This is a genomic window from Rhizobium sp. FY34, from assembly GCF_005222845.1.
Lineage (GTDB): Bacteria > Pseudomonadota > Alphaproteobacteria > Rhizobiales > Rhizobiaceae > Neorhizobium.
In genome coordinates this window covers 109681-166680 of sequence record NZ_STFZ01000034.1, presented here as the reverse complement: position 1 = coordinate 166680, position 57000 = coordinate 109681, and the positions used below count along the sequence as shown (strand labels likewise).

Annotated in this window: 51 protein-coding genes (2 of these 51 cut by a window edge); 23 read left to right on the top strand and 28 right to left on the bottom strand. The window is 60.9% G+C overall.

Features of this window, described 5'->3' with window-relative positions; all coding sequences use genetic code 11:
* On the top strand, window positions 1-2149 hold the 3' portion of the coding sequence (locus E8M77_RS19810; RefSeq protein WP_137132353.1) for a Tex family protein. It extends 167 nt beyond the left edge of the window; only the last 2149 of its 2316 coding nucleotides appear in the window; the start codon falls outside the window, past its left edge; the stop codon is at window positions 2147-2149.
* A gap of 307 nt (window positions 2150-2456) precedes the next feature.
* Window positions 2457-3410, top strand: a complete 954-nt coding sequence (gene ubiA, locus E8M77_RS19805; protein ID WP_137132352.1) for a 4-hydroxybenzoate octaprenyltransferase — start codon at window positions 2457-2459, stop codon at window positions 3408-3410.
* A 93-nt stretch (window positions 3411-3503) separates the two neighbouring features.
* Here ubiA and E8M77_RS19800 read toward each other — a convergent pair whose 3' ends face one another.
* A complete protein-coding gene (locus E8M77_RS19800) occupies window positions 3504-4070 on the bottom strand; it encodes a DUF6101 family protein (RefSeq protein WP_137132351.1) in 567 nt (188 codons plus the stop codon).
* A 335-nt stretch (window positions 4071-4405) separates the two neighbouring features.
* Here E8M77_RS19800 and E8M77_RS19795 point away from each other — a divergent pair, with 335 nt between their 5' ends.
* On the top strand, window positions 4406-6703 hold the full coding sequence (locus E8M77_RS19795) for a DUF1217 domain-containing protein (protein ID WP_137132350.1): 2298 nt from the start codon (window positions 4406-4408) through the stop codon (window positions 6701-6703).
* Window positions 6704-6716: 13 nt separating this feature from the next.
* Here E8M77_RS19795 and E8M77_RS19790 read toward each other — a convergent pair whose 3' ends face one another.
* The 3 genes from E8M77_RS19790 to E8M77_RS19780 all read right to left on the bottom strand — a co-directional run bounded on the left by E8M77_RS19790 (window position 6717) and on the right by E8M77_RS19780 (window position 10013).
* Window positions 6717-8147 (bottom strand): FAD-binding oxidoreductase, encoded by a 1431-nt coding sequence (locus E8M77_RS19790; protein WP_137132349.1) that lies wholly within the window; start codon window positions 8145-8147, stop codon window positions 6717-6719.
* Window positions 8148-8327: 180 nt separating this feature from the next.
* A complete protein-coding gene (locus E8M77_RS19785) occupies window positions 8328-9323 on the bottom strand; it encodes an L-threonylcarbamoyladenylate synthase (protein WP_246659331.1) in 996 nt (331 codons plus the stop codon).
* Window positions 9324-9440: 117 nt separating this feature from the next.
* The gene (locus tag E8M77_RS19780) at window positions 9441-10013 is read right to left on the bottom strand and encodes a DUF6656 family protein (protein ID WP_137132577.1); all 573 of its coding nucleotides are present in this window, start codon (window positions 10011-10013) and stop codon (window positions 9441-9443) included.
* A gap of 387 nt (window positions 10014-10400) precedes the next feature.
* Here E8M77_RS19780 and E8M77_RS19775 point away from each other — a divergent pair, with 387 nt between their 5' ends.
* The 4 genes from E8M77_RS19775 (at window position 10401) to E8M77_RS19760 (ending at window position 14049) form a co-directional block, all read left to right on the top strand.
* Window positions 10401-11645 carry an aromatic ring-hydroxylating dioxygenase subunit alpha gene (locus E8M77_RS19775; RefSeq protein WP_137132348.1) on the top strand — a complete coding sequence of 415 codons (1245 nt, stop codon included), beginning with the start codon at window positions 10401-10403 and terminating at the stop codon, window positions 11643-11645.
* Window positions 11646-11675: 30 nt separating this feature from the next.
* Window positions 11676-12755, top strand: coding sequence for a hybrid-cluster NAD(P)-dependent oxidoreductase (locus tag E8M77_RS19770; protein WP_137132347.1), 1080 nt, complete (start codon window positions 11676-11678; stop codon window positions 12753-12755).
* Between the two features lie 82 nt (window positions 12756-12837).
* Entirely contained in the window at window positions 12838-13320 is a 483-nt protein-coding gene (locus E8M77_RS19765; protein ID WP_137132346.1) for a BA14K family protein, read from the top strand.
* A 243-nt stretch (window positions 13321-13563) separates the two neighbouring features.
* Window positions 13564-14049, top strand: coding sequence for a BA14K family protein (locus E8M77_RS19760; RefSeq protein WP_137132345.1), 486 nt, complete (start codon window positions 13564-13566; stop codon window positions 14047-14049).
* A 113-nt stretch (window positions 14050-14162) separates the two neighbouring features.
* On the opposite strand, the gene E8M77_RS19755 is transcribed toward E8M77_RS19760, so the two are convergent.
* Both E8M77_RS19755 and E8M77_RS19750 read right to left on the bottom strand, forming a co-directional pair.
* Window positions 14163-15161 carry a transporter gene (locus E8M77_RS19755; RefSeq protein WP_137132344.1) on the bottom strand — a complete coding sequence of 333 codons (999 nt, stop codon included), beginning with the start codon at window positions 15159-15161 and terminating at the stop codon, window positions 14163-14165.
* A 148-nt stretch (window positions 15162-15309) separates the two neighbouring features.
* Window positions 15310-17217: a PhoX family phosphatase gene (locus E8M77_RS19750; RefSeq protein WP_137132343.1), complete on the bottom strand. Its 1908-nt coding sequence runs from the start codon at window positions 17215-17217 to the stop codon at window positions 15310-15312.
* Between the two features lie 399 nt (window positions 17218-17616).
* Here E8M77_RS19750 and E8M77_RS19745 point away from each other — a divergent pair, with 399 nt between their 5' ends.
* The 3 genes from E8M77_RS19745 (at window position 17617) to E8M77_RS19735 (ending at window position 20711) form a co-directional block, all read left to right on the top strand.
* On the top strand, window positions 17617-19395 hold the full coding sequence (locus tag E8M77_RS19745; protein WP_137132342.1) for an acyl-CoA dehydrogenase: 1779 nt from the start codon (window positions 17617-17619) through the stop codon (window positions 19393-19395).
* 210 nt (window positions 19396-19605) lie between these two features.
* Entirely contained in the window at window positions 19606-20361 is a 756-nt protein-coding gene (locus E8M77_RS19740; RefSeq protein ID WP_137132341.1) for a crotonase/enoyl-CoA hydratase family protein, read from the top strand.
* A 95-nt stretch (window positions 20362-20456) separates the two neighbouring features.
* Complete coding sequence (locus E8M77_RS19735; RefSeq protein WP_137132340.1) at window positions 20457-20711, top strand: hypothetical protein; 255 nt, start codon at window positions 20457-20459, stop codon at window positions 20709-20711.
* Between the two features lie 3 nt (window positions 20712-20714).
* On the opposite strand, the gene E8M77_RS19730 is transcribed toward E8M77_RS19735, so the two are convergent.
* Window positions 20715-21959, bottom strand: coding sequence for a class I SAM-dependent RNA methyltransferase (locus E8M77_RS19730; RefSeq protein ID WP_137132339.1), 1245 nt, complete (start codon window positions 21957-21959; stop codon window positions 20715-20717).
* Window positions 21956-22705, bottom strand: a complete 750-nt coding sequence (locus E8M77_RS19725) for a TlyA family RNA methyltransferase (protein WP_137132338.1) — start codon at window positions 22703-22705, stop codon at window positions 21956-21958. Before E8M77_RS19725 ends, E8M77_RS19730 begins: the two co-directional genes overlap by 4 nt.
* Window positions 22706-22966: 261 nt before the next feature.
* Between E8M77_RS19725 and E8M77_RS19720 the strand changes: the two genes are divergently transcribed.
* From E8M77_RS19720 to E8M77_RS19710, 3 genes are all read left to right on the top strand, one after another.
* Complete coding sequence (locus E8M77_RS19720; protein ID WP_137132337.1) at window positions 22967-25045, top strand: methyl-accepting chemotaxis protein; 2079 nt, start codon at window positions 22967-22969, stop codon at window positions 25043-25045.
* Window positions 25046-25165: 120 nt separating this feature from the next.
* On the top strand, window positions 25166-26167 hold the full coding sequence (locus tag E8M77_RS19715; RefSeq protein WP_137132336.1) for a DUF4424 domain-containing protein: 1002 nt from the start codon (window positions 25166-25168) through the stop codon (window positions 26165-26167).
* Window positions 26168-26487: 320 nt separating this feature from the next.
* On the top strand, window positions 26488-28437 hold the full coding sequence (locus E8M77_RS19710) for a methyl-accepting chemotaxis protein (RefSeq protein ID WP_137132335.1): 1950 nt from the start codon (window positions 26488-26490) through the stop codon (window positions 28435-28437).
* Window positions 28438-28837: 400 nt separating this feature from the next.
* Here E8M77_RS19710 and dxs read toward each other — a convergent pair whose 3' ends face one another.
* A complete protein-coding gene (dxs, locus tag E8M77_RS19705; protein ID WP_137132334.1) occupies window positions 28838-30754 on the bottom strand; it encodes a 1-deoxy-D-xylulose-5-phosphate synthase in 1917 nt (638 codons plus the stop codon).
* Window positions 30755-31036: 282 nt separating this feature from the next.
* Between dxs and E8M77_RS19700 the strand changes: the two genes are divergently transcribed.
* Both E8M77_RS19700 and E8M77_RS19695 read left to right on the top strand, forming a co-directional pair.
* The gene (locus E8M77_RS19700; RefSeq protein WP_137132333.1) at window positions 31037-32968 is read left to right on the top strand and encodes a DEAD/DEAH box helicase; all 1932 of its coding nucleotides are present in this window, start codon (window positions 31037-31039) and stop codon (window positions 32966-32968) included.
* 112 nt (window positions 32969-33080) lie between these two features.
* Window positions 33081-33989 carry a homocysteine S-methyltransferase family protein gene (locus E8M77_RS19695; protein ID WP_137132332.1) on the top strand — a complete coding sequence of 303 codons (909 nt, stop codon included), beginning with the start codon at window positions 33081-33083 and terminating at the stop codon, window positions 33987-33989.
* Window positions 33990-34066: 77 nt separating this feature from the next.
* Here E8M77_RS19695 and E8M77_RS19690 read toward each other — a convergent pair whose 3' ends face one another.
* From E8M77_RS19690 to xylF, 3 genes are all read right to left on the bottom strand, one after another.
* Entirely contained in the window at window positions 34067-34852 is a 786-nt protein-coding gene (locus E8M77_RS19690; protein WP_137132331.1) for an ATP-binding cassette domain-containing protein, read from the bottom strand.
* Between the two features lie 14 nt (window positions 34853-34866).
* The gene (locus E8M77_RS19685; protein WP_137132330.1) at window positions 34867-36180 is read right to left on the bottom strand and encodes a sugar ABC transporter permease; all 1314 of its coding nucleotides are present in this window, start codon (window positions 36178-36180) and stop codon (window positions 34867-34869) included.
* Between the two features lie 111 nt (window positions 36181-36291).
* The gene (xylF, locus tag E8M77_RS19680; RefSeq protein ID WP_137132329.1) at window positions 36292-37332 is read right to left on the bottom strand and encodes a D-xylose ABC transporter substrate-binding protein; all 1041 of its coding nucleotides are present in this window, start codon (window positions 37330-37332) and stop codon (window positions 36292-36294) included.
* A 189-nt stretch (window positions 37333-37521) separates the two neighbouring features.
* On the opposite strand from xylF, the gene E8M77_RS19675 reads away from it, so the two are divergent.
* Window positions 37522-38781, top strand: a complete 1260-nt coding sequence (locus tag E8M77_RS19675; protein ID WP_137132328.1) for an ROK family transcriptional regulator — start codon at window positions 37522-37524, stop codon at window positions 38779-38781.
* A 232-nt stretch (window positions 38782-39013) separates the two neighbouring features.
* On the opposite strand, the gene E8M77_RS24420 is transcribed toward E8M77_RS19675, so the two are convergent.
* Genes E8M77_RS24420 through E8M77_RS19665 form a run of 3 tightly spaced genes read right to left on the bottom strand, consistent with a single transcriptional unit; the run spans window position 39014 to window position 40382 of the window.
* Window positions 39014-39139: a hypothetical protein gene (locus tag E8M77_RS24420; RefSeq protein WP_281408207.1), complete on the bottom strand. Its 126-nt coding sequence runs from the start codon at window positions 39137-39139 to the stop codon at window positions 39014-39016.
* 50 nt (window positions 39140-39189) lie between these two features.
* The gene (locus E8M77_RS19670; RefSeq protein WP_137132327.1) at window positions 39190-39444 is read right to left on the bottom strand and encodes an exodeoxyribonuclease VII small subunit; all 255 of its coding nucleotides are present in this window, start codon (window positions 39442-39444) and stop codon (window positions 39190-39192) included.
* A 2-nt stretch (window positions 39445-39446) separates the two neighbouring features.
* Window positions 39447-40382 (bottom strand): histone deacetylase family protein, encoded by a 936-nt coding sequence (locus E8M77_RS19665; RefSeq protein WP_137132326.1) that lies wholly within the window; start codon window positions 40380-40382, stop codon window positions 39447-39449.
* A gap of 158 nt (window positions 40383-40540) precedes the next feature.
* Between E8M77_RS19665 and E8M77_RS19660 the strand changes: the two genes are divergently transcribed.
* On the top strand, window positions 40541-40936 hold the full coding sequence (locus E8M77_RS19660; RefSeq protein ID WP_137132325.1) for a thioesterase family protein: 396 nt from the start codon (window positions 40541-40543) through the stop codon (window positions 40934-40936).
* Between the two features lie 11 nt (window positions 40937-40947).
* On the opposite strand, the gene E8M77_RS19655 is transcribed toward E8M77_RS19660, so the two are convergent.
* The 5 genes from E8M77_RS19655 to E8M77_RS19635 all read right to left on the bottom strand — a co-directional run bounded on the left by E8M77_RS19655 (window position 40948) and on the right by E8M77_RS19635 (window position 43612).
* Window positions 40948-41367, bottom strand: coding sequence for a type II toxin-antitoxin system MqsA family antitoxin (locus E8M77_RS19655; protein WP_246659330.1), 420 nt, complete (start codon window positions 41365-41367; stop codon window positions 40948-40950).
* A 1-nt stretch (window position 41368) separates the two neighbouring features.
* Window positions 41369-41674, bottom strand: a complete 306-nt coding sequence (locus E8M77_RS19650) for a type II toxin-antitoxin system MqsR family toxin (protein ID WP_137132576.1) — start codon at window positions 41672-41674, stop codon at window positions 41369-41371.
* A 61-nt stretch (window positions 41675-41735) separates the two neighbouring features.
* Window positions 41736-42299 carry a biotin transporter BioY gene (locus E8M77_RS19645; protein WP_137132323.1) on the bottom strand — a complete coding sequence of 188 codons (564 nt, stop codon included), beginning with the start codon at window positions 42297-42299 and terminating at the stop codon, window positions 41736-41738.
* A 33-nt stretch (window positions 42300-42332) separates the two neighbouring features.
* Window positions 42333-42935, bottom strand: a complete 603-nt coding sequence (locus tag E8M77_RS19640; protein WP_170975953.1) for an energy-coupling factor transporter transmembrane protein EcfT — start codon at window positions 42933-42935, stop codon at window positions 42333-42335.
* Complete coding sequence (locus E8M77_RS19635; protein WP_137132321.1) at window positions 42932-43612, bottom strand: ABC transporter ATP-binding protein; 681 nt, start codon at window positions 43610-43612, stop codon at window positions 42932-42934. The genes E8M77_RS19640 and E8M77_RS19635 overlap by 4 nt, the downstream gene beginning before the upstream one ends.
* Before the next feature lie 126 nt (window positions 43613-43738).
* On the opposite strand from E8M77_RS19635, the gene E8M77_RS19630 reads away from it, so the two are divergent.
* The 3 genes from E8M77_RS19630 (at window position 43739) to E8M77_RS19620 (ending at window position 45649) form a co-directional block, all read left to right on the top strand.
* The gene (locus E8M77_RS19630; RefSeq protein ID WP_137132320.1) at window positions 43739-44926 is read left to right on the top strand and encodes a winged helix-turn-helix domain-containing protein; all 1188 of its coding nucleotides are present in this window, start codon (window positions 43739-43741) and stop codon (window positions 44924-44926) included.
* Window positions 44927-45007: 81 nt separating this feature from the next.
* Entirely contained in the window at window positions 45008-45259 is a 252-nt protein-coding gene (locus E8M77_RS19625; protein ID WP_137132319.1) for a plasmid stabilization protein, read from the top strand.
* A gap of 9 nt (window positions 45260-45268) precedes the next feature.
* Window positions 45269-45649, top strand: coding sequence for a helix-turn-helix transcriptional regulator (locus tag E8M77_RS19620; protein WP_137132318.1), 381 nt, complete (start codon window positions 45269-45271; stop codon window positions 45647-45649).
* Window positions 45650-45670: 21 nt separating this feature from the next.
* Here the strand turns inward: E8M77_RS19620 and ribB are convergent, their stop codons facing one another.
* From ribB to E8M77_RS19605, 3 genes are all read right to left on the bottom strand, one after another.
* Complete coding sequence (gene ribB / locus E8M77_RS19615; RefSeq protein ID WP_137132317.1) at window positions 45671-46771, bottom strand: 3,4-dihydroxy-2-butanone-4-phosphate synthase; 1101 nt, start codon at window positions 46769-46771, stop codon at window positions 45671-45673.
* 63 nt (window positions 46772-46834) lie between these two features.
* Window positions 46835-47932: a chorismate synthase gene (gene aroC, locus E8M77_RS19610; RefSeq protein ID WP_137132316.1), complete on the bottom strand. Its 1098-nt coding sequence runs from the start codon at window positions 47930-47932 to the stop codon at window positions 46835-46837.
* A gap of 153 nt (window positions 47933-48085) precedes the next feature.
* Window positions 48086-51208 (bottom strand): EAL domain-containing protein, encoded by a 3123-nt coding sequence (locus E8M77_RS19605; RefSeq protein ID WP_137132315.1) that lies wholly within the window; start codon window positions 51206-51208, stop codon window positions 48086-48088.
* A 322-nt stretch (window positions 51209-51530) separates the two neighbouring features.
* Between E8M77_RS19605 and E8M77_RS19600 the strand changes: the two genes are divergently transcribed.
* Window positions 51531-51791, top strand: coding sequence for a DUF1344 domain-containing protein (locus E8M77_RS19600; RefSeq protein WP_137132314.1), 261 nt, complete (start codon window positions 51531-51533; stop codon window positions 51789-51791).
* A 39-nt stretch (window positions 51792-51830) separates the two neighbouring features.
* Here E8M77_RS19600 and E8M77_RS19595 read toward each other — a convergent pair whose 3' ends face one another.
* From E8M77_RS19595 to E8M77_RS19580, 4 genes are all read right to left on the bottom strand, one after another.
* Window positions 51831-52421 carry a histidine phosphatase family protein gene (locus tag E8M77_RS19595; protein ID WP_137132313.1) on the bottom strand — a complete coding sequence of 197 codons (591 nt, stop codon included), beginning with the start codon at window positions 52419-52421 and terminating at the stop codon, window positions 51831-51833.
* 25 nt (window positions 52422-52446) lie between these two features.
* Entirely contained in the window at window positions 52447-53265 is an 819-nt protein-coding gene (fabI, locus tag E8M77_RS19590) for an enoyl-ACP reductase FabI (RefSeq protein WP_137132312.1), read from the bottom strand.
* A 134-nt stretch (window positions 53266-53399) separates the two neighbouring features.
* Entirely contained in the window at window positions 53400-54587 is a 1188-nt protein-coding gene (locus E8M77_RS19585; protein ID WP_137132311.1) for a DnaJ C-terminal domain-containing protein, read from the bottom strand.
* A gap of 205 nt (window positions 54588-54792) precedes the next feature.
* Window positions 54793-55170 (bottom strand): RT0821/Lpp0805 family surface protein, encoded by a 378-nt coding sequence (locus tag E8M77_RS19580; protein WP_137132310.1) that lies wholly within the window; start codon window positions 55168-55170, stop codon window positions 54793-54795.
* Window positions 55171-55316: 146 nt separating this feature from the next.
* On the opposite strand from E8M77_RS19580, the gene pdxH reads away from it, so the two are divergent.
* Both pdxH and E8M77_RS19570 read left to right on the top strand, forming a co-directional pair.
* Entirely contained in the window at window positions 55317-55937 is a 621-nt protein-coding gene (gene pdxH / locus E8M77_RS19575) for a pyridoxamine 5'-phosphate oxidase (RefSeq protein ID WP_137132309.1), read from the top strand.
* Window positions 55938-56076: 139 nt separating this feature from the next.
* Window positions 56077-56712 carry a class I SAM-dependent methyltransferase gene (locus E8M77_RS19570; protein ID WP_137132308.1) on the top strand — a complete coding sequence of 212 codons (636 nt, stop codon included), beginning with the start codon at window positions 56077-56079 and terminating at the stop codon, window positions 56710-56712.
* 31 nt (window positions 56713-56743) lie between these two features.
* Here the strand turns inward: E8M77_RS19570 and E8M77_RS19565 are convergent, their stop codons facing one another.
* On the bottom strand, window positions 56744-57000 hold the 3' portion of the coding sequence (locus E8M77_RS19565; protein ID WP_137132307.1) for a polysaccharide deacetylase family protein. The gene runs 799 nt beyond the window's last position; the window shows 257 of its 1056 coding nt (coding positions 800-1056); its start codon lies beyond the right edge, outside the window; the stop codon is at window positions 56744-56746.

Genomic DNA, 57000 nt, shown 5'->3' with positions numbered 1-57000 from the left:
CAATCTGGCAGAGCGTCTCGTCTATCTGCGCGAGCTGGAAGCGCGGCGCTCCTCGATTGTCGATAGCATTGCCGGCCAGGGCAAGATGACCGACGAGCTGTCGCTGAAGATCGCCCGCGCGGTCACCAAGGCCGAGCTTGAAGATCTTTATCTGCCCTATAAGCCCAAGCGCCGCACCAAGGCGGAAATTGCACGCGAACGTGGTCTCGGACCCCTGGCGGAGGCCATCTGGGCCGCCCGTGCCGCCGATCCGGCAGTGCTGGCGCAAGCCTATCTGTCGGCAGACGTTGCGGATGTGAAGGCAGCGCTTGAAGGCGCACGCGATATCATTGCCGAAACCATCACCGAAAACGCCGATCTTCTCGGGCGGCTTCGCCAGCATATGCGCGACAAGGCCATGCTGAAGGCCAAACTGGTGGACGGCAAGCAGGAGGCCGGCGCCAAATTCTCCGATTATTTCGATCATACCGAACGCTGGTCCACCACACCCGGCCACCGGGCGCTTGCCATGCTGCGCGGCTGGAACGAGGAAATGCTCAGCCTCACCATCGAGGTGGACCAGGATGATGCCTCCCCGATCAAGCCGGTGCAGCGGATGATTGCCGGAGCCTTCCAGATTGGCGACAAGGGCCCGGCCGACCGTTGGCTGATGGAGGTTGCCGGCTGGACCTGGCGGGTAAAACTCTCCATGTCTCTGTCGCTTGATCTGATGCGCGAACTGCGCGAACGTTCGGAAGAAGAGGCGATCCGCGTCTTTGCCCGCAATCTGAAGGATCTGCTTTTGGCAGCTCCTGCCGGCTCGCGCGCCACGATGGGGCTTGATCCGGGCATCCGCACCGGCGTCAAGGTGGCGCTTGTCGATGGCACCGGTAAGGTGCTTGAAACAACGACTGTCTATCCTTTCCCGCCGAGGAACGATATTCGCGGCACGCAGGCAGAGCTTGCCAGCCTCATCCGCAAGCATAATGTCGATCTCATCTCGATCGGCAATGGCACGGGCAGCCGCGAGACGGAAAAGCTGGTGGCCGACATGCTGGCGCAGCTTCCGGCAACCACGAAGAAGCCCACCAAGGTCATCGTGTCGGAGGCCGGTGCTTCGGTCTATTCGGCCTCGGAACTGGCCGCGCTGGAATTCCCCAATCTCGATGTATCGCTGCGCGGTGCCGTGTCGATTGCACGACGCCTGCAGGACCCACTGGCCGAACTCGTCAAGATCGAGCCGAAATCCATCGGCGTTGGCCAGTACCAGCATGATGTGGATCAGGGCCGCCTGTCGCGCTCGCTGGATGCCGTGGTGGAAGATGCGGTGAATGCCGTGGGCGTCGATTTAAACACCGCATCCTCGCCGCTTCTGGCGCGTGTGGCGGGTCTCAGCCGCGCGATTGCCGATGCCATCGTCGTTCACCGCGACCAGAACGGACCCTTTGCCAGCCGCAAGGAACTGCTGAAAGTGCCGCGGCTGGGCGCGCGCACCTTCGAGCAATGCGCTGGCTTCTTGCGCATTCCGAACGGCAAGGAGCCACTGGATGCCTCCGCCGTTCACCCGGAAGCCTATGGTGTGGCAAAGAAAATCGTTGCGGCCTGCGGGCGTGACCTGCGCTCGCTGATGGGCGATAGCGCTGCCCTGAAACAGCTCGATCCGCGCCAGTTCATCGATGAAACTTTCGGCCTGCCAACGGTGAAGGACATTCTGGCCGAGCTGGAAAAGCCGGGTCGCGATCCGCGCCCGAGCTTCAAGACGGCGACCTTTGCCGAGGGGGTGGATGAAATTACCGATCTGAAGCCCGGCATGATGCTGGAAGGCACGGTCACCAACGTTGCCGCCTTCGGCGCCTTCGTCGATATCGGTGTGCATCAGGATGGCCTCGTGCATGTCTCGCAATTGGCCGATCGTTTTGTCAAAGATCCGCATGAAGTGGTGAAAGCCGGCGATGTGGTGAAGGTGCGCGTCGTGGAAGTGGATGTGAAGCGCAAGCGCATCGCGCTCACCATGCGCAAGGATGGCGGCGAGGCCGAAGCGCCTTCGATGCGCGACAAGGGTGGTGCCGGCAACGCCATGCGCCACGCCAATGCCAAGCCACCCAAGCCCGAAGCGCCGCAGATGGGCGGGCTGGGCGCGGCACTGGCCGAAGCCATGAAGAAACGCTGACAGTTTGCACTGCCGGCATCTTTAGGCGGCCTTACCCCCCTCTGCCCTGCACACTGCCCCGCCATAAGCAAAAAATCTGGTCTTGGTTATGACTAGACCAGGGGGCTGGGTGGGAGGCTGGCGCGTCTGGCCGATCTCCCCCCTTGAGGGGGTCCGAAGGACGGGTTGAGACCCGTGGCTCAACCCCGGTAGCCCGGCAGGACAGAGGGGGGTGCGTCGTATTGAAGCGTTTTGGCAGAGCCTCCAAGGCATCTCTGCCTGTCACGCCGCATTGCATTTACCGGCAAAGCTTTTAGAACTTGGCACCATGATGATGCCCAAGGATATTCACGGCCGCGTGGCCGACGCACCCTCCGATAATTTCGTCTACCGGATCCTGCCGCGCCCGCTCTGGCCCTATGCGCAGCTGGCCCGCTGGGACCGGCCGATCGGCTGGCAACTGTTGATGTGGCCGTGTTTCTGGTCGGTGGCGCTGGCCGCCGATGCCGATGGCGCGCTGCAGGCCGGCTATTCTCTGCCCATGCTGGTACTGCATCTTGTGCTGTTTTTTGCCGGTGCCGTGGCCATGCGCGGGGCCGGCTGCACCTATAATGATCTTGTCGATCACAAGATCGATATGGAAGTGGCGCGCACCCGTTCGCGACCGCTTCCGTCGGGCCGTGTCACGCGGCTGCAGGCGAAGATCTTTCTGGTGTTGCAGGCGCTGGCCGGGCTCGTCGTACTCCTGCAGTTCAACACGTTTGCAATCTGGCTGGGCTTTGCCTCGCTTGGTGTCGTTGCCATCTATCCCTTTGCCAAGCGTTTTACCGATTGGCCGCAATTCTTCCTCGGCCTTGCCTTTTCCTGGGGCGCGCTGATGGGCTGGGCCGGCGTGTTCGGCAATCTCGGCTGGGCGGCGATCTTTCTCTATCTGGCCGCCATTCTCTGGACTATCGGCTATGACACGATCTATGCCCACCAGGACAAGGAGGATGACGCGTTGGTCGGCGTGCGTTCCACCGCGCGCCTGTTTGCGCACAACACCAAGATCTGGCTGATCCTTCTCTATGGTCTGGCCATGCTGTGCTTTCTCCTGGCATTTCTTGCCGCAGGCGCCGGCTTCCTTGCCTATATCGGGCTGCTGATCGCCGGCGTCATGTTTGCCTGGCAGATCCTCATCCTCGATATCGACAATCCCGACCAGTGCCTGGTGCTGTTCAAGTTCAACAGCCGCGTCGGTCTCGTCGTGTTTGCCGGTCTCATCGCCTCGCTTCTGGTCTGAACTCTATCAGCCTTGGCCCATCAACAGAGAAGGCCCGGTCGTGGTGACCGGGCCTTCTCTGTTGGGAGGTCTTGTCTTTGGGGAGGGCGGATATCAGCGGCGCGCGATGATTTCCTTGCCTTCGATCTTCATGGCAACGCCCAGGCTGCCGGTGGTGCGGCGAACGAGGAAGCGCGGGCGGCGGGCGGCGAAATAGGAATGGCGGCGGCGCGGCTTGGCTGCATGGGTGCGGATATCACCCAGATGGTTTTCCAGCGGTCGTGCCACGCCATCGGCTTCCACCATCAGCATGGGAATGTGAAAGGCTTCCGACCAGCTGCGCCAGTCGGCTGCGATATCGCAGAGATCATGGGCCACCAGCAGCGGAATGCACAGATCCGCATCCTCGTGATGCAGTTCCAGCGTCACCGTGACCTCGCCATTGCCGTGGTCGATGGCACGGGCTGCGACGCCCTTGAATGCGCGCGCCGGCAGCGCGAAGGAAAGCGGAAGTCCGCTGCCGGGCAGGATTTTGCGAAGTACGGCGCCCCGTTCGTCGATGGTGATGGTGACATCGCCGGCGGCGTCATGCAGCCCGTACGTGAACTGTTGGGGAAAACGCGTCGGGTCGAGCCGTAGCGTTGCACCTGCCCATGAGGGTTTCAGAACCGTATTTGTCATCTCGAATGCTACCCTTGTTTTACCTGAGAGCCGTTGCCGGTCTTCTCCCGGGACTTTTGTCCTCTGATGACTGGAGGATAGGGCGGCCCTTTCCAGAACCGCTTAAAAATCGCGGTTAAGAAATTCTACCGTCCTCCAATGGTTAGCGAATCCAGATAAGGCAGGGTTTCCAAGGGGTAAACCGGGACGGGAATGTGCTGAGGCAAAACACAAATCGCCTCAAGGACAGGTCCGGGCAAGGCCAAGGTGAAAAGCTGGAACAGCAATTCTTTAAGTTTCCTTATGTATTGTTCGGGTGCACATATTCGCGCCGAGGAGAACAAGAGGCCTCCGAAATGGTATCGACCTATCTCAGTTACGACCTTGTCAGCCGCGATATGCCGGCGAGCATGAAGCGCACCTCGCAGCAGGCCGACGTCTCGCGCGAGACGGCCTATTACAATGAGAACATTGGCAAGGTCACTTCAGTCGATGAGTTTCTCGGCGATTACCGTCTCTATTCCTATGCGATGAAGGCCCATGGTCTGGAGGACATGACCTATGCCGAGGCCTTCATGCGTGATGTGCTGGAAAGCGACCTCAATGATGAAGAGAGCTTTGCCAACAAGCTGACCGACGACCGTTACCGGGAATTTGCCAGCGCCTTCAATTTTTCGCCGCCGGAGACGACCGCCCAGTCTTCGACGCAGACCGATTCCATGGTGGATCTCTATTCCAGCACCATGGTCAGCGAAGGCAATTCGGTCACCACCGAGACCAATTACTTCAATGCCATGATGAACGAGGTGGACACGGTTGACGACCTGCTCAACAATGACCGCACGCTCGATTACCTGCTGACCTCCTACGACATCGACAAGAACTATTATTCCCGCTCTATCCTGCGCGGTGTCCTGTCCAGCGATACCAGCGATCCGACAAGCTATATCAACCAGACAATGGGTCCCCAGCGCGACGCGCTGAACACGCAGATTACCGATGCCGAAACGCGGCTTGCCGCGGCGGCGGCCGCCGACAAGGCGGCCATCGAGGCGGAAATCGCAGGCTATCAGACGCAGCTTTCCGGTATCGAGAAATACTATCACATGGCCGATGCCTTCAGCTTCAATGCCGATTTTACGGCGCCGGCGACCGGCGCCCAGACGGCTGACCAGAAGGCAGTCGTCAACAGCCTCTATCTCAGCCAGCAGGACCGTGTGTCGTCTGCAACGGCATTGAGCGAGACGGCCTACTTCCAGCAAAAAGTTGCCACGGCAGACGATGTCAATGACCTGCTCAATGATTCTCGTAGCTACAACTATCTGCGCACCGCCTATGGTTTGACCGGTGCCACCGTCGTGCGCGCGACGCTTGAGCAGATCCTGACCAGCGATCTCAGCGACCCTAATAGCTATGCCAACAAATATTCCGGTGCCAATCCGCAATATCTGGAACTGGCCAATGACTTCAATTTCAACACGGATGGCAGCGTGGCGGTCGGTTCCGCCCAGAACACCACGCAGAGCAGCCAAACGGCAAACCTTTACGCCAGCCGCTACAATGACGAGCAGGACGCAGCAGACGAAAAGGCGATCAGTCTCTACAAGACCGCGATTGTCGAAGTGGATTCCGTCGATGAATTCATGGCGAACAAGGATGTCTATCAGTTTGCGCTGAAGGCGGTCGGGCTCGATCCGGACGAGGTCTCCGCCTATACGATTAAGCGTGTGCTGACGAGCGATCTGGATGATCCCAAGAGCTTTGTCTATACGTTGAAGGATGATCGGTATCTGACGCTCGCCAAGTCCTTCAACTTCACACCGGAAGGCAAGGTCGGCACACCGCTCACCGCCCAGTCGCAGGGAACGATCACCGCTATCGGATCGGATTACATCGTCCAGAAGACGCGCTTCCTCGATGAAGATGCCGCAGCGACGGCGCGCACGGAGGCCGACAAAGAGGTTTCCTATTATTCCGACAAGATGATGTCCATCCAGACGGCGGCCGAGTTCGTCAGTGACGACCGGCTGGTCAACGTGCTCCTGACCTCTTACGGCGTTGACCCGAAAAGCGTCGATGACGACTTCCTGAAGCAGATCTTCTCATCGGATCTGTCCGACGAAAACAGCTTCGTCAACAAGCAGCCTGATACGGTCTGGGCGGAAATTCTCGGCACCTTCAATTTCAATGCGAAAGGCCAGCTGACCGACGAGTTCAATACCGGTATCCAGTCACGCGGCAAGCTGATTGAGACGGAGAACAAATATACCCGCCAGAGCCTGGAAGAGACGGCGGGCGAGGAGAACCAGGGCGTGCGTCTGGCGCTCTATTTCGAGCGCATGTCCTCCTCCATCACCAGTGCCTATGACATATTGGCCGATTCAGCGCTTCTGGAATTCTTCCGCATCACCTACCAGCTGCCCGATACATTCAGCAATCTGGATGTCGACAAACAGGCAGCACTGGTTGAAAAATACATGCCGCTTGAGGACCTGACGGACCCGGAAAAGGTTTCTGACACCGTCAACAGATTTACGGTCATGTATGATCTGCAGCAAACCGACGGCAGTTCATCGGCACTGTCGATCCTGACAGGCGATTCGAACTCGGTCGGTATCAGCGCCGACCTTCTCGAAGCGGCGTCGCAGACGTAATAAATCATTCCGATTAGACGCTGATGACCTTGCCGGGGTTCATGATTCCGGCCGGGTCGAAGGCCCGCTTGATGCGGCGCATCAGGTCGATCTCGATTTCGGAGCGGATCGCCGCCAGTTCGTCGCGCTTCAGCTGGCCGATGCCATGCTCGGCGGAAATCGAGCCGCCGGCGGCCATGACGATCCCGTGCACGATCGCGTTCATCTCCCGCCAGCGACCGAGGAACTCTGCCTTGTCCGCACCCACCGGCTGCGAGATGTTGTAGTGGATATTGCCGTCTCCCAGATGCCCGAAGGCGCAGATACGTGCGCCGGGCATGGCGGCCATAACGCCCTTTTCCGCCTCTGCCATGAAGGAGGGGATCTTCGAGACCGGCACGGACACATCGTGCTTGATCGAGCCGCCCTCCGGCTTTTGCGCGTCCGACATGCTTTCGCGCATGTGCCACAGCGCCTTCTGCTGGGCAACGGAGGTGGCAATCACTGCATCCTCGATCAGGCCGTCCTCCAGCCCCTGTTCCAGAAGCGTCGTCACCATGGTTTCGGCGGTTTCGGCCGAATCACTGGTCGAAATGTCGATCAGCACATACCAGTCATGGGCCGAGGGCAGGGGATCGCGCACATTGGCTATGTGTCTTGCGGTGAACTCGATGCCGATGCGCGGCATCAGCTCGAAACCGGTCAGCGCATTGGCGCAAAGATTGGAGGCCTTTTCAAACAGCTGCAGCGCCTTTTGCGGCGAAGAAAGCCCGACAAACGCCACCTGATGGCCGGCCGGCTGCGGAAACAGTTTCAGTACGGCGCCGGTAATCACACCCAGGGTGCCTTCGGCGCCGATGAACAGGTCGCGCAGGTCATAGCCGGTATTGTCCTTCTTCAGGCGGCGCAGCCCATCCCAGATCTCGCCCGTCGGCAGCACCACTTCCAGGCCAAGGCACAGCTGGCGCATATTGCCATAGGCCAGAACCGCCGTGCCGCCGGCATTGGTCGACAGGTTGCCGCCGATGCGGCAGGAACCTTCCGAACCCAGCGATAGCGGAAACAGGCGGTTGACGTTTTCCGCCGCTTTCTGCACATCGGCCAGAATGCAGCCGCCATCGACAACCATGACATTGGCGAGCGGGTCCACGTCGCGGATCCTGTTCATCCGCTCCAGCGACAGGATGATCGCCGTGCCGTCTTCGCTCGGTGTCTGACCGCCCACCAGCCCGGTATTGCCGGTCTGCGGCACGACCGGCGTTCCGGTTTCCGTCGCAAGCTTCAGGATGGCCGAGACTTCCTGCGTGGAGGCCGGCTTGATCACCATTGGTGACATGCCGCGGTAAAGCCCGCGGTTTTCCACCAGTCGCGGCGCAATCTCTGCGGGATCCGTCACCACATTGGCATCACCAACCAGTGCCGCAAAGCGGGCCAGAAGATCGGAGGAGGGGCTGCGGATATCCATGGGCTTATCTCCTTGAGGCAATGCGCGTCTTAAATGATGTGATACCAGCGGAGATGCTTGTCGTATTCACCTCCGCCTTTGTCCCGTGTGGCCCCCTCATCCGCCTGCGGGCACCGTCTCCCCAAGGGGAAAGGGAGGGTGCCGCAGCCTTTGCGATGCCGTGAGCCCTTATCTTAAGGCTTATCCTTCCCGAGGCGCTGCCGCGCGCAAAAGCCGGTCATTGATCGCTTCGCCCAGTCCGTGCACCGGAATGGAGGCGACCGCAATAGAGGCGGCACCCGTCGCGTCGGCGCGCTTGAGCATGTCAAACAGATTGGCGGCAGCTTCTTGGAGGTTACCCGAAGGGCTGAGGTCGAAGACCGCAACCGCCTCGTCAAAACCCGATACGGGCATGCCGCCAAAGCGGATCAGCGCCTCGCCACCGGCGGCAGAGGTCGCCTCCAGCCGCACGGCAGCAGCCGGCGCATAATGCGAGGCCATCATGCCAGGGGCCTCGATGGCAGGTGCCGCACCTTCCTGGCGCTCCAGCAGGCACCCCAAAAGCGCCTCGATATCTTCTGCCGCCACGCCGCCTGGCCGCAGCAGGCGCACGCGCTCGCCCTCGACCCGGATAATGGTGGATTCCACCCCGACGCTTGCCTGTCCGCCATCGAGGATCAGCGTCAGTTTGTCACCCAGATCGGCAGCCACATGTTGGGCTGACGTGGGGCTGATCTTGCCGGACGTGTTGGCGCTGGGGGCGGCCAGCGGCCTGTCGAAGGCGGCGATAAGCTCTGCGGAAAAGCCTTTCGGCACGCGCACGCCAACCGTATCGAGCCCGGCGGTCGACAGCGCATGAATGCCGCTATCGGGCAAAAGCGGCAGCACCAGCGTCAGCGGGCCGGGCCAAAAGGCTTCGGCGAGACGCCGCGAGATCGGGTCGAAGCGGGCATAGCGCTCGGCCATGGCCAGATCGGACATATGGCAGATCAGCGGGTTGAAGCGCGGCCGGCCCTTCGTCTCATAGATACGTGTCACGGCTGCCGGATTGGTGGCATCGGCTGCCAGTCCGTAGACGGTTTCGGTGGGAATGGCGACGGGCAGGCCTTCGCCAAGCCTTGCGCAGGCTTGCGCGATTGCCGCGTCGCGGTCGCTTGCAATGTCGATAATGCGTGCTGCCATGATGAAGGGTGGCATAGCGCCAAATCTGCCTCAAGCGCAAACTGTTCTTTTGCGGGGCCTGCTCTGGCGGCCTCACAGTCTGTTCATGAATTGCCATTTGCAGACCGCCAGCGGGAATTCCGGGATAGGCTGTCAGAGCTTGGCGATGATCTCGCGCAAAGTCTTGTCTGGCGCACCCAGCATCAGCACGTTTTTCAAGGCCGCCATCGGGTCGCTGGTGCGAAACAGCAGGCCATTGCCGCGCACCGCCCGGTTGATGCGGGTTTCGCCCTTTGCCTCGGCTTCGGTCGCCACGGCAAAATACATGCGCCCATAGCCGGTGCGAATCTGCTGGAAGAAGTCGTCGGTCTCGCCGATTTCCGAGACGAAATTGCAGATGTAGAAGGACCAGGTGATCGGCTTGTTGCGCCCGAACAGGGTGCGCGCTGCCGTCACGTGGCAATAGCCGAGATGCGGGCGCTCATTGAGTGTGCGGCTGAACAGAACCTTGGGAAAGTGGATCGAGCGGTGGAAGCCGTTGATGCGCTCATGTGTTTTTTCGCCGGCTGCCGAAAGCTTGCGCTCGGTGCGCGCCATCACTTCCTCGTAAGTGAGGTAGCGGCGTTCGCTTTCCACCCAGTCGCTCTGCTCGCGGGCAATACGGCCGGTGCGCAGAAACTCCGAATGCGCGGCAGGCTTTGCCTGCGCCGCGGGCGGTTTTGGCACCTTGGCGTCGTAATATCGAAGCTTTGTCTTTGTATTCACGGCGCATATCCCTCTTGCACGCCCAGTCTATGCAATCTTCCTTAACGGTGGCTTGCGTGACGTTTGCGGCAGTGCCAACGTCGGGGTCGACGGCCACTGTCCCATTTGCGCCGTTGCCGGGGATGCATCCCGACGCCCAGCCCTTGTCTAACGGGCTGTTTTCCCGCGATAATGGCAAGGAGGGTGAAGCGCGGCATGTCGCTTTTGTCGTCAATGCGGAAGCGCATGTCGCATTGCACACTGTGTGCTGCACACGCGCCTCGGATATAGATGAAGGGCCTGTGTGCCCTGCGTGTCCGGTGTGCCCGCAGGCTCTGCCTCTCGCTACCGCCTCGACAGGAATGGAAGATGGATATTCACAATACGGTGCTGCGCCAGCTGAAGAACCGCCGCGAGGGCTATAGCCTGGAGCAGCCCTTCTATACCGATCCGGATTATTTCCGCCTCGACATGGAGATGATCTGGTATCGCGACTGGCTGTTCGTCGGGCATGATTGCGAGATCCCGCGCCCCGGCAATTACGTCACGCTGCAGATCGGCGATTACCCGGTCGTCGTGGTGCGCGGTCGCGACAAGCTGATCCGCGCCTTCCACAATACCTGCCGCCATCGTGGCCACCGCGTCTGCACGCAGGAACGCGGCGCCGCCGCAAAGCTCGTCTGTCCCTATCACCAGTGGACCTATGATCTGGATGGCTCGCTGGTCTTTGCCCGCCAGATGGGCGAGGATTTCGACAAGGCGCAGTTCGGCATGAAACATGTCCATTGCGAAAGCGTCGGCGGCTATATCTTCATCTGCCTGGCGCAGGAGGCGCCGGATTTTGCGCCAGTGCGCCAGATGATCGAGCCCTTCATGGCGCCGCATCGGCTGTCGGAAGCCAAGGTCGCCCACCAGAATACCATTATCGAGAAGGGCAACTGGAAGCTCGTCTGGGAAAATAACCGCGAATGCTATCATTGCGCCGGCAATCATCCGGAGCTTTGCCGCACCTATCCGGAAGCGCCCAGTGCGACCGGCGTGCAGGGCGCCGGCGATGATCCGTTCATTTCCGAGCACTGGGCGCGCTGCGAGGCGGCGGGCCTGCCATCCACCTTCACCATGCATGACAGCGGCCAGTTCCGCGTGGCGCGCATGCCGCTGATCCAGGATGCCGAAAGCTACACGATGTCGGGCAAGCGGGCCGTCAAACGGCCGCTGTCGGATGATGTATCGATCAGCCATATCGGCACCATGCTACTGTTCCATTACCCCACGACCTGGAACCATATGCTGGGCGACCATGCGATCTCCTTCCGCGTTTTGCCGATTTCGGCGGAGGAAACCGCCGTCACCACCAAATGGCTTGTGCACAAGGATGCGGTGGAGGGCGTCGATTACGATCTCGAGGAACTGACGCATGTGTGGAACATGACGAATGACCAGGACCGGTCGATTGTCGAGGAAAACGCCTTCGGCATCCGCTCGCCCGCCTATGAGCCTGGCCCCTATTCGCCGGATCACGAGGGCGGCGTGATGCAATTCGTCGAATGGTACACGACCTTCATGACCGAGCGGCTGAAGGGCCACAAGGCCAAGCTTTCGGCCGTGGCCTGAACTCCAGACAATGCGTGACGGTGACCTTTGATGAACATGGCCGTGAACTACCAGCATGTCGACCAGATGCAGCCGTGGAGCGACCGCGCCCATCCGCTTCTGTGCATTTCGGTGACCGTCGAGGCGCCGGATGTGATGACCTTCACCTTCCGCGCCGAAAAAGCCGTCTGGTTCCGCTATATTCCGGGCCAGTTCGTCACGCTGGAAATCCCCGTCGGGCCGGAACCGGTGATGCGCACCTATACGCTCTCCTCCAGCCCCTCGCGGCCCTATGCGCTGTCGGTCACCGTCAAGGCGCAGAAGGACAGTATCGGCACGCGCTGGATGTTCGACAATCTGAAGCCCGGCATGACGATGCGCGCCTATGGCCCGCTCGGGGATTTTTCCTATGTCCGGCATCCGGGTGAAAAATACCTGTTCATCTCGGCCGGCTCCGGCATCACACCGATGATGTCGATGACGCGCGACATGGGCGACCGTGCGCCTTTGTCGGATATCGTCTTTATCAATTGCGCCCGCTCGCCATCGGAAATCATCTTCCGCCATGAGCTGGAAAACCTGTCGCGGCTGATGCCGAAGCTCAATCTTGGCTTTGTAGTCGAACATAGCGGCAAGGCAGAGCCCTGGCATGGTCTGCGTGGCTTTGTTGATCGGGCAAAAATCTCGCTTCTGGCGCCGGATTTCCTCGATCGCACCGTTTTCTGCTGCGGGCCGGAGCCGTTCATGGCAGCCGTTCGCTCAGCGCTGGAAGGGGCGGGCTTCGACATGGCCCGCTATCACCAGGAAAGTTTCCAGCCGGCCATTCCTACCGTCGAGGTGGAAGCTGTGGCGCTGGCTGAGGGTGAAGCGCCGGCCATGGTCTCCTTCGCGCTTGCCGGCAAGCAGGCGGCCTGCAAGCCGGGCGAGACAGTGCTGATGACGGCGCGCGCCAATGGCGTGCGCATCGGGGCGGCCTGCGAATCCGGTCTCTGCGGCACCTGTCGCGTCATGCTGCTGTCCGGCGAGGTGGAGATGAACCACAATGGCGGCATTCTCGATGATGAAATCGACGAAGGCTATATCCTCGCCTGCTGCTCGCGGCCCAAAACCGATATCGAAATCGAGGTCTGATCGACCCCATCGCTGATCTTCCAGGGGAACCACCGCTGTCTTCAGGCGTTAACGCGCCATAACAAGACAAGAGGAAACACCCATGGGTATCATCAGAGGCAAGCTTGCCATGCTTGCAACGGCGCTTGCCGTGACAGTGACCGGCCTTGCGCCGGTAGAGGCCATGCCATTTGCCGCGCCGGCTGTTGCCATGTCGGAGCGACTGCCCGTCATTGACGCACAGTACGGCAATGACCGCCGGGATTACCGCCGCAATAATGATCGTCGCGAAATCCGCCAGGATATTCGCCGCGATGGCTATTATAACGGTCACCGCGGTTATCGCGAACGCCGCCCGGGCTATCGCTACCAGAACGGCTTCTGGTTCCCGCTGGCCGCCTTCGGTGCCGGCGCCATCATCGGCGGCGCCATGTCGCAGCCGCAGGCGCAACACGTTGCACCGGGTCGCTACACATCGGGCCATGTTTCATGGTGCCAGAACCGCTACAAGACCTATCGCGCCTATGACAATACCTATGTGGCCAACAGCGCCGGCCAGCGCCGCCTGTGCAATTCGCCCTACTAGAGCGGGTCTCGACCTGATTGCGATCCGCTCAAAAGTCTGGAAAACGAAAAAATGCCCGGCCGTTCAAGCAACGGCCGGGTATTTCTGTCAGCGTGATGGCTTTCGATGCTTCCTGAATACTGCGTTAAGCTGCGGTTCAGGATGACGCTCCTAAGCTTGATTTTCCTCTGCACGATCAGGACGGATGCGATACGTGCTCCGACTGGCGACGCGCGGACCAGGATGAGGGATGGGAGACTGGAAATGTCGAAGCTGATGAAGAAGATATCAATTGTCGGTTTGTCCGTTGCCATGCTTGCGACGTCCATGCTGCCGACCCAAGCTGCTATGCCGATGGTCGCTGCTCCCCAGGTGGAGAAGCAGGTCGTCGAAGTGCAGTATCGTGATGAATACTGGGATCGCCGCGATCGCTGGGAACGTCGTGAGCGCTGGGATAATCGCTACGATCGTCGTCACGACCGTTATGATGATCGCCGCCGCCATGGCAGCAACAATGCCTGGGTGCCGCTGGCTGCCGGTGCCTTGATCGCCGGCGCTCTGATTGCCGGTTCGGCTGCCGCGCAGCCCCGCTATGCTGCCCCGCCGGCCTACCGTGCGCCGGTGCGCGCCGGCCTCAACCCGCGTCACTATGAGTATTGCGCTGGCCGCTACCGCTCCTACGATGCCTATTCCAATACGTTCCAGCCCTATGGCGGGCCGCGCCAGCAGTGCTATTCGCCCTTCTATTGAGCGAGTTCTGCCTGGAAATCACAAAGCCGTCCGGTTCTGCCGGGCGGCTTTTTTGTTTTCAGCCTGTTTAAGAATTTCCAGTTGCAGCCCGCCAGAGGGAATTCTTGGATAGACTACAAAATGCCGGCTCGCCGCAGCAGCCACCAGGCACCGGCCACCGAAAGCGCGATGAAGCCCAGCGCATAGGCCGTGCCGGTTTCGCCATGGGCAAAGGGCAGGCCGGATGTGTTCATGCCGAAAAAGCCGGTCACCAGCGAGGGCGGCAGGAGGAAGGCGGTCATCAGCGACAGGATATAGAGGTGGCGGTTGGTTTCCGACGAGAGCTTGGAATCGATTTCTTCATGCAGCAGGCGCGCCCGGTCCTGCAGCGCATAGACATCGTGATCGACCGCTTCCAGACGGCTGGTCAGCCGGCCTGCCACGTCATCGAAGCCCGGCGGCAACTCGTCGTCATCGGCAGCGGCTGCCCGTCGCAGCAGGGTCAGCACCGTGCGCAGATGCCGATGCAGGCGCACCACCATGCGGCGCACGGGCGCAAGTCTTCTGCGCTCGTCCTGCGTGGTTGCGCCAAATACCACATCCTCGATCTGGTTCAACTCTTCCGTCAGTTCGATCACCAGCGCAATCAGAGCGCGCTGGAATTCGGCGACGATGGCCTCGAAAATATCGATCGGCTGGCGATAGCGGGCGGGGTTCTTCTCCACCGCCGTGCGCACCCGATCGATGGAGCGCAAGGGCTGCAGGCGGGTGGTGACCAGAAGATTGCCGCAGACGGCGAAATGCAGCCAGCCGATATCGCGAGTTTCCTCGTCAAATTCGCGCTGGAAATCCACAAGCGTGCCATAGATCATGCCGTCTTCCAGCGTGATCGAGGCATGCGTCTCATGCGTCGTCAGCGCGCTGATGATAGCAGGCGGCAGTTGCGGAAATTCCTCGAGAAACGAGGTGACGCGGCTGTCGGCCAGATTGAGATGCAGCCAGCGAAACCCGTCGCCCTCGAACACCAGATCCTCGCGGGTCGCATCCGGCGGCAATCTCTTGCAGGCGCGTGTCTGGCTGTTGAACTGATAGGCCCAGACGAGCCCTGGAATGGATTGGACGATGGAGAGCATGGACGGGTTCCTTCGCTACTGCAGCATCTATTCACGGGATGCGGTGGGCGGCAAGAGTCATCTGCGGCCATGATGATTGTCAAAAAGACCCGAACGCAAAAGGCGCGCCGGATGCTCCAGCGCGCCTTCCTGGTAACGTGATGGCCTATCAGCCGATCATTGCATTGTCGTTGCGCTTGACGGCAATCACCGTGGAGCGCGGCAGCTTGCCTTCGCCATCCGGGAAGGGCGCGTCAGGATGCTGGATGCCGACGAAATGCGTGCGCTTGTCGGCAGACCAGGTCTGGCCGGTCACTTCAGAACCCTTCGGTGCCGTCAGGAAGCGCTCGATGCGGCCGGTTGCCGGGTCGCCTGCCAGCATCTGGTTATTGCCCTGGCCGGCATAATCGCCTTCGTTCGAATCTTCGCCGTCCGTCTGGATCCAGAGCAGGCCGGTTGAGTCGAACATCATGCCGTCCGGCGAGTTGAACATATTGCCTTCGTTGATGTTCTGCGATCCGGCATAGGCATCCTTGTGTACCGACGGATTGCCGGCCATGCAGAACAGGTCCCATTTGAACTTGCCATCGGCATGGTCGTCATTTTCCGGGTACCAGCGAACGATCTGGCCGTAATTGTTCTTCTCGCGCGGGTTGGCGGCATTCAGTGCCAGAACATCGCCGCCGGCATTGGCGCGCATCTTGCCGTCCTTCATCACGGCGCGGTTGCTGTTATTGGTCAGCGCGCAATAGGCTTCGATGGCGACCGGGTTGATGGCAACCCATTCCGGGCGGTCCATGGTGGTGGCGCCGACCTTGGAGGCTGCCTGGCGGGTGAAGACGCAGATTTCGTCGATCTTCATGCCGGTGGTCTCAGGCGTCAGGGCCAGCCATTCGCCGGTGCTGTCGTCGGAGAACTTGGCAACGTAGAGCGTGCCTTCGTCGAGCAGCTTGGAGGTTTCGCCGCCCGGTACATAGATGCCGTTGGAGACGAACTTGTAGAGGAATTCGCCACGCTCGTCGTCGCCCATATAGACAACCACGCGACCGTCGCGGGCAATCACGACAGCAGCATTTTCATGCTTGATGCGGCCGAGAGCCGTGCGCTTGACCGGAACCGACTTGGCATTCGACGGGTCGATTTCCACGACATAGCCGGCGCGGCGCGGTTCATTGGGGTTCTTGGCGACATCGAAGCGCTCGTCGAACTTTTCATAGGCATAGCGGGTCTCGGCAACAATGCCGTAACGCTTGTAATCGGCCGGCAGCTTGAACTCGGCATTGGTCGTGCCGTAGTAGCCGTTGAAGTTTTCTTCGCAGGTGAGGTAGGTGCCCCAGGGCGTGCGACCGGCGCCGCAATTGTTGAAGGTCCCGAGACAGTCGGTGCCATTCGGGTCGGCAGCGGTCTTGACCAGTTCCGAGCCGGCAGCCGGGCCGGACAGTTTCATCGGCGTGTTGTGGTGGATACGGCGGTTGAACGGGCTGTCGACAACGATCTGCCAGCCGTTTGCGCCTTCGGCCACTTCCATCACGGTAACGCCCTGCATGTTCTGCAGAATGCGCACTTCATCGGCATTGGCCGGATTGCCCTTTTCGCGATGCGGCAGGTTGATTTCCGGATTCACATATTCGTGGTTCACGGCGATCAGCTGGTGTTCGCCAACAACGAAGAGTTCCATGCCATCGGTGTTTTCACCGAAAACCTTGTCGGAATTCTCAAGGCTGACGCCCTTTATCGGATCGACGTCTGCGACGTTCGAAAACAGCGGCTGGCCCCACTTGGCAAGCGGCTTCCACGAATAGCCTTCCGGCACGTGGATCGTATGGTCGGTGGCAATGCCAACCGGCTTGAACGGGAAGCGCGAGGCTTCCTGGGCCTGAGCCGATGTGGAGCTCATTAGGTTGCCGAGCGTGCCCATGGCGGCTGCGGCCGAACCGAAGGCCAGAACGCTGCTGAGGAAGCCACGACGCGAAATGGCGCGTTCAACCACCTGGTCGAAATCTGTTTCAGCCGGCGGCGGGTTCTGCAACTCGTCCCATGCGTCCCAGGACAGCTGGCTCTTGTCAATCTCGGTCATCGTGTTCTCCCCATTGTGAGATTTAGAAGGGTTCCAGTTCCGTTACCCTGCAACCGATGACAGCGGTGTGACACTGTGCACACCAAAATTCTCTTGAACGAACCTGTGATCGAACCCGCCTTCAGCCTCACGGTTCCACAGCCTCTATGCGTGTTATTGCGCATGCTTTGCCGCGCAATCACTTGGCGCCGTCAAACCGGCAAACACGCGGAAATTCCCCTCGTCGCACCGGTGCCCGCTGCCGGCAATGAATGTATCGCCGCGACCATTGGTCTGTGCCAGAGCCCCGGTGAAACAGTTGACGTTTACGTAAAAATCAATTAGCCCGAAGACATCATGTCTGCGCCGGTCTGGATGGAGGGCGGGCGCAGACTATGCCAGTACTGAGGAGGAACTGTCATGTATAAGGCGCCGGTCGAAGAGATCGCCTTCACCCTCAACCATGTCGTCGGTCTGTCGCGCGCAATCGCTGACGGGAAGCTCACCGATCTGAGCGACGACCTCGTGGAGGCCATCCTATCGGAAGCGGGACGTTTTGCCACTGATGAGGTCGCGCCACTTGGCGCTATCGGCGATAGCCAGGGCGCAAAGCTGGTGGATGGCAAGGTCATCGTGCCCGAAGGCTGGGCTGGGCTCTATCGCCAATGGGCCGAAGGTGGCTGGAATTCGCTCACCGCCTCGCCGGAATTCGGCGGACAGGGGCTTCCGCATATGCTGAATGTCGCAGCGCTCGAAATGTGGAATTCCGGCTCCATGGGCTTTGCGCTCGGCCCCGTGCTGACGATGGGCGCCGTGGATGCACTGACCGCCCATGGTTCCGACGCGCTGAAGCAGACATTCCTGCAAAAGATGGTGTCAGGTGAATGGATGGCCACCATGAACCTGACGGAGCCGCATGCCGGCTCCGATCTCGGCGTGATGAAGAGCCGCGCGGAACGCCGTGACGATGGCAGCTACCGCATCTTCGGCCAGAAGATCTACATCACCTGGGGTGACCATGAGGTCACCGACAATATCATCCATCTGGTGCTGGCGCGCCTGCCAGATGCGCCGGCGGGAACCCGCGGCATCTCGCTCTTCCTCGTGCCGAAATTCCTTGTGAACGCGGATGGCGCGCTTGGGTCCCGCAACGATCTCTACTGCCATTCGCTGGAACACAAGCTCGGCATTCATGGCTCGCCCACCTGCACGATGATCTATGGCGATGGCAGGTTCGGCAGCGAGCCGGGCGCCGTCGGCTATCTGATCGGCGAGGAGAATAAGGGGCTGGCCTGCATGTTCACCATGATGAACGTTGCCCGGCTTGCGGTTGGCATGCAGGGCGTTGCCATCTGCGAGGCTGCCACCCAGAAGGCGATCCAATATGCCAAGGATCGCACGCAGGGCAAGGCGCCCGGCTGGACCGGCACCGGCATGTCGCCGATCATCGAGCATCCGGATGTGCTGCGCATGCTGTTGACCATGAAGGCGCTGACGCAAGGCTCGCGCGCCATCTGCTACACCTGCGCCCACGCAACCGACATGAGCCATCATGCGGATGGCGAGGAGGCGCGGTTCTTTGCCGAGCGCGCCGCGCTTCTGACACCGATTGCCAAGAGCTTTGCCACCGATGCCGGCGTCGATGTCGCCTCGCTCGGCATCCAGGTGCATGGCGGCATGGGCTTCATTGAGGAAACCGGTGCCGCCCGCCTCTGGCGCGATGCGCGCATTGCGCCGATCTATGAGGGCACCAATGGCATCCAGGCCGCCGATCTCGTCACCCGCAAGCTGCCGCTGTCGGGCGGCGCGCAGGTGCGCGGCTTCATCGGCGAGCTGAAGGCTATCGCCGATCAGGTGCGCTCATCCAATCTCGATGGTTTTGGCCATACGGCAGATCGCCTTTCGGCAAGCCTTACCGATCTCGAAGAGACGACCGAATGGCTGCTGGTCCAATTGTCTTCGGGCAATATGACGGCAGCTCTCTCTGGTGCGACGCCCTATCAGCGGCTGTTTGGCCTTGCGCTCACCGGCGCCTATCTCGCCAAGGGGGCGCTTGCCGATGAGGAGCATGGCCGCGACCAGCGTCTGGCGCTCTGCCGGTTTGCGGCGGAAAACCTGATTGCCGAGACGGGGGCGCTGAAGGACCGCGTCATCCACGGTGAAGCCAGCCTGACGGCGGCGCGGGCGGTTTTGGATTAAGACCCCGCCCCAAACCCCTCCCCACAAGGGGGAGGGGCTTAACCTGCGGCCCGGCTGTGATCCCAAGCCACAGCGTTGAATTGGTCGAGCGAGTGGCCACCGCGAGTCTTCTCCCCCCTGGTGGGGGAGATGGCCGGCAGGCCAGAGAGGGACTTTTGGTTCGAAACAGCCTCGCGTCTTGTGATGGCAGGCAGCAACTGGAAACGCAAAATGACCGACCACATCCTGATCGAACGCCCCGAAACCCATCCCGGCGTGCTTGTCATCCGCTTCAACCGGCCCGACAAGAAGAACGCCATCACATCTGCCATGTATCGCAAAATGGTCATGGGCCTGCATGAGGCGGGGCATGATGGCGCCATCAGGGCAGTCGCCTTTCTCGGCAGCGAGGGCTGTTTTTCCGCCGGCAATGATATGGGCGATTTCCTCACCTATGCCATGTCGGGCGACAAGGATCCGCCGGCTGCCGTCGATTTCCTGAAAGTGCTCGCAAGCTATGGCAAGCCGCTCGTCTCCGGCGTCGATGGCCTGGCGATCGGCATCGGCACGACGCTGCATCTGCATTGCGACCTGACGGTCGCTTCCTCCCGCAGCCTGTTCAAGACGCCTTTCGTCGATCTGGCGCTGGTGCCGGAAGCGGGCTCATCGCTCATCGTGCCGCGTATCATGGGCCATCAGCGCGCCTTTGCGCTTCTGGCCGCCGGCGAAGGTTTTTCCGCCGAGGCCGCGCGCGAAGCCGGCCTGATCTGGAAAGTCGTCGCGCCCGATGAGGTCGAGACCGAGACGCTGAAGATCGCCGCATCGCTGGCCTCAAAGCCTGCCGGCGCCCTGAAGATCGCCCGCGATCTGGTGCGTGGCTCGACGCATGAAGTCCTCACCCGCATTGACGAGGAAATGGTGCATTTCTCCACACAACTGCGCAGCGCCGAGGCACGCGCCGCCTTCGAGGCTTTCCTGAAGCGATAGGAAGAGACAGGCTTGCGGTCTGCATTCACACCAGATTAATCTCGAGCGTAGAAGACTGCGCAGCTATGCAATCCTCACCTGTCCGGGAGAATACCATGACCAGACTGATGGCCGGTCTCACGATCCTCATGATGGCGGCCACCGGCGCATTGGCGCAGCAGGGGCCGAATACGCGGGTTGATACCAATGATGGCAACAAGCAGCGCCAGCGCTATATCTGCATCGTGCAGGCACCCCCCGGCGCAAGAGGCAAGCTTGCCAGCATCTGCCGTGCCGATGCCGGTCGGGTGGGCGGCAGCTGCCGCTGCCCGAATGTCACCGGCAGCGGCACATTGCAGCTCGGGCGCTGACGCCTATTTTTCCAGAAGTGCCACGGCTTCCACATGCGAGGACCAGAGGAACTGGTCGATCGGCGTGACAGAAGTGATCCGGTAGCCGGCCTCGACCAGGATGGCAAGGTCGCGGGCAAGGGTGAGCGGATTGCAGCTGACGGCGGCAATCTTCTTCACGCCAGAGCGGATCATTTCCTTGACCTGAACCTCGGCGCCGGCACGCGGCGGGTCAAAGACAATCCCGTCATAGATTTTCAGTTCCTGCGGCATCATTGGCCGACGGAAGAGATCGCGTCTTTCCACCGTCACCGGCTTTAGCCCCTGTGCGCGGCGCGCGGCCTGGTCGAGTGTGGCAACCGCCTTCTCGTCGCCTTCCACCGCATGCACCTTGGCATGGCGGGCCAGCCGCAGCGCAAAGGTGCCGGAGCCGGCAAACAGGTCGATGATACGCTTGGATTTGGCAAAATGGCCGGCCAGCAGCGCCGACATGGCCTCTTCGGCCTCGCGGGTCGCCTGGGTAAAGCCGCCGGGAGGAGGGGAGACCAGCACGCCGCCAAAATCCAGCTGCGGCTTCTGCGGCTCCACCAGCGTTTCGCCATTCACCGAAACTCGGGCAACGCCCTTCAGCGTCAGCACGGTTTCCACCACGGCGCGGCGCTGGCTGTCTTCGATCTTCTTGAAACCCTCTGCGGCAAGGTCGAGCCCGCTTTGCGTTTCGGTGACGGTGAGGCGGAAGGTCTCGGAGCCCTGCGCCAGGGCCGCGGCTGCCGTGCGGATGAGGTTCAATCGCCCGATAATGCCATCGGACGAGATGGGACATTCGACGATCGACACGATCGTGTGGCTTTCGCCGCGATTGAAGCCGAGCAGCAATTCCTTCTCGGTCTTGCGCACGGAAAATACCACGCGCCGGCGCTGGCGGGGTGCCGCTGTCACAAGTTCGCCGACCGGCGGCTCAAGACCCTTGGATTTCAGCGCATCGACGACCAGCTGCCGCTTGAAGGCGTGATAGGGCGCATCGGCCAGATGCTGCAGCGAACAGCCACCACAGGCATCGCCCTCGGGGCCAAAATGGCGACAGAGCGGCGCTATGCGCTCCGGCGCGGTGACCGAGGTGGACATCACGGTGCCCTGGTTGCCGACGCGGGCAATCGCCACGGTTTCGCCGGGCAGCGCAAAGGGCACGAAGATCGGGCCGTCGGCACCATGGGCAATGCCATGCCCTTGCGCGCCAAGCCGTGTGATGGTGACGGTTTGCGTGCTCATGGCTTGCGTCCACCCAGCAGGTATTCGACATTGCCGTCGCCGCCGGAAATCGGCGAGGGGATGAGGCCAATGCTCACCCAGCCCATCTCCTCGACAAGCCAGCGTTCAAGGTCGGCGGCCACGTCCGGTGCCGTCTCCGGGTCCTTCAATAGGCCGGCCTTGCTGACGAAATCGCGGCCCGCCTCAAATTGTGGCTTGACCAGCAGCACACAGACCGCGCCGGGTTCGGCCATGTCGAGCGCCGGCGGCAGCGCCAGTTTCAGCGAGATGAAGGAGACGTCGGAAACAACCATGCCGATCTCGTCATCGCCAATGTCGTCGCGCGTCAGGGCGCGGGCGTTGAGGCCCTCAAGGCTGGTCACGCGCGGGCTGCCGGCAATGCGGTCATGGATCTGGCCATGGCCCACATCAATGGCCACCACATGCGCCGCCTGGCGCTTCAGCAGCACTTCGGTAAAGCCGCCGGTCGAGGCGCCGATATCGAGACAGTTGAGGCCGGCGGGATCAAGCTTGAAGTGATCGAGCGCGGCCACGAGTTTCAGCGCGGCGCGCGACACATAGTCCTGCGCCGGGTCGTCGATGGAAAAGGTGGCATTCGATGCCACGACCTGGCTCGGTTTCAAAACCGTCTGGCCGTCAACCTTGACGGTGCCGCGCAAAACGGCGTCGCGGGCGCGGGATCGGCTGGCGAACAGGCCGCGAGCCACGAGAAGCTGGTCTAGTCTGGGAGGTCCGGAAGATGTCATGCCCCGTCCATGCCGCTCCTTTGGCCTGCGTGCAAGAGATTTCGGTGACAAAGCCCGGTTTACCGCTCTATGACCCCGCCAATTGCCCGCGGCTCTCCGCCCTCAAACCTGGCAAAATGCAAGTTTGACTCGGGTTTCGCGTGCTTTTTTGTGCGAACAACCCAAGAGTGTTGTGAACTGCCCTCCGCAGGCAACGCAATATTAACGTCCATCGGATTCTTTAGGAGCCTATTATCACCAGCTCCAAGAATGCGGTGCCCCATGTTGTTGAAAAATCTTTCATTGAACAAGAAGCTGATCAGCACGTTTCTCGCTCTGATGTTTGTCTGCCTTCTCGCCTCCGCCATGGTCTATTGGCAGGGCCTTCGATCGACGGATGCCTCGCGCGGGCTCGCCCAGTCGCAGCTCATTTCATCTGCCGTATCCGATGCCATGGAAGCGCAGCTGGAGCAGGCGTTGAACCAACGCGGCTTCATCCTGTCGGGTAGCGACCAGATGGCAGGTATCGTCATGGCCAAGCGCACGGCGCTGGTTGCGGCCCTCGACAAGGCCACCAGCCTGTCGTCCGCCTATCCGGACATTGCTGCGACGCTTGCCGATATGCGCCGCGGCGCCGATGGTTTTCATACCACGCGCGTCGAGCCTGAGCTTAAGGCGCGCAAGGAGGCAACGGGTGCTGCGCTGGAAAAGATGATCCAGTCCTCCGGGGAAATCTCGCCGCAGCTGAACGAATTCCGTGCCGCAGCGGCCAAGGTGAAGACCCAGATTGGCAACTTGACCGGCCAGAAGCTGGCCGAGCAGAATGCTGCGCATATGACGCTTCTGTGGACGCTGATTGTCGGCGGAGCCGCAGCCGGCGTGATCTCCGTGGCACTCATCTGGCTTCTGTCGCGGGCCATCGTCACGCCGATCGTCGGCATGACGCGCGCCATGACGGCACTGGCCGCCGGCGATAACGGTATCGAGGTTCCTGCCCTTGGCCGTGGCGACGAAGTGGGTGAAATGGCCAAAGCCGTCGCCGTGTTCAAGGATGCCGCCATCGAAAAGCTGCGCCTGTCGCAGCAGGCCGATGAGCTGCGCCAGACCAGCGAAGTGGAACGCCAGTCGAACGACGCTCGCAAGGCGCGCGAGGCATCCGAGGTCGATTTCGCCATGAATTCGCTGGCCCATGGCCTGTCGAGCCTTGCCGATGGCAATGTCTCCTACCGCCTGGAAAAGCCCTTCGCCGACCATCTCGACCGCCTGCGCGTCGATTTCAACCAGGCGCTCGGCAAGTTGCAGGATGCCTTGGAAGGCGTTGGCCGTAACACAACTGCCATTCATGCCGGCGCTGCTGAAATCCGCGCCGCCACCGATGATCTGGCCAAGCGCACCGAACGCCAGGCAGCCTCTGTCGAGCAGACGGCGGCCGCTGTCGAGCAGGTCACCACGACGGTGCGCGAATCTGCCAAGCGCGCCGAAGATGTCGGCCAGCGTGTCGAACGTGCCCGTCTCGGGGCCGAGAAATCCGGCAATGTGGTGCGCCGGGCCGTCGGCGCCATGGAAGGCATCGCCAAGTCATCGAACGAGATCATCAGCATCATCAGCGTTATCGATGATATCGCCTTCCAGACCAACCTCCTGGCGCTGAATGCCGGTGTCGAGGCAGCACGCGCTGGTGAAGCCGGCAAGGGCTTTGCCGTTGTTGCCCAGGAAGTGCGCGAACTGGCGCAGCGGTCTGCCAATGCGGCCAAGGAAATCAAGGGCCTCATCACCAATTCCAGCCAGCAGGTGGATGCCGGCGTGGCGCTGGTGGGCGAAACCGGCGAGGCGCTGGAAGCCATCGTCGTCGAGGTTCAGGAGATCAACGAGAACATCAAGGCGATCGTGACCTCCTCGCGCGAACAGGCAACCGGCCTGCAGGAGATCAATACCGCCATCGGCGTGATGGACCAGAACACCCAGCAGAATGCCGCCATGGTGGAAGAACAGACAGCCGCAAGCCATGCGCTGGCCCGCGAGGCAGGCGAGCTGAACGATCTGCTCAGCCAGTTCAAGCTTGGCGCTGCGGTCGAAAGCCGTCAGGCCGCCGGTCAGGGCGCGTCGTCAAGGCCGCCGGCATCGTCTTCCTTCACCGCTGCCCGTGCGTCCACGACGTCCGCATCCGCTGGCCAGTTGCCGCTCCGCAGCGCCGCCAAGCCGTTGACGAAGCCCGCCATCGGGCGTGGCCCGGTGGCAGCCCCTGCCTCGGCGCGGCCGGCGCCATCGCCGGCCAATGCCCTGCATGGCAAGCTCGCCCAGGCCTTTGGAGGCTCTTCGCCCGCAGCAAAGCCGGCGCAGGACAATTGGGAAGAATTCTGATCCCGATCGATAGGAATGCGGGAAGGGGCCGGTCGCAAGACTGGCCCCTTCTCTTTTAGTCACTTGCGAAACAAGGAGCGGCGGTTAGTCTGCAAAGCCTGTTGTGCTTGGGGGGAAACCATGACCAGAACCGCACTCTATGTTTTTACGCTGTGCGCCTTTGCCGCGCCGGCTCTTGCCAATGATACGATGGCTGAGCTGAAGACAGGCGGTCTCGTCTATGTCGAGACCTCCGATGTGGCGATGGAACAGGAAGATCTTTACCTGTCGATGACTGAGGTGCGGGTCGATTATGTCTTCCGCAACACATCCGACAAGGACGTGGACAGCGTCATCGCCTTTCCCATGCCCGATATTCAGGGTTCGCCCGACGGCATGATCGCGATACCCGACATGGAGGTCGACAATTTCCTCGGCTTTGCGGTGCAGCAGGATGGCAAAACCATTCAGCCGGCGCTCGACCAGCGTGTGACGGCGCTGGGCGTTGATCGCACCGAGGAATTGCGCAAGGCAAATGTGCCCTTGCTGCCCTATAGCGATGCGACGGCATCGGCCATAACGCAGCTTTCCCCGGACATGGTGCAGGACTGGATCGCCAAGGGTCTGCTGTTTGCCGATACCTATGATGCGGGCAAGGGCTGGACGACCGATTACCGGCCGCTCTGGACCCTGCATTCCGCCTATTGGTGGAAGACGCGCTTTGCGGCCGGAAAACCCGTACGCGTCAGCCATCGCTACAAGCCAAGTGTCGGCGCAACCGTTGCCATGAGCTTCATCAGCGAGGGAAAGCCCGGTTATTCCTACGGGGAATACAGGCAGCGTTTCTGTCTGGACGATGCCTTCATGAAGACGGCGGCAAAGCTGGAAAAGGCCGCCGCCAGCGGTGGCCCGAACTATACCGAGGCCTGGATCTCCTATGTGCTGAAGACGGGCGCCAACTGGGGCGGCTCAATCGGCAGGTTCACGCTCACCATTGACAAGGGTGACCCGAAGAATTTCGTCAGCTTCTGCGGCGAGGGCGTCAAGAAAACCGGGCCGACGAGCTTTGTTCTGGAAAAGCAGGATTTCACTCCGGAAAAGGATCTGGACGTGCTTTTCCTTGTCGCAAACCCGGCCAATTGACCGGAATCGTCTCGACGCCCCGGAGCCTGCACAGAATACAAATAGAGTGTGTTGCCGATTGCCCGAACCTGAAGTGACAGCGTGTTATATTAGAATTAACCGATATTTAGGATTGAATTGATAATTCTTGTGACGCCGAAGATGCGCGTCGATCAAGACGCAGCGGGTCGGCAGAGCAGGGCGCTCCGATGCGGCTCCAGCGCCCGGTCCGTGCGCTGACGATGAGCCATGTCCTATCCCTGCCTCTTGAACGGTTTGCCCGGTGAATGATTTGCTCGTGGCTCCCTTGGATGAACGCCAGGTTCCCGCAGGAGTGGCAAGTGGCAAACATTTCTATCGTCGGAAAGTTTTTGATCATCATGGCCGGCTTCGGTCTCTTTACCGTCGCCATAGCCCTCTATTCGGGCCAGAAGATGCAGTCCATCGATACCGCATATAGTCTTCTGTTGGAGGGGGAATCCGAGGCAGCGCTCTATCTGGCGCGTTCCAACCGCAGCCTGCAGGCCACCCGCGCCGCGATTGGCGACCTGATGATGGCGCGTACCGATGAACAGAATGCCAAGGCTGAAAAGGAAGTTCAGGAGGCCCGCGCATCCTTTGTTGGCTTCATGGATCTCGTCGCCAAGGCTATTCCTGGCAATCCGGCCATCGCACCGCTGCGGACCGATGTGCTGGCCATTATCGATACCACCTGCGGCCCGGCAATTGCGGCAGGTAAAAAGGCAACCACGGATCAGGAGGTCGACGCCTCTCAGCTCGCTTTCCAGACCCAGTGCCAGCCCGCCTTTGCGGCGATTTCGCCCAGGTTTTCGGCCGTCACGACAGATCTCGTGAATGCCGCCGACGCGAGGAGCGCGGAGCTGACCGATATGACGAACGCCACCACGACCATGACGCTGGTTGCGGTCTTCAGCGGCCTCGGTCTCGTTCTTCTCGGTGGCTTTGTTGCCATCCGCGCCTGGCTGGTCAAGCCGATCCGCGATATGTCAACCACCATGACCGTGCTTGCCAATGGCGATCTGTCGGCGGTGGTCGATGGTCTGGGTCGGGGCGACGAACTGGGCGGCATGGCAAAGGCCGTGCAGATCTTCAAGGACAAGAGCCTGCGTGGGCGTGAACTGGAAAAGCAAGCCAGCGACGCGCGTGCCGCAGCCGACAGCGAGCGCAGCCGCACGCTGGAAAGCGACCGCCAGCGGGCCGCGGACATGGCAAAGGCCACCCATGGTCTGGCTGAGGGTCTGAAGCACCTGTCGGATGGCGACCTGACCTTCCGCCTGAGCGAACCCTTCGCCAGCGATTTCGAGGCTCTGCGCGCCGATTTCAACGCCGCAGTTTCGCAACTCGCAGAGAGCTTGCGCTCGGTCTCCACCGCCACCGGCACGATTGGCGATGGCACCCGCGAAATCAGCCAGAGCGCCGAAGATCTGTCCAAGCGCACCGAGCAGCAGGCGGCGTCTCTGGAAGAAACCGCAGCCGCACTCGATGAAATCACCGCCAATGTGACCAACTCCTCCAAGCGCACGGAAGAGGCCCGGACCGTGGCCGTGGAAGCCAACCGCTCGGCGCGCCGCTCCGGCGAGGTCGTATCCAGCGCCGTCAATGCCATGCAGCGCATCGAGCAATCGTCGAACCAGATCTCCTCGATCATCGGCGTGATTGACGAGATTGCGTTTCAGACCAACCTTCTGGCGCTGAATGCCGGCGTTGAAGCCGCGCGTGCCGGTGAAGCCGGCAAGGGCTTTGCGGTTGTGGCGCAGGAAGTGCGCGAACTTGCCCAGCGCTCGGCTCAGGCCGCCAAGGAAATCAAGGACCTGATCCGCAATTCCGTGGATGAAGTCTCGACCGGCGTGCGCCTCGTGCAGGAAACCGGCGAAGCGCTGAAGGTCATCGAACAGCAGGTCGTGACGATCAACAGCCAGCTCGATGCGATTGCCACCTCGGCCAAGGAACAGTCGGTCGGTCTGGCGGAAGTCAATACGGCCGTCAACCAGATGGACCAGGTGACCCAGCAGAATGCCGCCATGGTGGAAGAATCGACTGCCGCCAGCGCCGCCCTCTCCAGCGAAGTCGGCAGGCTGCGCGAGATCATCGGCCAGTTCCGCGTCGGTGGCGCTGGCGAGGGCATGCAGATCCGCCGGCCGGAAGCGGTGCGGGGCAATGCAAAGCCCGTTGCCTCACCGGCGCGCCGGATGATGGCCAAGGTCGCCGGTGCCGTGGGCATGGGTGGCGGCTCGGCAGCTGCAACCGCTGAAAGTTGGGAAGAGTTTTAAGCCCGGACTGGGGAATAGCTAAACATCAAAGGGGCGGCCTGAGGGTCGCCCCTTTTTTGCGTGAGGGGAGTGGGTGGGATGTCCGGATATCTTCTCTCCCCGTCATGATGGGGAAATGGTGCCGGCAGGCGGATGAGGGGCAGGGCAATCGCCATAAAGAAAGTCCCCTCCCAAACCCTCCCCACAAGGGGGAGGGCTTAACCCGGCCCTGCCGCCCGTTCAGGAAAGGGACGCCTGCCGCGTCGTTTCTCCCCCCTTGTGGGGGAGATGCCCGGCAGGGCAGAGAGGGCCTTGTTTCAAATGCGATCTCCCCCCTTGAGGGGGAGATGTCCGGTAGGACAGAGGGGGGGAATCACAGGATGCCGACAGTCCTGGGTAGACACCTTCCGCCAGATAACCATCACCCCGCAGCGCCGACCTTCTGCGTCTGCCCGAGCGCCTTGAACACGGTCTTCACGATGCCGGCGCGGTCCAGACCGGCGCGAGCATACATCACCTCGGGCTTGGCCTGGTCCATCCAGAGATCCGGCAGCACCAGCGAGCGCACCTTCAGCCCGCCATCCAGCAGGCCTTCATGGGCAAGGAACTGCATGACATGGCTGCCGAAACCGCCGACCGAGCCCTCCTCGATGGTCACGACCATTTCGTGGTGGCTGGCCAGCTGGCGGATCAGGTCATGGTCGAGCGGTTTTGCAAAGCGCGCATCGGCAACCGTTGTCGATAGGCCTGCCGCGTCGAGATCTTCGGCGGCCAGCAGACATTCGGCAAGCCGGGTGCCGAAGGACAGGATCGCCACCTTGGCGCCCTGCTTGACCACGCGGCCCTTGCCGATGGCCAGGATTTCGCCGCGCACCGGCATTTCAACGCCCACCCCTTCGCCACGCGGATAGCGGAAGGAGATCGGGCCATCGTCATAGGCTGCCGCCGTGCGCACCATATGCTTCAACTCGGCCTCGTCGGCCGCTGCCATCACCACCATGCCCGGCAGGGCGGCCATGAACACCGTATCGAAGGACCCGGCATGCGTCGGGCCATCGGCGCCGACAAGGCCTGCGCGATCGATGGGAAAGCGCACGGGCAGACCCTGGATCGCCACATCATGCACCACCTGATCATAGCCGCGCTGCAGGAAGGTGGAATAGAGCGCACAGAAGGGCTTGTAGCCCTCGGCGGCAAGACCCGCGGCAAAGGTTACCGCATGCTGTTCGGCAATGCCGACATCGAAGGTGCGGGCGGGGAAGAGATCCTGCAATTTGTCGAGCCCGGTGCCGGATGGCATGGCGGCGGTGACGCCGACGATTTTCTCGTCGAGCCCTGCTTCCTGCACCAGCGCTTCGGCAAACACTGCCGTATAGCTTGGCGCATTCGGCTTGGCTTTCGCCTGCGCGCCGGTGATCACGTCGAACTTGTTGACACCGTGATATTTGTCGGCGGCAGCTTCGGCCGGCGCATAGCCCTTGCCCTTCTGCGTCACCACATGGATGAGGATCGGTCCCTTGCCATTGTCGCGCACATTGCGCAGCACTGGCAGAAGGTGGTCGAAGGAATGGCCGTCGATCGGTCCGATATGGTAAAAGCCCATTTCCTCGAACATGGTGCCGCCGGTCACATAGCCACGCGCATGTTCCACGGCGCGGGTAATTGCCCGGTCGATATTCTTGCCCAGATAGGCCGTCAGCTTCTTGCCCAGTTCGCGAAAGCCCATATAGCTGCGGCCAGACGCAAGCCGCGCCAGATAGGCGCTCATGGCGCCCGTCGGCGGGGCAATCGACATGTCATTATCGTTGAGGATGACGATGAGGCGCGCATCGAGCGCGCCAGCATTGTTCAGCGCCTCATAGGCCATGCCGGCTGACATCGCACCATCGCCGATCACGGCAATCACATTGCGCGGCGTGCCGGAGAGATCCGCCGCCACCGCCATGCCGAGACCGGCGGAAATCGAGGTGGAGGAATGGGCTGCGCCAAACGGATCATATTCGCTTTCCGCGCGCTTGGTGAAGCCGGAAAGCCCGTCTTCCTGGCGAAGCGTGCGGATGCGGTCGCGGCGGCCGGTCAAGATCTTGTGCGGATAGCACTGGTGGCCCACATCGAAGATCAGCCGGTCATGCGGCGTGTTGAACACTTTGTGGATGGCAATCGTCAGTTCCACCACGCCAAGCCCTGCGCCCAGATGCCCGCCGGTCTTCGACACCGCATCGATCATCTCGTCGCGCAATTCGCGCGCAAGCTGCGGCAGGTCGCGATCTTCGATGGTGCGCAGGTCGGCCGGCAGGTTGACCTGGTCCAGCAGCGGCGTCTTGGGCATGGATGTCACGGAAACGGGCCTTTTCTGCTCTTTCGTCGGAGCCTTTATTCTCTTTCCAAGATGATGAGGAAAGCGGCATTTTCAAGTGGAACGACTTCCGGCTTCTAGCGGATTTCGCGGCGCAGGCAAAGACATGATGGTTGCGACCGTTTACCCTTCGCGCAATCGCCTTGGCGCCGTGGTGCTGCTGCTTTGACATTTGCGCTGCAAATCGCTAGGGAAGGCATCATACCCCGCCGCGAGTGTCGCGGCCCGCGCGTCAATGCGCATGAAAATCCGAAAGACAGGTAGATGTCCGAACTGAATGGCGCCGTCCCGGCGATCGCCAAGGCGTTGTCGAAACGCGGTTACGAAACCCTCACCCCCGTGCAGCAGGCCATGCTCGATCCGGCATTGGTCACCTCCGATGCGCTGGTCTCGGCCCAGACTGGTTCCGGCAAGACGGTTGCCTTTGGCATCGCCATTGCCCCGACGCTTCTTGACGGTGCCGAGCGTTTCGACGAGGCGCGTTTTCCGTTGGCGCTGGTGATTGCGCCGACGCGCGAGCTTGCCATGCAGGTGAAGCGCGAGCTGGAATGGCTCTATGAAATGACCGGCGCGGTGATTGCCAGCTGCGTTGGCGGCATGGATATCCGCTCCGAACGTCGTGCGCTGGAACGTGGCGCCCATATCGTTGTCGGCACGCCCGGCCGTATCTGCGACCATATCCGCCGCAATGCGCTCGATATGTCGGAACTGCGCGTCGCCGTTCTCGACGAGGCCGACGAAATGCTCGACCTCGGCTTCCGCGAGGATCTCGAATTCATTCTTGAGGCAGCGCCTGAAAGCCGCCGCACGCTGATGTTTTCGGCCACGGTTTCGAGCGGTATCGCCAAGCTTGCCAAGCGCTATCAGCGCAATGCCGTGCGCATTTCCACGACGTCGGAAGAAAAGCAGCATGCCGATATCGAATATCGCGCTTTGCTTGTCGCCTCTGCCGACCGCGAAAACGCCATCGTCAACGTGCTGCGCTATTACGATGCCAAGAATGCCATCGTCTTCTGTTCCACACGTGCAGCCGTCAACCATCTGACCGCCCGTTTCAACAACCGCAATTTCGATGTGGTGGCGCTGTCTGGCGAATTGACGCAGAACGAGCGCACCCATGCGCTGCAGGCCATGCGCGACGGACGCGCCCGCGTCTGCATCGCAACCGATGTCGCTGCCCGCGGTATCGACCTGCCGGGCCTTGATCTCGTCATCCATGCCGATCTGCCGACCAATTCGGAAACGCTCCTGCACCGTTCGGGCCGCACGGGCCGCGCCGGCCGCAAGGGCATCAGCGCCATGATCGTTCCGGTCAACCAGCGCCGCAAGGCCGAACGGCTTCTGGCCGGCGCCGATGTGACGCCCACCTGGGATCGCCCGCCGTCTGCCGAGGAAGTCATCGGTCGCGACCAGGAGCGCCTGCTTGCCGATCCGATCTTCGAGGAAGCCGCCCGTGAGGAAGAACACGATATCATCGCCAAGCTGGTTGCAGCGCATGGTGCCGAAAAACTGGCGGCTGCTTTCGTCAATCTCTACCGCGCCAAGCAGTCGGCACCGGAAGACCTGATCGAGGTTTCCGTTCAGCCGGGTGCTGCGCGCAAGCCGCGCGAAGGCGGGTTCGAGCGTCCGGAATTTGAAAGCAGCCCGCGCACTCCGCGCAGTGAATTCGGTCCGTCCGTCTGGTTCTCGCTGTCGGTTGGCCGCAAGCAGAATGCCGAGCCGCGCTGGCTGATCCCGATGCTGTGCCGCAATGGCAACCTGACGAAGAACGAAATCGGCGCCATCAAGATGCAGAGCGACGAGACCTATGTCGAGATTGCCGAAGCGCATGTCGATCGTTTCGCCGACGCCATCGGCCAGAACAAGACGTTGGAGCGCGGCATCCGCGTGACGCGCCTTGACCGTGCGCCGGACCTGTCGCGCCCCTCCGAGCCGAAGCCTTACGTGAAGAAGTCCTTCGATGACCGCCCGCGTGACGACTGGTCGAAGAAGCCGAAGGCTGCCAAGCCTGCCTATACGGGCGAGGGCCGCGACGCGAAAAGCTTCGACAAGCCCTTCAAGAAGGAAGGCAAGCCTTTCAACAAGGAAGGCGGCTACAAGGATGGGCCAAAGCCCGCATCCAAGGATGCCAAGCCCTTTGCCAAGAAGGGTAAGCCGAAAAAGGCCAATAGCGCCCCCAGCGAGCGCTGGAAGTAATTTCCAAAAACCTTGGTAATCATTGCATCAGCCCGGAAATCGACAGTCGATTTCCGGGCTGATGCCGTTTACGGTCCAGCCACTGGATGAACGATACTGACGGGTGGCATGCATGAACAAACTTCGCATTCTCGATGGCGGCATGAGCCGTGAACTTCTGCGGCTGGGCGCGGAACTGAAGCAGCCGGAATGGTCGGCGCTGGCGCTGATCGATAGCCCGGATATCGTGCGCCAGGTGCATGCGGAATTTATCGCCGCCGGTGCGGATGTCATCACCACCAATTCCTATGCGCTTGTGCCTTTCCACATTGGCGAAGAGCGCTTTGCCGCCGAGGGCGCCGGTCTGATTGCTTTGTCGGGCGCTCTGGCGCGCGAGGCAACCGTTGCATCAGGGCGCGCGGTGACTGTCGCAGGTGGCCTGCCGCCGATCTTCGGCTCCTATGAGCCTGAAAATTTCGATGCCTCGCGCGTTCAGGATTATCTGTCCGTGCTGGTTCAGAACCTTGCGCCGCATGTCGATGTGTGGCTGGGCGAAACCTTGAGCCTGATTGCCGAAGGGGAGGCGGTTGCCGTTGCGGTGAAAGACACCGGCAAACCCTTCTGGATCTCCTTCACGCTGGCCGATGATGCGGCAGCTATTGCCGGCGGCGAGCCGAAGCTGCGTTCCGGCGAGACGGTGGCGGATGCCGCCGAATGGGCGGCGGGCTCCGGCGCATCGGTGTTGCTTTTCAATTGCGCCCGACCGGAAGTGATGAAGAAGGCTGTCGAAGTCGCGGCATCAGTCTTGCGCGCACGTGGGGCGGACCTCGAGATCGGCGTCTATGCCAATGCCTTTGAGAGCGATAGTGATGAGACTGCGGCCAATGAGGGCCTGCACGAAACGCGCGCCGACCTGACGACGGATGCTTATTCGCGCTTTGCCTGTGACTGGGTGGATGCCGGTGCAACGCTGATTGGCGGCTGCTGCGGCATCGGCGCTGCGCATATTCACACGCTGGCCGGTGTCTTGCGCAGTCGGTAATATCTCAGGGCGGATGAGGGGACCTCTTGCGCGAACGTAGCCTGTCGCAAAACAGGCTACGTCCTTGCCCCAATCCCTCACGCCATCTGCATGGCACCAGGGCCGGCCACGGCGCCGGGTGGCACCTTGCCCATGATGATCATGCCGAGCACTTCATCCTTCGTCACGTCCTCGGTACGGGCATGGCCCACCACGCGGCCGTTCTTCATCACGAATACCCGGTCGGCCAGATCGAACACGTCATGGATATCGTGCGAAATCAGGAAGATGCCGATCCCCTCGCGCTTCAACTGGGTAATCAGCTCGCCCACCTGCGCGGTTTCCTGCGGCCCAAGGGCGGCCGTCGGCTCGTCCATGATGAGGATGCGCGCATCAAACAGAATGGCGCGGGCAATCGCCACCGATTGCCGCTGGCCGCCCGAAAGCGCGCGCACCGGCTCCTTGAAGCGCTGGAAATTGGGGTTAAGGCGCCCCATCACCTCGCGGGCTTTTGCTTCCATCGCCACATCGTCCAGCGTGCCCCAGGCGGTGCGCAACTCGCGACCGAGATAGAGATTGGCGGCGGCATCGACATTGTCGGCGACAGCCAGTGTCTGATAGATGGTCTCGATGCCATAGGCCTTGGCATCGCGCGGATTGTTGATCTCGGCGGCCTCGCCATTGATGAGGATCTCGCCGGCATTGCGGCGATAGGCGCCCGACAGGATTTTGATGAGGGTGGACTTGCCGGCACCGTTATGGCCGAGAAGGGCAACCACTTCGCCGGGAAAGAGATCGACGGAAGCGCCTTCCACTGCGTGGATGCCGCCGAAGGAGATGGAAATGTTGCGCATTTCCACCAGAGGGGTCTGTTTTTGCGTCATATCTCCAACTCCTCCTAACGAGCCCGTGCGCGGTAGACGGTGTCCAGCCAGACGGCGACAACCAGAACCAGGCCGATGACGATGCTTTGCAGTGGCGCATCCATGCCGAGCAGAACCATGCCCGAATTCAGCGATTGCATGACGATGGCGCCGAGAACGGCACCGGCTATCGTGCCCATGCCGCCGGCAAGCGAGGTGCCGCCGATCACGGCCGCCGCAATGGTGTAAAGCTCATCCAGCGTGCCTTGCGCATTGGTGGCGGCATTGAGACGGGCCGTCGAGATGGCGGCGGCGATGGCGCAGAGCGCCCCCATCAGGGCAAAGATGCGCACCGTGACCCAGCGGGTCTTGATACCGGCAAGCTCTGCTGCTTCCGGGTTGCCGCCGATGGCAAACACGTAACGGCCAAAGCGGGTGCGGTTGGTGATGAAAGTCATCACCACGGCAATGCCCAGCGCGATCAGCACGGGAATGGCGATGCCGAGCGGGATTTCCAGCCCGCCTTCCGGCCAGGCAATGCCATTGGCTTCGGCATAGCGGCGCGCCAGGTTGACAGGCATATAATAGCTGTTGAGCACTTGCACGGCGCCAAGCACCACGCCGCAGCCGACGATGCCGATGAAATATTCGGCCCAGATGGGCTTTAGAGGAAAGCCGAAGCGCTTGCGCTGCTGGCGCGAATGCAGGATCGACAGGACGATGAATACGCAGGCAACAATGCCGACGGCCCAGCTGGCGGTGGCTCCGATCGAGCCGTCCGCGCCGCCGCCCATCAGGCGAAACGTGGTGTCCATGGGCGCAACCGTTGCGCCGCTTGTCACCATCCAGGCTGCACCGCGCCAGACCAGCAGGCCGCCAAGCGTGACGATGAAGGAGGGAACGCTGAGAAAGGCGATGATTGCGCCATGGAAGGCGCCGATGGCAGCGCCCAGCGCAATGCCGAGCATCAGTGTCAGAACCCAGGTGAGGGGATGATCAAAGCCCAGCATGCCGGGCAGGAATTTCGTCTGGGTGACCGCCATGATCATGCCGACGAAACCGAGGATCGATCCGACCGAAAGGTCGATATTGCGGGTCACGATGACCAGCACCATGCCGGTGGCCATGACGGAGACGGAAGCCGCCTGAACCGAAAGGTTCCACAGGTTGCGGGATGTCAAAAACAATCCGCCCGACAGGATGTGAAAGCCGATCCAGATGAAGACGAGCGCAAAGACCATGCCGAGAAGGCGCGTGTCGAGTTCTGTCGCCTGAAAGAAGCGCTGCCAGAGATTGCCTCTTGCCGGCCGCGCAGTGCTGGAAGGCACGACGATGCTGTGATCCGCCATAATCCTTCTACTCCCCTTGTGTTATCATTGGCCACAGGCAGGCGTGGGACGCCGCAAGTGTGCTTGCGGCGTCCTGCCTTTTAGAACTGTGCTACCTTCTGGTGCTGCTGCTTACTTGCAGGCAGCGACTGTTCCGGCCTTGACGCCCTGGCAAAGCTCGGCCTTGGAAATCCAGCCGGCCTCGAGAACAACATTCAGGTTGTCCTTGGTGATGGCCTGCGGGGTCAGGAACTGCGAGGTGATTTCCACACCCTTGGCGCCGCCCTTGAACTTGGTGCTGCCCGGAATTTCGCTGATCTTCTTGCCACCGGCAAGCGCCACAGCCACTTCACCGGCCTTCTTGCCCAGCATGCGGCTGTCTTTCCAGACAGACACGGTCTGGGTGCCAAGTGCCACGCGGTTCAGCGCTGCCTTGTCACCATCCTGGCCGGAGACCGGAACGGCGCCGGCAAGGCCCTGTGCTTCGAGCGCTGCCACCACACCGCCGGCCATGCCGTCGTTGGAGGAAACGACCGCGTCAACCTTGTTGCCGTTCTTGGTCAGGAACTGCTCCATGTTCTTCTGGGCAATTTCCGGCTTCCAACCATCCGTATAGGCTTCGCCGACATTCTTGATCTTGCCGCTGTCGATGGCGGCTTTCAGCACTTCCATCTGGCCGGAGAAAACGAAATCGGCGTTCGGATCGGTGGAGCCGCCCTTGATGAACACGTAATTGCCGGTGGGCTTCACCTTGAAGACTTCTTTCGCCTGCAGGCGGCCGACTTCCTTGTTGTCGAAGGTGATGTAATAGGTGTTGGGGTTCTCGATCAGGCGGTCATAGCCGACGACCGGAATGCCTTCATTGGCGGCCTTTTCGATGGCCGGGCCAATGGCGCCGGAATCCTGGGCCAGAACGATCAGCGCATTGGCACCCTGCGAAATCAGGCTTTCGATGTCGGTCAGCTGCTTTGCGGCAGATGTCTGGGCGTCAGCGGAAATATACTTGGCGCCAGCGGCTTCGAGAGCCTTCTTGATGGCTGCTTCGTCCGTCTTCCAGCGTTCTTCCTGGAAGTTCGACCAGGATACGCCAACGATGAGATCCTTGGCCTGAGCGGGCATGTGAACGGACGTGATGACAGCGGCGGTCGCCATCAGTTTCATGATGGATTTCATTTCCAAAACCTCCCTTTGTGCGCGAGCCGGCTGACCTCCTCGTCCGCCCTGACTCGCCGAAAAACTGTCGGCCAAACCCCCGATCCCCTGAGAAAGATTGTTTTTCTCGACAGTCGAGAAAATATCTGTCAGATGATGTTCCTGCTGTCAACACCATGATTTGCAGTGCACCAGCCAATTCGAGCTCTCATGCCCAGTGTTGTCTCTTTCCAAAGCTCATCTGCACTGCAGGGCTTGGCCGGCGGGGCCAAACCGGGCACGGAACAGCTGCGCCGGCAAAATCTCATCACTGTCTTGTCGGCGCTTCGCCGCTCCGGCGCCATGTCGCATACCGGGCTCTCGGTAGAGACGGGCCTTGCATCGGCGACGGTCACGGCGGTGACAGCGGATTTGGAGCGGGCCGGGGCGATCGAGCGGCAGGAGCAGGCGGTATCCGGCGGGCGTGGCCGGCCGCGGGTCATGTTGTCGCCGCGGCGCAGCTTTGCCCATGTGGCGGCGGTGCAGATTTCCTCGGATGCCGTGCATTACGCGCTGGCCGATTATCGCGGCACGCTGATCGACCGGTTCAGCACAAGGCGCGATCTGGAAGGCACGCCGGCAAGCCTGCTCGATGAGGTCTCAGGGGCTGTGAAACGGCTGATGGAGCGCTCGCGGCTGAAGCCGGAGGATGTCTCGGCGCTGTCGCTGAGCAGCAAGGGCATTGTCGATGCAGAGGCGGGCCGGCTCGTCTGGTCGCCTGTCTTCGGCGACAGGCCGGTGGACTTTGCAAAGCTGCTGGACGACCTGCCGCAGGCGCAGCTGGCGCTCAACAATGAAACGCTGCTTGTGGCGCATGCCAAGGCCAGCCGGCAGATGCAGGATGCGGACGCGCCTGATTTTTCCGGGTTGATCACCCTGTCGCTCGGCCACAGTATCGGGCTTGGCATTGCCCGGCTGGACGGGCAGGGCAGCCTTGCCGTCACGGCGCCGAATTTCGGCCATATGCTGAATGCCGTTGATGACCGGCTCTGTCGCTGCGGCTCGCGCGGCTGTATCGAGGCGACAGCCGGGTTTTACGGAATCTTGCGGCTGGCCTTCCAGGTGCCGCCCAACACCATTCCCGCCCGCTTCGTGCCGCTTGCCGAAATGGAAAAGATCGCGCTTTCGGCCCGCCAGGGCACGCGCATGGCGCAATATGCCTTTCGTCAGGCGGGGCTTGCGCTCGGCCAGGGCCTGTCACGCGTGCTGAGCTTGTATGAAAACATGCCGGTTGCGATTACCGGGCCGGGCACGCGCTTTTATGATCTTCTGGCCGGCGGCATGGAAGAGGGCCTGCGCCAATCGCTGCATGTACGCCTGAATGGTCTGCCGCATATCGATATCGAACCGGACGAGGCGGGGCTCGTCTTCGACGGCCATGTCGATCGGGCGCTTGCGGCGGTGGATCAAAGGGTGATGGCGGTGCGGTGATAGGGTTATCCTGATTTTATAACCCCCTCTGGGCTGCCGCCCATCTCCCCCACAAGGGGGGAAGATAACCCCGCTTCTGCCCGCGTGCTCTCAAAGATACCTCGCGTTTCAGTAAACTCTTCTCGCCTGCTTGGAGGGCTTCTGTTGAGGCGGCTCCGGATCGTCTTGCTTGTCTCCCCCCTTGTGGGGGAGATGCCCGGCAGGGCAGAGAGGGTCTAAAAACTCTTCAGCCTCAGCTCGTCTCGCCCGGCGTAAAGCCAAGCAGGTAAACCCCCGCCAGCACCAGGGCTGTGAGGAAAAGGGTAACAACAAAGGCCATCATGCCGCCCTTGGCGGTCTTTCCGGTATCTTTTGCCATGCCGCATAAACGGCTTGGCAGACATTCGGTTCCCGGATGAAGAGGATGTCTCAGGCGCCGTCGAGCGGTTCGACGCCCTGCGGATTGCCGGCGCGGTCAAGCCGGATCTTTTCGATGCGGTTTTCCGCCGCGTTGAGCAGCTTTTCGCAATGCTTTTTCAGGGCTTCGCCGCGCTCGTAGATGGCAATGGATTCGTCCAGTGCCACATCGCCGCGTTCCAGCCGCGCCACGATGCTTTCCAGTTCCGCCACGGCCTTTTCGAAGGTGTAGGCGCCAACGTCGTGGCCTTCTGCGCTCTGCGACATCACTAGCCTTTCATCAGTCTGCAAATATGCAGGCCGGCCGATTCGGCCAAGCCTTCCAGATCATAGCCGCCTTCCAACAGGCTTACGACCCGGTTGCCGGCGTATTTCCCGGCAATTTCCATCAGCCGCCCGGTTGCCCAGTCGAAATCATCGCCGACAAGGTTGATCTGCGCCAGCGGATCGCGGTGATGGGCATCAAAGCCTGCGGAAATCAGGATGAAATCCGGGCGGAAATTGTGAAGCGCCGGCAGCACGCGCGAGGAAAAGGCCTCGCGGAAATGCTCGCCGGCGGAATTGGTTTCCAGCGGCGCATTGACGATATTATTATGCTTGCCCGTTTCGTCACGCTCGCCCGACCAGGGATAGAGCGGCATCTGGTGCGTCGAGCAGAACAGCACGGATGGATCGTCCCAGAAGATATCCTGCGTGCCATTGCCGTGATGCACGTCCCAATCGACAATGGCGACACGCTCCACGCCATAGGTCTTTTGCGCATGGCGGGCGGCAATCGCCACATTGTTGAACAGGCAAAAGCCCATGGCCTTCGATTTTTCCGCATGGTGGCCGGGCGGGCGCGAGGCGACGAAAACATTGTCGGCCTTGCCAGTAAACACGTCGTCCACGGCGGCCATGGCGCCGCCAATGCCCATCAGCGCCGCCTGCAGGCTCTTGGCGCTCACATGCGTATCGGCCTCGATCTGGCGGATCAGGTCTTCTTCCTCGGGGATCTCGCGCATCACCGAGAGGAAATGGCTTTCCGGATGCGCCAGCATCACGGCATCCTCATTGGCCTGCGGCGCTTCCACGCGTTCCAGCCGGTCGAAATTCGGATGCTCCAGCGCAATGGAGAGCGAGCGCAGCCGGTCGGCGCGCTCCGGGTGGCCGGCGGGCGTGTTATGCTCCAGAAAGATCTTGTTCTCGTAAAGGCGGGTTGTCATCCGGTTGGCTCCTGCCGTCGCCCGTGCAAAACGGGTCGCTTACGCCGAGATGGCGCAAATAGCCCCCCTTTTCAAGGGAGTTTTCCGCCCTGCGGTCTTGTTGCCTTCATCCGTCTCGTCTTTAATGAAGCCTGTGGGGAACAAGGGGTGCAGAGCGCGTGGCAAACGACATGGGTGAATACGGGTTCAGCGTTCCCTTTCGTGATGTCGGCCTGCGCGGTGAAATGCACAGTGCTGCCTATATTACCTATGCGGAAGAAGCGCTTGGCCGCTTTTGGGCGGCGCGTGAACCCCAACCCTCCGATCCCGCCTTCAGCGTCTCCAAGGTCGGCTGCCACCTGCACCGGGGCCTGCATTTTAATGATGCGGTGACAACCTCCGTCAGGGTCAGCAAGATTGGCGGCAAGACGGCAGGCTTTGCGGTTCTGATGTATCGCGGCGAGGAACTGGTGGCGGAAGCCGAAATCGTCTGGTCGGCCTGTGATGGGCAAAGCGGAGAACCGGTGCCGCTTCCGGAAGAGCTGCGCGACTGGCTCTATCAATATCTGGATTGAGTGGCGAACCGTCAGCCCGTTTTCAGTTCGTCCAAAAGGCCGGGATGGCGATCCAGGAGCTTCATCAACTGAATTGTTGGCCCGCTCGGTTCTGCCAAGCCTCGCTCATATTTATCAAAAGCGCTTTCACCGACTTTCAGCAAACTGCCGGCTTCTCGCTGGGACAGTTTCAGCTTGCGGCGAAACTTGCGGATCGTATCCGGTGCGGGAATGCCATCGATTTTCTCCTTCAAAATCCGCAAAGCGGCATCCACAACCTGCATGTCGTCGCCCACATGCAGGCCTTCGTCGTCACTCTCGGGATAAAAGCCGGGCAGATCCACCCATGCCTCCTGTCCCTTGTAGGCTACTCTGAACGGGCGTACGTCCCGCCGGAGCGTGACACCGGTCTCAGGCGAAATCATCGTGTCTGTCGTGTCACTGTCGGACATTCTACTTCTCCTTGAATGACACCAGCTTGAACTCGGTAATGACATCAGCTTGAAACTTTACGTAGAGGAGAAGATCACGCATTGGTACATGGTAGACATCCTGCCATGTCCGGTGGTCGGCAAAGGTCGTCATCGACTTGTAGAACATTGACGGTGCAATACCGGATATGATCTCGACGATGCCATGACGGTCGAAACCGATCGACGTCGCGTCCCGAAGCGCCGATGTCGTCATCGCAAGCGTTTCGACGCGGCCCAAAACCGTCTGGATGGCCTTCAGATCATAGGTCGGCCTTCTCTTCTCCATCAACGAAAAATGCCACCTTTAAGGTGGCATTTCAAGAGTGCGAGATGAATGCGGAAGGGCTTTAAGCCCGCTGCGGCAGGAGCGGATAGCCCAGCATCACGGCGCGGGCGGCAAGCGTGGCAATGGCTGCCTTCAGCACGTCGCCGGGAATGAAGGCGAGCGAGCCCATGACCACCTTGTCGAAGGGCGTGCCGGCCACCAACGATACGACCGGCATGCCGATGGCATAGACGACGCCGATGCCGCCGATCAGGCTGGCGATGAAGAAGCCGGCCATCTGGCGCGCGTTCGACTGACCTTCGCGCACGAAACGTTCGGCCACAAGGCCGGTGACGAAACTGCCGACGATCCAGGCAAAGATATAGCCGGCGGTCGGGCCCATCAGCACGGAAAGGCCACCGCGGCCACCCGAGAGAACCGGCATGCCGATGGCGACCAGAACCACAAGCAGCGCATAGGCGGTGGCACCGCGCTTTGCCCCGATAATGCAGCCGGCCAGCATCACGCCCATCGACTGAGCGGTGATCGGCACCGGAATGAAGCCGAGTGTGACGGGCGGAATAAGGCCGAGCACGATGATGATGGCCGTGAACAGAGCCGCCAGCACGAGGTCCTTGGTGGTCATGAATGTCTCTCCGGGAGAATGTCGTTGCCCTGTTTACTGGCCCCGAATGCCGCGTGCGTCAATTGCCTCGGCAATCGCATCGGCATCCTTCAGTGTGGAAATGATGAGTGGGCCGATCATTTTATGCGGTTTGACGGTAAGGCCGCGTGCCAGATGCGCTTCCTTCAGGCTCTCATAGCGCGCGGCAATTTCCGGCACGAAACGCAGAACGAGCCCGAAGGCCAACCCGACATCGGCGGCTTTCAGCAGGCCCAGCCGTTCCAGCGGCACAAAAATCCGGGTGAGCGTGTCGATGAAATCGGCAATCTTTACCGTTGCCGTCACGCTGGCTGCCAGAAACAGGATGGCGACCAGCCGCAGCACCGAGACAAGCGCTTCCTGCGGCGAAAGCAGCACGAGGTTGAACAGGCCGAGCACGGCAATGGTGAAGAGCACGGGCGTGAGCCGCCCGAGCGCCTCGCGAAAGCCAAGGCCGAGGGTGAAATAGACAAATCCGGTGAGGGCGGCGGAAAGCGCCAGCACCAGTGGCTGGTGCACGAAGAACAGGCCAAGGCTTGTGAGCAGGAGTGCTGAAAGCTTCGGCCTGACTGGCAGCCGGTGCATCAGGCTATGGCCATCCACATAGAGGCTTTTCAGCACGCGGCAATCTCCCGGTAGCGGGTAATGGCTGCTGCGCCTTTTCCATCAAAGGCAACCCGCCCCTCGTGAAACACCAGCACGCGCGGATAATCGGCCACAAGATCAAGATCATGGCTGATGACAATGGCTTGCTGGCTAAGCGCCTCGATGGCTGCCTTCACAGATGCGCGGTTTTTGAGGTCCAGCTGGTTGGTCGGCTCGTCAAACAGAATAAGGCCCGGATCATTCACCACCACGGCGGCAAGCGCCACCAGCTGCAACTGGCCGCCCGACAGTTCATGCGGCCGGCGGGCGGCAAGATCCGCGATGCCGAAACGTGACAGCACGGCATCGACGGCCTCATCCACGGCTCTGCCTTTGAGGCCGCGGCTTTTCGGCCCCATGGCAATATCGTCGCGAACAATGGGAAGGATGATCTGGTTGGCCGGGTTCTGGAAGATAAAGCCGGTGGCGCGCAGCACCGCTTGCGCATCCTCCACCGTATCCAGCCCGTCAAGCGTCACGCGGCCGGTCGTGGGCTTGGCAAGACCATTCACCAGCCGCGCAAAACTCGTCTTGCCGGAACCGTTGAGACCGATCACGCCGATGCGCTGATCTGAAAGCTCAAGGCTGAGCGGCTGGAGCGCGGTGCGCTCGCCATAGCGCAGCGCAACCTTGTCGAAAATGATGTGCACGTGGGAAGCCTCTTGCGCTGTCGGGGTCTCTATAGACCGGAGAGGCAGGCGAACCAAGTCCCGTCAATTGGCAATCCATGATCGGATACACTTGAACAAAGCACGAACATCCGCTAGTTTTTCTGCATGGCTATCCTGATCGAAAATTCTCTGGCACGGCGCATTTTCCTGGAGCGGCAGGGGCTTTCTCGCCCGCCGAACCGGCAGCTTGGCCGCGATGGTGTGCAGGCTTTGGTGGAGGATCTGGGTTTTGTGCAGGTGGACAGTATCCAGACGGTGGAGCGGGCGCATCAGTTGATCCTGTTTTCCCGCAACCAGACCTATGCACGCGGACATCTCACCGATCTTCTGGAAAGGCAGGGCGCGCTGTTTGAAAACTGGACGCATGATGCCTCGATCATTCCGTCCGCGTTCTTTCCCTATTGGAAGCACCGTTTCGTGCGGCGCGAGGCCCGTATCCGCGCCAATTGGACGCGCTGGCGTGGCGAGGATTATGATTCAGCGGTGGCCGACACCTATGATCGCATCCGCGATCAGGGGCCGATGATGGCGCGCGAGGGCAAGACCGATGAACATGTGTCCGGCGGCTGGTGGAACTGGCACCCCTCCAAGACGGCACTGGAATTCTTGTGGCAGACGGGCAGGCTGGCGATTGCCGGCCGGGTCAATTTCCAGAAGATCTATGATCTGACCGAACGCGTTTTGCCGGCAGAGCACCATGAACCGGAGGTCAGCGAGGCCGACTTCATCGACTGGGCCTGCCGTTCGGCGCTGGAGCGGCTGGGCTTTGCCACGTCTGGCGAAATTGCCGCGTTTTTCGATATCGTCACGCCGCAGGAGGCCAAGGACTGGGTTCTTCGCCACCGCGACGCGCTGCAAGCAGTGGAGATCGAGAGCGTGGACGGGCGAAGGCGTCCGTCCTTTGCGCTGGCCGATCGGCTGCCGGCACTCCTGTCGCCGCCGGAACCGCCGGGCCGGCTGCGGGTCCTGAGCCCGTTTGATCCGCTCCTGCGTGACCGCGACCGGACTGAGCGCCTGTTCGGCTTCCATTACCGGATCGAGGTCTTCGTGCCGGAACCCAAGCGGCAATACGGCTACTATGTGTTTCCGCTTCTTGAGGGCGACCGCATGGTCGGGCGCATCGACATGAAGGCGGATCGCAAGGCCGGCAGCCTCGATGTCAAACGGATCTGGTGGCAGCCGGGCGTGCGGGAAAGCGCCGGGCGGCTGGACAGGCTGGAGGCCGAGCTTGCAAGGCTTGCCAAATTCACCGGCGTGGAGCGGGTGTGCTTCATGGACGGCTGGCGCGGGTGACGTTGTCGGCCATTGTCGCGATTTGCGATATAGTGCGATAATCTGCTTGCGAAAATGCGATTTCCTGCGATATTTCACGATGTGAAAACGTTGATCCTCTCCATTGGTGCGGCAGAGGACCTCGACAAGCTTCCCGCCGATGCGCGGCAGCTGGTATCGGAGGCGTTGATCCACTACGCCATAAAGGGCGAAGGCGACGTCAGGATGCTGAAGGGCAGGGCTGGTTACCGGATGCGTGTCGGTCGCTACCGCGTCATATTCGATGAAGACGCCAACACTATCCTCGCGATCTATATCGGCAAGCGCGAGACGACCACCTACAGCCGGAACTGAGGAGAGGCCATGCATAAGATCCAGATCATTACGGCCAGCAATGGTGAGGAAATGGTGGTTTTGCCGAAGGCAGATTACGATGCCATGATGGCCGCCCTTAACAGCGATGCCGAAGACGACGATGTCGCCATCTATGATGCCCGCAAAGCCGAACTTGAAGCAGAAGGTTTGCTTCCGGCCGAGGTGACGATCGCCATCCTGCGCGGCGATCATCGCATCAAGGCGCTGCGCATGTCGCGTGGGCTGACACAACAGCAACTCGCAACGAAAACCGGACTGGGGCAGGGGTTCCTGTCGGACCTTGAGAACGGCCGCCGGAATGTCACCGACGCCGTTGCCCAAAGCCTCTCGACTATTCTCGGCGTTCCGGCGGCCTGGTTCAAGGGTTAGGACCGAAGCCGCCTGCGGGTCTCAAACAATCTCGGTCGAGCTGATCTTGATACCAAAGCCTTCAAGACCGACGTAATGGCGTTCGCGAGACGAGAAAAGGCGGATCGAGGTGACGCCGAGATCTTTCAGGATCTGTGCGCCAAGGCCGATTTCCAGCCATTCGCTTTCGCGGCTCTGCGCATTGCCATGATCTTCCACGCCCATGCGTGCCCTGCGGTTATTGCCCTTCTGGCCAACGCCGACGGACCCTTCGCGCAGGTAGATGATGACGCCGCGACCGCTTTCGGCGATCTTCTTCATGTAGCGTTCGATGGAACGCTGCTCGCCGAACACATCCTTGGCGACATTTTCCAGCTGCAGGCGCACCGGAATATCGACGCCATCGCGAATATCGCCGAAAATCACCGCCAGATGCTGCATCGGGTCCCAGGGTAGCGAATAGGCATGCGCCAGGGCCTGGCCGGCGGGCGTTTCGATATCGAAGCTCGATTGCAGCTCGATCAGGGTTTCCTTGCGCTGGCGATAGGCGATGAGATCGGCAACGGAGAGCTGTAGCAGGCCGTGCTGTTCGGCAAAGGCGGCCACCTGGGGTCCGCGCATCACGGTGCCGTCGTCATTCACCAGCTCGCTGATCACGCCGATCTGCGGCAGATTAGCCAGTTTGCACAGATCGACGGCCGCTTCCGTATGGCCCGAGCGCATCAGCACGCCGCCTTCGCGGGCAATCAGCGGAAAAATATGGCCGGGGCGCACGAAATCCGAGGCACCGACATTCGGGTTGGCCAGATTGCGCACCGTCAGCGTGCGGTCATCGGCGGAAATTCCGGTCGTCGTGCCATGCTTGAAATCGACGCTGACGGTAAAGGCGGTCGTATGGGCGCTGTCGTTTTCCGCCACCATGGCATTGAGGTTCAGGCGCTTGGCCTCCTCGCGCGGCATGGGCGTGCAGACGATGCCGGATGTGTGGCGCACGATGAAGGCCATTTTCTCGGCCGTGCAGTGCACGGCGGCGACGATGAGATCGCCTTCGTTCTCGCGGTCGTCATCATCGGTCACGACAATGATCTGGCCGGCTTCAAAGGCCCGGATGGCGTCAACGACGCGCTTCTGATCGAACGGCATGGGCAATTTCATCCTATCGTTGACGCTTCTTGTCTCTGTCGGGCTGTCGTCTCTGGCGGCCTGTTATCTCTGCCGGCCTGTCTGGCCGCGATCTCTCAAGTAGTGGTCGGCCAGCGCGCAGGCAACCATGGCCTCGCCGATGGGTGCGGCGCGAATGCCGACGCAGGGGTCGTGGCGCCCCTTGGTGCGCACATCGACATTGTTGCCGCTGGAATCGATCGACTGGCGTTCGGTGAGAATCGAGGATGTGGGCTTGACCGCAAAGCGCGCGACGATCGGCTGGCCGGTGGAAATGCCGCCGAGCAGGCCGCCCGCATGATTGGACAGAAACAGCGGCTGGCCGTCATTGCCCATGCGCATCTCGTCGGCATTTTCCTCGCCGGAAAGCTCGGCCGACTGGAAGCCGTCGCCGATTTCGACGCCCTTCACCGCATTGATCGACATCAGCAGCGAGGCAATGTCCTGGTCGAGTTTGGAATAGATCGGCGCGCCAAGGCCGGCCGGCACGTTTTCGGCGACCACTTCGATCACGGCGCCGATGGAGGAGCCCGCTTTGCGTATGCCGTCGAGATAGTCTTCCCAGACGGGAACCATCTCGGCATCCGGGCAGAAGAACGGGTTCTCGTTGATCTGCGCCCAATCCCAGTTGGCGCGGTTGATACGGTGCTTGCCGATCTGGGTGAGGGCGGCACGCACGGTGACGCCCGGCAGGACCTTACGGGCCAGTGCGCCAGCTGCGACGCGAGCAGCAGTTTCGCGCGCCGATGAACGCCCGCCGCCACGATAATCGCGAATACCATATTTCACGTCATAGGCGTAATCGGCATGGCCGGGACGGTAGCGCTTGGCAATCTCGCCATAATCCTTGGAACGCTGGTCGGTATTGTCGATCAGCATGGAAATCGGCGTTCCGGTCGTCGTCATCGTCACACCGTCCTCGTCCAGCATCACGCCGGACAGAACCTTGACGATATCATCCTCGCGCCTTTGCGTAACGAAACGCGACTGGCCGGGCTTGCGCTTGTCCATATAGGACTGGATTTCGTCCAGCGTGAAACGAATGCCCGGAGGGCAACCGTCCACCACGCAGCCCAGTGCGGGTCCATGGCTTTCACCCCAGGTGGTGACGCGGAAAAGATGACCGAATGTATTGTGCGACATAAGACCTGACCGTTGGGCGGCGCGCCGCCTGGACGTGAAGCGGGTCTGTCATAGTGGAAAAGCGGGCGTGGTGGAAAGCCCTTTTTATGTGGCCGATGGGCGCGGGCACTGAACAGTCTGTCTGCGTAAAGTCGTCACTACAGGCACCGGCCGTCAGGCGGCATTGCGGAAGCCAGCCCTTGCCGCTGCAGTGAAATCGGTAAAGGGCAGGGGCCGGGCAAAGGCATAGCCCTGCAAAAGGTCGCAGCCCAGTTCCCGCAGCAGCATGGCGTGCTGCATGGTTTCCACGCCTTCCGCTACGGTTTCCACGCCCAGCGACTTGGCGATCTCGATGATGGAGCGCACCAGCGCGCGTTCCTGCGGCGATGTGATGATCGGCATCACCAGCTGGCGGTCGATCTTCAGCCGCTTCGGCTTCAGTTTCAGCAGGCTGACGATGGACGTGTGGCCGGTGCCGAAATCATCGATCTCGATATCGATGCCCAGCGCCTTGATGCGCTCCAGATTGTCGGTCACCACGTCCTCGCTCTCATCGAGGAAAATTGATTCCACCAGTTCGAAGGCGATTCTGCCCGGTGTGATGGCCAGCGTCTTCAAGGTTTCGATCAGGCTCTCGTCGTTCAGCCGCTTGGAGGAGACATTCACCGAAACCTTCGGCACTTCGATGCCGGAGGCGGCCCAGCGCATCTGGTCCTTGAGCACGGTTTCCAGCACGATCTGGTCGAGCGTGGCCGAAACATTCAGGTCTTCGGCGATCTTCAGGAAGGCATCGGGCGCCAGGATGCCGCGATGCGGATGGTCCCAGCGGATCAGCGCCTCGACGCCCGTCAGCGCCATGCTTTCGGCGCAGAATTGCGGCTGGTACCAGGTCACGAACTGGTTTTCATCGATCGCCGTCAGCAGTTCGTCGGCGGTGCGTTTGTGGTTGATCACTTCCGCCTGCAGGTTCTGCGTGAAGAACTCATAGCGGTTGCGCCCCAGCGCCTTGGCCCGGTACAGCGCAATATCGGCATTCACCAGCATCTTGCGCCCGTCTATGCTCATGCCGCTGGCTTGAGCAATGCCGATCGATACGCCGCAGCGACAGGAAAAGCCGTCGAAATTGAGCGGCTGGCGCAATTCCACGACAATGCGTCCGGCAAGTTCCGCCATTTCGTCGGCACTGCAACTGTTGCGCACCAGAATGACGAATTCGTCGCCACCGATGCGCGCCACGACATCACTGCTGCGCACCGTGCGCGTCAGGATCTGCGCCACATGGTTCAACATGGCATCGCCGGCGGCATGGCCCAGCGTATCGTTGATCTGCTTGAAACGATCGAGATCGAGATGCAGGATGGAGACCTGCTGGCGTTCGCTGCGACTGTCGCGTGACAGGCTGTCGAGTTCCAGATCGAGCTTGCGACGATTGGCCAGCAGCGTCAGCGGATCATGCAGGGCATTGTGCTCGATACGACGCTTGGCCAGTTCCAGTTCGACATTCTTGGCTTCGGCATCCAGCTTTGCCACCTGCAACTGCTGTGTCAGCTGCATGTCTTCCGTCACGTCGAAGGCAATGCCGACGATCTTGGTCGATCCGTCGCGCATCGTATGTGCCTTGCCGATGGAGCGGACATAGCGCAGGCTGCCATCGGGCTGCGGCACGCGCACGGTCAGCGATTCCTTCATGGATGTCGGAAAGTTCGGCGATATGCGCTGGGCCAGCATCCGGTCTTCCGGGTGGATCATGCTCAGCCAGCGCTCTGTGGTGACCGGCTTTGGCGAATAGACGATGCCATAGAGCTGGCACATGCGCGCATCCCAGATTTCCGTGCGCGTATGCGGCGTGGATTCCCATGTGCCGCAATTGTAGGAGGCGAGTGCCAGATCGAGCCGGCTCGACAATTCCTCCAGCTCCTGCTCGCGGTTGGACAATTCGTCCAGCGCCAGTTCCAGCTCGGCATTCTTGATGTCGCTGTTTTCTTTGGCATCGCGCAGGGTCTGGTTGACCATCATGTCGGACGTGATGTCCCAGACGATGCCGGTGGTGCGGGTGCTGCCATCCGGGCTGCGATAGCTGGCGCCGGCCGAGCGCAGATAGCGAACCTGGCCATCGGCAAGGCGTACCCGATAGACCTGGCTGCAGGGATCGGACGAGCAGATGCAGGTGAAGAAGAAGGCCTCCGCCACGTCCACGTCGTCGGGATGCACCGCGCGCAACCAGTCCTCCAGCCGGCTTTCCTGGGCGTCGCTCGATTGGCCGTGCAGAGTGGATGCGCGGCTATCCCAGGTCAGGTGGTTGTCATCTGCAACTTCCCATATGCCGATGCGCGAGGTTTCCATGGCCAGGTTGAAGCGCTGCGACAGTTCCACCAGATTGGCTTCGCGTGCCTTGAGCATATCGATATGGCGGTTGCGCTCGGCAATCAGAATGCTGGCGATGAAAATCGGCACGATGACGGCAAGTCCGGCGGCAATCAGCATCAGCCGGAACGTAGTCTGGTCCATCGGCAGGGCATCCCAGCCCTCGCGCGGCGCGGCCATCACTTCCCAGCGCCCGCCGGCAATGGCAAGCGTCGTGCTGAGCGGGGTGTGATCCTGGATATTCTCCTGGCCGGTGACCATGGATGTCTCGGTGTCGCCCACATTGCGGATGGCGACATGCAGCCAGTCATCACCGGGCATTTCGCGCATGCTGACGGTCGATTGGCCGGGATTGATGCCCATTTCGGCCAGAAAACGCTTCTGATCGATAACCAGCGCCAGAGAGCCCCAGGCACTGCTGCCGTTTTGAATGGGAATGGCAAGCGTCATCGTTCCATCCGTTGCGCCCTGCATCATCAGGTTCAGATCGGAAAAAGGGGCGGTGGCAAGGCGCTGCTTCAGTATGTTCAGATCGATGCGCGGCATGGCCAGCGCACCTGTCGCAGCGCCAGGCGACATGTCGGCACGGGTGATGAGCTGCGCCAGCTGGTTGTCAGGCGCGATCGCTACGGCGAGCGTATGCGGATTGCGGGCCAGAACCTCCCTGGCCTGATCGGCGAACCGTTCCGGTGTATAGTCTGCGGCATGCTGGAAAAGAGTTGCCAGGTGATCGGCAATCAGCACGTCACCCTGAAGCCGGCTGACGATGCGCTGCAACAGCATGTTCATCGTGCTCTCGGCCGTTTCGCGCACGATCTGGCGATGCGTACTGGCGCGCTGCTGGTCAAGCGCCACTCCAAGCAGAATGACCACAAGCGCGATTGCCGTCGCCACGGCGACGGGCAGTCGCCATTGTCGCTGCGCTTGGTCCATGTGCCATTTGGAAGATAGCCAGGGTAGCAAGCGCGCACGCCTTCTCTCTAAATTGCATCTGATGAGGCCACCCTAGGTGGCGGTAGTTAATTTACGATTGAATATACCCCCACGATTTACTCTAGGATTTCTTAGGGTTGGCGAGCATTTGTTTGTGGTGCAGCGGGCTTGAGCAGTCGCTACGTCAACCCAGTTGAAAAAGGTTAAGATCTGCTTCATGATTTGATAAAAATTTGTCACGCCACGGGGCGAATTTCGCCACAATCGGAAAGCAAAAACCCTTGCGAAACAAAATACTCGATCACTTTATGGAAGCTTTTCGATGCGTATCCTGATTGCCGCCCTCCTGGCCACTGCGAGCCTGCTTTCGCCCCTGTCCAGCCTGGCACAGAGCGTGGATGTCGAAGCGACGATCAAATCGATCGATGTCAAGAAGCTCAGCCTGACGCTGGATGACGGCAAGTTGTATAAGCTGCCGGAAGAGTTCAACTTCGATGGCCTGGCATCGGGCGTCAAGGTTGTCGTCTTCTATACGGTCGTGGATGGAAATCGCATTGTCGATGACCTGCAGGTCGTCCAGTAAAGCCATGGTTCAAGCGGCTCTACACGGCTGTGTATAGGGTCAGAGCCATTCAGCGCGGCTATTGTCGCGTTCGATGATCAGGACGCGGTCCTGATGAATATCGCATTTGGCGGCATCCTTTTCGCTCCAGCCACCAATGAGCTTCAAAACCGAGCGAACCACGCCTCCATGGCTGACGCATATCGTGGGCTGTTCCACCGATTGCAGCCAGGCGCCCACCCGCCAGGACAGGATTTCATAGCTTTCCGCAAACGGGCCGGGCGGGATAAATCCCCATTTCTGGCGTGAGCGCATTTTCAGGCGTTCGGGTGAAATGGCGCGGATATCATCCAGCGTATGCCCCTCCCAGTCACCGAAGGACAGTTCGACCAGCCGCTCGTCGGTGCGATAGTCTTTCGGGTCAAGACCCATGGCGCCACGCGCCAGTTCCATCGTTTCGCGGGTGCGCGACAGGGGGGAGGCGACGAAATCGAAATCCGTCACCTTGTCCGCGACGAGCCGCGACAGCGCCTCGCCATTCAGCCGCGCCTGGGCGCGGCCGGTATCGTTGAGGCCGATATCCTTCTGGCCCTGAAGGCGACCTTCGGCATTCCAGTCAGTCTGTCCGTGGCGGATCATATAGATGAGCACGGCATCTTGGCCTTTTCGGTTCCGGTCAGTCCTTGACGACCGAGATATCGGGAGCGTCTACGGCCTTCATGCCGATGACATGGTATCCGCTATCGGCGTGGTGCACTTCGCCGGTCACCGAGCGCGACAGGTCGGAAAGCATGTAGAGGCCGACATCGCCGACATCCTCGATGGTCACGGTGCGACGCAGGGGCGCATTATATTCGTTCCACTTGAGAATATAACGGAAATCACCGATGCCGGACGCGGCAAGCGTCTTGATCGGGCCGGCGGAGATCGCGTTGACGCGGATATTCTTCGGGCCGAGGTCAACCGCCATATACTTGACACTGGCTTCGAGAGCCGCCTTGGCAACACCCATGACGTTGTAGTTCGGCATGACCTTCTCGGCGCCGTAATAGGTCAGCGTCAGCATGGCGCCACCATCGGTCATCAGCTTTTCCGCACGCCGGGCAACCGAGGTGAAGGAATAGACGGAAATCTGCATGGTCTTGGCGAAATTGTCGGCCGATGTGTCGATGTAGCGGCCGGTCAGCTCGTCCTTGTCGGAAAAGCCGATGGCATGCACGAGAAAGTCGATCTTGCCCCAGCGCTGCTCGATTTCGGCAAACACGGCATCGATCGAGGCTTCATCGGAAACATCACAGTGACCGGCAAGCGTGGCGCCGATTTCAGCAGCCAGCGGCTCGACGCGCTTCTTCAGAGCGTCGCCCTGATAGGTGAAAGCCACTTCGCCGCCATGCTGGTGGATGGCTTTGGCAATACCCCAAGCGATCGAGCGGTTGTTCGCAACACCCATGATGATGCCGCGTTTGCCTGCCATAAGGCCGGTTGCCTGAGCCATACTCTATCCTCTGAGACATAAAAGACGAGGGTTGCCTATGGCATAGCCTGTCCCGGCGTTCAAGCAGGACGGGGATCATCTCATGTAAGCATCCGTAACATTGGGTGCGAAGTGGGGATAATGTCGCAAAAGCGTCATACGAACAGGCCGTGACGCATATGACGCATCAGATCAACGATTTTCTCATCCGGCTTTTCCCAAAGGATTACACGCAATTCGACGATGAGGTCGCCGCGTTCGCCATCCTCCTTCAAAAGACCAAGGCCGGGAACCGTCAGCGATTGGTCGGAGCCGGACCAGGCGGGCACCGAGACCGGCACCTTGCCGCCCGGCGTTTCCACTTCATGTTCGCCGCCCAGAACCGCATCCTCGAGCGAAATCGACAGCACGGTGTGCAGGTCGTGGCCTTCCACCACGAAACGCGGATCACGCGTTATGCGCAGCGTCACGACCAGATCGCCGCGCTGCATGCCCTGCAGGCGCAGACCCTGGCCCTTCAGTCGGATTTCCTGCCCATCCGTCATGCCAGCTTCCAGCGGCAGGCGGATTTCCCGTTCGTCTGACAGGGTCACGGTCAGCACGTTGAGCGTCAGCATGTCATCCAGCGTCGCCTTGGCGGTGGCCAGCAGATCCGGCGCCTTTTCCGGGGGAGGGCTTTCACCACGGATGCGCCGCAACAGGGTGCCGATCAGTTCGATAGCCTGCAACGGCAATGGCGGGGCTGGCTTTGCAGCCGCAGCCGCAGCCTCGGGCTTTGACTCGGGTTTTGCACCGGCCTCGCTGCCCGTCTGGGCCTGACTCTGGCTCTGGCCCTGGGCTTGTCCCGAAGCACTGGCCTGCCGCTGTTCCGGGCTGGGTTTCGTACCGCCGGATGTTGCCGATGCGGTGCCGAAGATGCGGTCCACCATGTCCTCGGGGCTCTCGCCCTTTGCCTGGCCGGCGCCGGAGGTTGAGCCTGCATTGGCACTGGCTGTGGCGCTTGCCTGCGCCTGGGCACGCTGCGCATTGGCGCGTGCCAGTTCCTCCATCACCTTTTCCGCATTGGCGCGGGCCGCCTTGGCGCGTTCCTCCGCCTGCCGGGTTGCCTCGCGTTGCTGCATGATGGTCTGGTGCGTTTCGCGGGCCGTGTCATAGCGGCGGCGGCGATCCGGATCCTTCAGCACTTCATAGGCCTGGCCCACCTCGGCGAACCGCTTGGTGGCGCTGGGGTCGTCCTGATTATGGTCTGGATGGAGCGATTTCGCCTTGGACCGCCACGCGGCCTTGATCTCGTCGGCTCCAGCGTCTTTCTTGACGCCAAGAAGGGAATAGGGATCGCGCATAATACCGTCACCGATTACTCTTGCCGGAGCAGATCCCTTTGTAAGTGGAGTCTGCCATGGACGAACAACTCTCGCTGTTGCCGTCCGGTTCCCGCAAGGAGGATCGGAGACGGCCACCGCTTATATGGGAGGAGCTTAGCGCGGCAGTCTCTAAAGATGCTTTTAATCGAAAGCGGAAAGTAAAATTAAGCTTACCGGAGGGTAATCACTGAATCTCCGGCTCGAAAGAGAGCATTGCCCACTGATCGGTCTGAACCAGGCAGGCACGACCTTTGACGCGGGTAATCCCGTCATAGGAATGGCGGGTCGTGACGAAGTTTCGGCACACGGTATTGTTAACCGGCATCTCGGAAATACCGGAAATCACCCCGGCACTGCCCGTCGATGTATTGGCCCAGGGAAGGGGAGCGCCGGCCAGCCGCACGATATCGGCAGAGGTCACGGCGTTGAGCACGGTGATCTGGTCGGATGTTGTGTCATCGGCGCGCTTGGGCACCGTGGCGGTCGAGATACTGCGGTCCACCTTGGGCGAACTGCCGAAGAAATCGAAACTCGTGCTGGTGCAGCCCGAAACCGTGAGCACGAAAAGAGCGGCACATGCGGCTTTTGGAAACAGTGACAGCGGCTGTCGGATGCGGTTATTTATTTTTGCAGTCAGAGCCACCTTGCGTCCAATCCGGAAAGGGTCCACGGGGTGCGTTCAAGCAGATCGGGAGCATTTTAGCTAATATGTCGAAAGATCGGTTAACAACTGGTGACTTCACCGAGGAAAACGAGCCATTCGCCCTGTTTGCGCAATGGCTGAAGGATGCGGAAGGCGCCGAACCCAATGATCCGAACGCCGTGGCGCTTGCCACGGTCGATACGGACGGAATGCCCAATGTGCGCATGGTACTCCTGAAGGGTTTCGACGAACGCGGATTCGTTTTCTATACCAATTTCGAGAGCCGCAAGGGACAGGAAATCCTGGGCCAGAAGAAGGCCGCCATGTGCTTTCACTGGAAGACCCTGCGCCGTCAGGTGCGCGTGCGCGGCCCGGTCACCGTGGTCTCTGACGAAGAGGCCAACGAATATTATGCCTCGCGTCCGCGCGGCAGCCGCATCGGTGCCTGGGCGTCCAAGCAGTCGCGCCCGCTGGAAGGCCGGTTTGCGCTGGAAAAGGCCGTGGCCGAATATACCGCCCGCTATGCCATCGGCGATATTCCGCGTCCGCCGCACTGGTCGGGCTTTCGCATCGAGCCAAGCTCTATCGAATTCTGGCATGACCGGCCCTTCCGCCTGCATGACCGGGTGGAATTCCGCCGCGAGGGCGAGGCCGAAGGCTGGTCGAAGACGCGGATGTATCCGTAAACCCGAAGCCCGTGATAAGGGCCGTGCTCGAAAGCTTGCACGGCCTGGATCTGCCTCCCTGAAAACTGATCAGTGCCGAACATCTTATTGACTGCAAACTAAATTAATATCATCTAATTCGATGAAATAGGGGGATCCTATGACGTCGAATCAGGAAAAATCAGAATTATTCTGGAAGAACGCAAGCAATTCCCATCTGGCATCGCCCGATTTTTACGCGCGCAAGCGGCATTTCATTTCGGCCATCCTGGACAAGCTGCCGGCCATGAAGGCCGGCTTGGATATCGGCTGCGGCAATGGCGAATATACAGCGCTTCTCCTGCCCAAAACCGAAAAGGTCGTCGGCTACGACCTGTCTCCCGGCCTGCTGGAAGCCGCACGGCAGACCTATGCCGGCGAAGAACGGATGAGCTTTCACCAGGCCGCCGTTGACGAGATCCCCGAAGAGAAGGGGGCCTTCGACATCGTTTTGTGCATGGGGGTAACCAGCTGCATTATCGACGACGACAAATATCACCAGCTCATCCGGAATATTGCCGGCTATGTCCACGAAAACGCCTTCGTGCTGATGGGCGACACGCTGTCCCATACGCAAAATCTGATATTGAACGATAAATCCGGCTATGTCGCCAAATACCGGGACGTCAACCAATACCGCGAGACGCTGAAAGGCGAAGGCCTTCAGCTTCTGTCGGAATTGAAGCTCATGGATGCCCATGGCGGCAAGACGGCCAACAGTCTGTTTCTGTTCTGGAAACCGTTGAGTGGCGGCTGAAGCGCGCTCCGATGCGGGCCATCGGCAGGGGTCAGGCGGCGCTCATGGCAAAGGGAATGCCTGACGCCAGTGCCGTGACATAACGCGGAGTCTGGTAATAGCCGTTGAGGGAAATGCGCGGCAGGGCGGTCAGTTCGTGGATCGAACTGTCGCAGATGGTGCCGGGCTGGGTGGTTACGGCCACCGTATAGCCAAGCTCGCGGGCAATCTTGGGCTCGCGCTCCGTCACCGCCCAGCGCGTTCCATAGGGATAGGCAAGCGTTCTTGGTCGCTGCCCGGTCAACTGCT

Bases quoted from the DNA above. Each gene is read 5' to 3' on its own strand.
- ubiA (WP_137132352.1), top strand. From the start codon at position 2,457: ATGATGATGCCCAAGGATATTCACGGCCGCGTGGCCGACGCACCCTCC.
- E8M77_RS19800 (WP_137132351.1), bottom strand. From the start codon at position 4,070: ATGACAAATACGGTTCTGAAACCCTCATGGGCAGGTGCAACGCTACGG.
- E8M77_RS19795 (WP_137132350.1), top strand. From the start codon at position 4,406: ATGGTATCGACCTATCTCAGTTACGACCTTGTCAGCCGCGATATGCCG.
- E8M77_RS19790 (WP_137132349.1), bottom strand. From the start codon at position 8,147: ATGGATATCCGCAGCCCCTCCTCCGATCTTCTGGCCCGCTTTGCGGCA.
- E8M77_RS19785 (WP_246659331.1), bottom strand. From the start codon at position 9,323: ATGCCACCCTTCATCATGGCAGCACGCATTATCGACATTGCAAGCGAC.
- E8M77_RS19775 (WP_137132348.1), top strand. From the start codon at position 10,401: ATGGATATTCACAATACGGTGCTGCGCCAGCTGAAGAACCGCCGCGAG.
- E8M77_RS19770 (WP_137132347.1), top strand. From the start codon at position 11,676: ATGAACATGGCCGTGAACTACCAGCATGTCGACCAGATGCAGCCGTGG.
- E8M77_RS19765 (WP_137132346.1), top strand. From the start codon at position 12,838: ATGGGTATCATCAGAGGCAAGCTTGCCATGCTTGCAACGGCGCTTGCC.
- E8M77_RS19760 (WP_137132345.1), top strand. From the start codon at position 13,564: ATGTCGAAGCTGATGAAGAAGATATCAATTGTCGGTTTGTCCGTTGCC.
- E8M77_RS19755 (WP_137132344.1), bottom strand. From the start codon at position 15,161: ATGCTCTCCATCGTCCAATCCATTCCAGGGCTCGTCTGGGCCTATCAG.
- E8M77_RS19750 (WP_137132343.1), bottom strand. From the start codon at position 17,217: ATGACCGAGATTGACAAGAGCCAGCTGTCCTGGGACGCATGGGACGAG.
- E8M77_RS19745 (WP_137132342.1), top strand. From the start codon at position 17,617: ATGTATAAGGCGCCGGTCGAAGAGATCGCCTTCACCCTCAACCATGTC.
- E8M77_RS19740 (WP_137132341.1), top strand. From the start codon at position 19,606: ATGACCGACCACATCCTGATCGAACGCCCCGAAACCCATCCCGGCGTG.
- E8M77_RS19735 (WP_137132340.1), top strand. From the start codon at position 20,457: ATGACCAGACTGATGGCCGGTCTCACGATCCTCATGATGGCGGCCACC.
- E8M77_RS19730 (WP_137132339.1), bottom strand. From the start codon at position 21,959: ATGAGCACGCAAACCGTCACCATCACACGGCTTGGCGCGCAAGGGCAT.
- E8M77_RS19725 (WP_137132338.1), bottom strand. From the start codon at position 22,705: ATGACATCTTCCGGACCTCCCAGACTAGACCAGCTTCTCGTGGCTCGC.
- E8M77_RS19720 (WP_137132337.1), top strand. From the start codon at position 22,967: ATGTTGTTGAAAAATCTTTCATTGAACAAGAAGCTGATCAGCACGTTT.
- E8M77_RS19715 (WP_137132336.1), top strand. From the start codon at position 25,166: ATGACCAGAACCGCACTCTATGTTTTTACGCTGTGCGCCTTTGCCGCG.
- E8M77_RS19700 (WP_137132333.1), top strand. From the start codon at position 31,037: ATGTCCGAACTGAATGGCGCCGTCCCGGCGATCGCCAAGGCGTTGTCG.
- E8M77_RS19695 (WP_137132332.1), top strand. From the start codon at position 33,081: ATGAACAAACTTCGCATTCTCGATGGCGGCATGAGCCGTGAACTTCTG.
- E8M77_RS19690 (WP_137132331.1), bottom strand. From the start codon at position 34,852: ATGACGCAAAAACAGACCCCTCTGGTGGAAATGCGCAACATTTCCATC.
- E8M77_RS19685 (WP_137132330.1), bottom strand. From the start codon at position 36,180: ATGGCGGATCACAGCATCGTCGTGCCTTCCAGCACTGCGCGGCCGGCA.
- xylF (WP_137132329.1), bottom strand. From the start codon at position 37,332: ATGAAATCCATCATGAAACTGATGGCGACCGCCGCTGTCATCACGTCC.
- E8M77_RS19675 (WP_137132328.1), top strand. From the start codon at position 37,522: ATGCCCAGTGTTGTCTCTTTCCAAAGCTCATCTGCACTGCAGGGCTTG.
- E8M77_RS24420 (WP_281408207.1), bottom strand. From the start codon at position 39,139: ATGGCAAAAGATACCGGAAAGACCGCCAAGGGCGGCATGATGGCCTTT.
- E8M77_RS19670 (WP_137132327.1), bottom strand. From the start codon at position 39,444: ATGTCGCAGAGCGCAGAAGGCCACGACGTTGGCGCCTACACCTTCGAA.
- E8M77_RS19665 (WP_137132326.1), bottom strand. From the start codon at position 40,382: ATGACAACCCGCCTTTACGAGAACAAGATCTTTCTGGAGCATAACACG.
- E8M77_RS19655 (WP_246659330.1), bottom strand. From the start codon at position 41,367: ATGTCCGACAGTGACACGACAGACACGATGATTTCGCCTGAGACCGGT.
- E8M77_RS19650 (WP_137132576.1), bottom strand. From the start codon at position 41,674: ATGGAGAAGAGAAGGCCGACCTATGATCTGAAGGCCATCCAGACGGTT.
- E8M77_RS19645 (WP_137132323.1), bottom strand. From the start codon at position 42,299: ATGACCACCAAGGACCTCGTGCTGGCGGCTCTGTTCACGGCCATCATC.
- E8M77_RS19630 (WP_137132320.1), top strand. From the start codon at position 43,739: ATGGCTATCCTGATCGAAAATTCTCTGGCACGGCGCATTTTCCTGGAG.
- E8M77_RS19620 (WP_137132318.1), top strand. From the start codon at position 45,269: ATGCATAAGATCCAGATCATTACGGCCAGCAATGGTGAGGAAATGGTG.
- ribB (WP_137132317.1), bottom strand. From the start codon at position 46,771: ATGCCGTTCGATCAGAAGCGCGTCGTTGACGCCATCCGGGCCTTTGAA.
- aroC (WP_137132316.1), bottom strand. From the start codon at position 47,932: ATGTCGCACAATACATTCGGTCATCTTTTCCGCGTCACCACCTGGGGT.
- E8M77_RS19605 (WP_137132315.1), bottom strand. From the start codon at position 51,208: ATGGACCAAGCGCAGCGACAATGGCGACTGCCCGTCGCCGTGGCGACG.
- E8M77_RS19600 (WP_137132314.1), top strand. From the start codon at position 51,531: ATGCGTATCCTGATTGCCGCCCTCCTGGCCACTGCGAGCCTGCTTTCG.
- fabI (WP_137132312.1), bottom strand. From the start codon at position 53,265: ATGGCTCAGGCAACCGGCCTTATGGCAGGCAAACGCGGCATCATCATG.
- E8M77_RS19585 (WP_137132311.1), bottom strand. From the start codon at position 54,587: ATGCGCGATCCCTATTCCCTTCTTGGCGTCAAGAAAGACGCTGGAGCC.
- pdxH (WP_137132309.1), top strand. From the start codon at position 55,317: ATGTCGAAAGATCGGTTAACAACTGGTGACTTCACCGAGGAAAACGAG.
- E8M77_RS19570 (WP_137132308.1), top strand. From the start codon at position 56,077: ATGACGTCGAATCAGGAAAAATCAGAATTATTCTGGAAGAACGCAAGC.